Here is a 55,028-nt window from a genome sequence, read left to right as displayed (position 1 = left end):
GCGGAAGGTGCGAGTGCTGAAAGCCCATTTGTGCAGGGCCGGTCCGCCGACACCGAGCGGATTTTCAAGGCTCTGATCGGGGCCGGCGCCATAGCCGTCAAGCGACAGGCTGAAAGCGTTGACGCGAAGTTTGGACATGAGAACCTCCTCCTTGAGAACCAGTTGTCTTTTGCAAGTGGTTTCTTCTAGCAAACTGATTTTGAATTGCAAGTGGTTTTTCGAGCCGGAAAAGGTATTTCCGATTGCCGCCAAGCTACGGCCGCCGCCTCCTTGGCCGGTCGGTTGGCGCGCGACGATCTCAAGGGCCTCGCTGTGGCTGATCGTCAGTCTGCGGGCGGCAAGCGCCTCCCGCATGGCTTTCGCCATCGTCTTGGCATCGCGATAGGCAAGCATGTCCGTTTCCTCGGGTCACGGCAAAGCCTTCGTCAGTGCCGCATTGCCGACACCTTCGCCCGACGGTAAACCGGGTCAGGAAGCATCCTCAGGAAGCGTTCGCCATACCTCTTGGCCGAGGGTGCGGGCTGTCGGCCGCTTCCATCATAGCTGCAGCCGCCAGTTTTTGTCAGCGGGTTTTCGATAGAACCGCCGACCAGTCGAAAGAGTGGTGACATCTACTGAAGTGCCTTGCCCGGCAAGTCGGGCTACCCCTTCAGCATCACAGCCACTTCGGGTGCGAAATAGGTCAGGATGCCGTCGCAGCCGGCGCGCTTGAAGGCGAGCAACGATTCCAGCATCGCCTTCTCTCCATCGATCCAGCCATTGGAATCAGCCGCCTTGATCATCGAATATTCGCCCGAGACCTGGTAGGCGAAGGTCGGCATCTGGAATTCGTCCTTCAGCCGGCGGATGATGTCGAGATAGGGCAGGCCGGGCTTGACCATCAGCATGTCTGCGCCCTCGGCGAGGTCCTGTTCGGCCTCGCGCACCGCCTCGTCCGAATTGGCGTGGTCGATGTAATAGGTCTTCTTGTCGCCCTTGAGCAGACCGGCGGTGCCGACCGCCTCGCGATAGGGGCCGTAGAAGGCCGACGCGAATTTTGTGGCGTAGGACATGATCGCCACGTCCTGGAAACCGTTGGCGTCGAGCGCGTCGCGGATGGCGCCGATGCGGCCGTCCATCATGTCGGACGGCGCGATGATGTCGGCGCCGGCCGCCGCCTGGATGACGGCCGCCGCGGCGACCTGTTCGACCGTCTCGTCATTGACGATGATGCCGTCGCGCAGGATGCCGTCATGGCCATGGCTGGTGAACGGGTCGAGTGCGGCGTCGGTGATGATGCCGATCTCGGGTACCGCGTCCTTGATGGCGCGTGTGGCGCGGTTGATGATATTTTCCGGGTCGAGGATGTGGGAACCCGTCTGGTCGCGCAGGCCGAGATCGACGTTGGGGAAGGTGGCAAGGGCCGGGATGCCGAGCTTGGCCGCCCGTTCGGCCTCCTTGACGGCAAGGTCGACCGAAAGCCGGAAGACGCCGGGCATGGCGGCAATCGGCTCTCGGACATTCCTGCCCTCGACGACGAAGATCGGCCAGATCAGGTCGTCGACCGAAAGCCTGTTCTCCTGCACGAGCCGGCGCGACCAGTCGGCCTTGCGCATGCGGCGCAGGCGGCGGCTGCCGGTGACATCGTCGACGCTGCGCGCGCCGGCAGCTTTTGCTGGGGTGAATTTGTTCATGGCCAAAACTCCGGATCGGCGGCTTTTACCACGAGCTTTTGGTGCTGACCAATGCGACACGTTTGTGCCAGTGCCGAAAGCCGCCACAGCGCTGTCCCACCACGCCTATTGGTTCAGGGCTGCCCGTTGCCCGAAAGGATCTGTGCCGCGCCTCCGATTGCCACACGGAACGCGTCGTCGAAGCTGACACCGCGCACCTGCCAACGATAGGTCTTGCCGTGATCGGCCAGTCGCCAATCGGCGACCCAGCCCAGTTCCTTGTCGCTCCACACGATGCTGCCGGCGAGCGCTCGGTCGCCTCCGGCTTGCTTGGCCACTCGATCCAGCCTTGCCATGTCCGTCGCGCGCAGCGCTTCTTCGCCCAAGCCGGCAAGTTGCGCGGCCTTGGGAAACGCGACATGCATCAGCATCGGCCCGCTGGCATTGACGAAGGATTCGCGCATCGTCTCGCCACGCCCTTCCTCGGCGCTCAGCATGAAATGCCGCGCGCCTTGTTCGGTCGTGAGGAAGACGGTGAGTGTCGGCCGCTCGCCAAGCCAGGGCCTGCTGCCGAGCGACGCCAGCAGCCTGTCGATCGCATCAGGCTTGTAGAAGCAGGTGAGATCATGCGGCCGGTCATGCGTCCCTTGCTCGTCATGGATCGGAATGCCCTCCATCCGGTCATGGTAGCGGAACGAGTCGACAAAGCTGCCGGCCTTGTCGCGCAGCGCGTCCATTTCGCGTCTGGCAAGCAGCCGCTGATCGCCCGAAACACGGACGAGCACCTTGTCGAGGCAGGTCCTGAAGCCGAGCTGACGATTTTCTTCACCCTGGCCGGTGACAATGGTCTGCGAGTGGTAAAGGTCGCCAAGGTCGGCTGCCCCCGCGGGGACATTGGTTGCCCACAAAAACGACAGGCAACTCAGAACAAAGGCAAAGCGCAAAAAATGCGGCATGGCTAACTATCCTGCTCTCGGCCTGTCGTAGCGGCCACCAATGTCTAGCATCGGCGACCGCTAGCCGCCAAGATCGAGGCGGCCGGGCTGCAGCCATTGACGCACCCATGTGCCGCCTTTAGCACTTCAGTCCCGCAGGCGCGGGAACAAGGATTCTCTGGCGATGGATTTTGGTGGAGGCGACGAAATTCGCTTCGAAAGGTTGGGCAGGGCCGGGGTCGTCACGCTGACGCGGCCGCAGGCGCTCAACGCCGTCACCCATCGCATGATCAAGGCACTGGGCAAGGCCCTGCGGTCTTGGGAGCGCGACGAGGGTGTGGATGTCGTCGTGGTCAAGGCCGAGGGCAGGGCGTTTTCGGCCGGGGGCGACATCCTGCACATCTACGAAGCCGGCCGGGCTGGAAACCCACCGGTCGAATTTTTCGCCGACGAGTATCGCCTCAACGCCTACATCGCGCGTTTCAAGAAGCCCTATGTGGCGCTCATCGACGGTATCGTGATGGGCGGCGGGGTCGGCATTTCCTTCCACGGTTCGCACCGGGTGATGACCGAGAATGCCCAGTTCGCCATGCCGGAGGTCGGCATCGGTTTTTTCCCGGACGTCGGCGCCAGTCATCTGCTGCCCGACCTTGGCGGTTCCTTCGGCATGTACCTGGCGCTGACCGGGAACCGCATTCGTTATGGCGATGCGCTGTGGTCGGGGCTGGCCACCCACACCATCAAGGCTGAAGACCAGGCAAGCTTCCTCGATCGGCTGGCGCTGACGGGCGATCCGGAATCGGTGCTGCGCGGTTTCTTTGTTCCGGCCAAGCGGGAGACCGACAGGCCGATCCTGGAGGCGATCTCCCGCCATTTCGCCCAACCGTCGCTGCCGGATCTGATCGAAAGCCTGGACCGCGCGGGCAATGACGAATTCGCCACCGGGACGCTGGCAACGATCCGCACGCGCTCGCCGACCAGCCTTCGCGTCGCCTGGCGACAGATCAGCGCCGGGCAGACATTGTCGATGGACGACTGCATGAGGATGGAGTTCCGCATCCTGAACCGGATGCTGGCCGGCCACGATTTCTACGAAGGCATCCGCGCCGCCATCATCGACAAGGGCTCGAAGCCGCAATGGCGGCCGGCAGCGATCGATGCGGTTAGCGAGGCGGATGTCGAGGCCTATTTTGCCCCGCTCGGCGATCGGGAGCTCGAGTTGTGAGCGAAGTGACATCGAGACGCGTCATCCTGCAGCCCTCGACGGTCGAGGTGATCTTCGCCTGGTTCCAGCGCGTCATCGCGGGCTACTGCCTGCTGTTCGGCATCCTCTACTGGATCAAGCTGATCGGCTTCTATCCGGGCTCGCTGTGGCGGTTCGACCTTATGCCGGTGCATTGGCAGGTGGCGGCGGTGATGCTCGCCGTGTTCTTTCCCTTCGCCGCGGCGGGGTTGTGGATGCTGGCGTCCTGGGGTCCGGTGATCTGGTTCATCTGCGCGGTCACGGAGACGGTCATGTATGCCGGCTTTCCCGAGCTTTTCGGCCATCGTCTGCTGATTATCGTCTCGCATGCCTGCGTGGCGCTGCTCTATATCGTCTTTCGCGTCGTCATCTACCTGCAGAAACGACCGGCACGGCACTAATGCATGTCGCCCGGAAGTGTCCTCGGTTCCGGGACAACGACATGCATAAAATCAGAAGCCCGCGGCGGGCGAATCCTATTCGCCGCGACATGCTGCAAGCCCTTGTACGCGTTGACGACCTGGCTACCGCCTGAATCCGGTGCGGCGATCATTGCCTAAATCTTTAGGTTAATCATCCTTGCTCGGGTGACCGTTCGTTAAGCGTCTTGCGAAACCTCTTACCGGTAAGCTCTTGTTAGCCCTAGCGTTTAAGTCGAATTTTATGAGTATTCGATAGTGTCGCGATCAAGGTGAAAAACAAAAAATCACCAAGGCGACAAACGAGAGGCAAAGACAATGATCAATTCGCGTCCGGCGGCGAAGACCGCCAACGTTTCCGACGATCGCCGCGAGGCTATCCGTTCCCTGTACATGGAATCGCTGCAGCTGGTCGAGCGCCTGCACCGCCGTCTGCTTGATGTCATCAAGGACGAATTCGACCGCAACGGCCGCTCCGACATCAACGCCATCCAGGCGCTGCTGCTCTTCAACATCGGCAATTCCGAGCTGACCGCCGGCGAACTGCGCTCGCGTGGCTATTATCTCGGCTCCAACGTTTCCTACAATCTGAAGAAGCTGGTCGATCTCGGCTTCATCAATCACCAGCGCTCGCGCATCGACCGCCGTTCGGTCCGTGTCTCGCTGACGCCGAAAGGCAATGAAGTGGCAGACGTGGTTGCCGGTCTCTATGAGCGCCATGTCGGCTCGATCGAACAGGTCGGCGGCATCAACACCGACGAGTTCAAGCAGATGAACCGCGCTTTGCAGCGCCTCGACCGCTTCTGGAACGACACGATTGCCTACCGGATGTAAGAGCATCCTGGAAACGGAGCCCCGCCGCAGAAGCGTGGCCGAAACAGCGACCTCCAGTCAGGGCCGGTGCCGAAAAGCACCGGTCTTCTCTTTTCGCGCGTTCGGCCAAAGCAAATTACGGGCCAAGGCCACGTTGCCGCCATATTCCAATGGAACCGAGAGCGGCAGTGATGCTGTGGTGAAGACCATGCGTCCACCCGCAACCGTGTCGCGCCCCTTGCCTTGGTCGCCAATGTGATACGGACCATGGTTGGCTAATTGTTAAGATTGCCGATTTTAGAGTGCGGGCGAGATCGCGCGATGGTCGACGCAGCAAGTGATCGAACCGCTACAAGAATGTCTGGAACGTCCATGAGAACCAGCCGCCGCTTTTTCCTTTCCGGAGCCTCCGCGCTCGCCGCCGCCGTGATGGCTGGGCGTGCGAATGCGCAGGATGTGATCGGGGATATCCTGAAATCCTCGGCCCGCGGCAACTGGGACGATCAGTTCGATGCCCGCGCCAGCGAAGGCGGCAAGGTGGCCTCGACGCTGCCCATCTTCAGTCCCCAGACCGTCGCCTTCACCGAGCAGGCGGTCGCGCAGTATCAGAACATTGTCGGGCAGGGCGGTTGGACGGACGTTCCCGCGACCAAGAAGCTGCAACTCGGCGTCGACGATCCGGACGTGGTGCCGCTGCGCAAGCGCCTGATGGTTGCGGGCGACCTGTCGCAGAGCGCCGGCATTTCGACAGCGTTCGATTCCTATGTTGACTCGGCGGTCAAGCGTTTCCAGTTGCGCCACGGCCTGCCGGCTGACGGTTCGATGGGCAAATACACCTACGCCGCGATGAACGTTTCGGCGCAGATCCGGCTCGGCCAGTTGCAGACCAATCTGCAGCGGCTGAAGGAAAAGGCCGGCACGCTGGGCAGCCGTTATGTGCTGGTCGACATTCCGGCGGCGCAGATCGAAGCGGTCGAGAACGACCGCGTCGTGCTTCGCCACACCGCGATCGTCGGCAAGATCGATCGCCAGACGCCGATCGTCAATTCCAAGATCAACGAGATCATCGTCAATCCGTACTGGAACGCCCCGGTCTCGATTGTGCGCAAGGACATCATTCCGTTGATGCGGAAGGATCCCGATTATCTCAAGAACAGCCATATCCGCCTGTTCGCGCCCGATGGCAGCGAAGTCGATCCGATGAATGTGGACTGGTCGACGGACGATGCCGCCAAATACCGTTTCCGCCAGGATCCCGGTTCCGAAAACGCCATGGCGTCGGTCAAGATCAATTTCCCGAGCCCGGACGGCGTCTACATGCACGACACGCCGCAGCAGAGCCTGTTCGGCAAGATGATGCGCTTCGATTCCTCGGGCTGCGTGCGTGTCCAGAACGTGCGCGATCTCGTCACCTGGATCCTTCGCGACACGCCCGGCTGGGATCGCCAGCATTTCGAGGCGGCCATCAAGACCGGCCAGAACACGCCGATCCAGGTCACCAACCCGGTGCCGGTGCATTTCCTCTATCTCTCTGCCTGGTCGACAGGACCCGGCGTCGTCCAGTTCCGCGACGACGTCTATGCGCTCGACGGCAACAGCGAACTGCAGATCACGTCTTCGCTGTAACGAGCTGATATTTTTTCCAAAAAGCCGCTCTCAGGGGCGGCTTTTTTGTTGCGGACGCCGTCAGATCCACTCATTCGGCCGGCTGGACGAAGCTCAGGCGATTGGCGATGGTCGGCAAACAGCCGGGATCGTGCCATGGACGTCGCCATCTTCATTCTCGTCGTGCTCGTCTTCGTTGCGCTGTCGGGCGCGCTCGTCCGGCTGGTTCGGGTGCCGCTGCCGGTGCTGCAGATCGCCATCGGCGCGGCCCTTGCCTGGCCGGCCAAGGGCCTGCATGTCGAGATAGATCCGGAGCTTTTTCTGCTGGTGTTCATCCCGCCGCTCCTGTTCGGCGACGCCTTCGCGGCGCCCAAGCGCGAACTCGTCGCCTTGCGCGGACCCATACTCGATCTCGCCGTCGGGCTCGTCTTCTTCACCATTGTCGGCTTCGGCTATGCCTTGCATTGGCTGGTGCCGAGCATTCCGCTCGTCGTCGCATTCGCGCTGGCTGCCGTGCTGTCGCCGACCGACGCCGTGGCGGTGTCCGCGATCGTCGACAGGAATGTGGTTCCGTCCCGGCTGATGCACATATTGGAGGGCGAGTCGCTGCTCAACGACGCGTCGGGCCTGGTCATGTTCCGCTTTGCGGTGGCGGCGGCATTGACCGGCAGCTTCTCCTTCGCGGGAGCCTCGCTCAGCTTCCTCTACGCCGTCGCCGCCGGCATCCTGGCCGGTGTCGCGGCGCTGTTTATCGCCGCCAAGGCGCTGCAGCTGCTCAACCGCATCGGCGGCGTGCCAGCGGAGGCGCAGGTTCTCGTCATGATCCTGCTGCCTTTCGTCGCCTATCTCGGCGCCGAGCATGTCGGTGCTTCGGGCATCCTGGCGGCGGTCACTGCCGGCCTGTTGACCGGGGCTTCCGGCATGTACCGCTTCCTCGGTGTGTCGGCGCGCATGCAGACCCTGTCGCTTTGGGCGACGCTCACTTTCGTCTTCAATGGCGCTCTGTTCATCCTGCTCGGCCCTGCAGCTTCCCGACGTCATCCGCAAGGTCCCACCGGAACTGTCCAGCCGTCATTGGCTGATCGAGCCGGTGGCGACGGTGCTGATCCTGACGCTCTGCCTGATCGGACTGCGCTTCCTGTGGATCTGGGTCGGCGACATCGCCCAGGCGATCGCGGCGCGCATCGGCAAACGCGAGTCCGAGCCGTTCGGATTTCGCGTCCGGCTTGCCGGCTCCGTGGCCGGCGTGCGCGGCGCCATCACGTTGGCGGGCATCCTGTCATTGCCGCTCGCTTTGCAGGACGGCTCTCCCTTTCCGGCACGCGATGTGGTGATCTTCCTTGCCGCCGGCGTCATCATCTGCTCGCTTCTGATCGCCAGCCTTGCCTTGCCCAGGATAGCGCGGGGGCTGGTCGAGCCGGGCAAGGATCCGGCGGCGGCGGAAGAGCGCCGGGCGCGCGTCGGCGCCGCCAATGCGGCGATCGCCATGATCGAGAGCATCGCCAATGAGGCGGGCGAGGGCGAGGCGGTCCAGGCCCGGCTGGCCGTCGCCGACAGCATCGTGGCAGGCTACCGTAGACGCATCGCGGCTTCGGACGAAGCCGACGAGGCCCGCGCCGAGGCTCGCGAGGCCGGCAGGCTGGAACTGGAACTCAGGGCGGCCGGCATCGAAGCCGAGCGTGCAGCGCTGCGCGCCATGTTCCGCAGCCAGGAGATCAACGATCACACGATGCGCGCGCTGTTTTCTGAAATCACCTTGACCGAGGCCTTGTTGAAGCAGCGGCGGGACAGGAAATAGCGATCCGCCGCGATCCGTTGGCGCAAACCGGCCAGCAAATTTCGCGCTGCAAACGTGGCGAGCCCAAAACAACTGTGTTAATGGCCCGGCGAACGCAATGCATGTCGCCCAAGGCCGTTGAGTGGTTCGGGACGACGGCGTGCACGAATTTGCCCTTCCAACCCTAGGGGAACTCAGGCCATGGCAACAGCAGCGGCGGCGTCCAACAAATTCGAATCCTTCTTCGAAACCACTTTGGAAGATGCCGATCCGGAGATCTTCGGCGCCATCCGCAACGAGCTCGGTCGCCAGCGCCACGAGATCGAACTGATCGCCTCCGAAAACATCGTCTCGCGCGCCGTGCTCGAGGCGCAGGGGTCGATCATGACCAACAAATATGCCGAGGGCTATCCGGGCAAGCGCTACTATGGCGGCTGCCAGTTCGTCGACGTGGCCGAGGAACTGGCCATCGAGCGTGCGAAAAAACTGTTCGGTTGTAACTTCGCCAACGTCCAGCCGAATTCCGGCAGCCAGATGAACCAGGCGGTGTTCCTGGCGCTGCTGCAGCCCGGCGACACTTTCATGGGCCTCGACCTCAATTCCGGCGGACATCTCACCCATGGCTCGCCGGTCAACATGAGCGGCAAGTGGTTCAAGGTCGTCTCCTATGGCGTGCGCAAGGACGACCATCTGCTTGACATGGACGCCATCGAAAAGACCGCGCACGAGACCAAGCCGAAGCTGATCCTGGCCGGCGGCACAGCCTATTCGCGCATCTGGGACTGGAAGCGTTTTCGCGAGATCGCCGACGCCGTCGGCGCCTATCTGATGGTCGACATGGCGCACATTGCCGGCCTCGTTGCCGGCGGTGTGCATCCCTCGCCCCTGCCGCACGCCCATGTGGTGACGACCACCACGCACAAATCGCTGCGCGGCCCGCGCGGCGGCATGATCCTGTGCAATGACGAGGATATCGCCAAGAAGATGAACTCGGCGGTGTTCCCCGGCCTGCAGGGCGGACCGCTGATGCATGTCATCGCCGCCAAGGCGGTAGCCTTCGGCGAAGCGTTGAAGCCGAGCTTCAAGGTCTATGCCGAAAGCGTGGCCGCCAACGCCAAGGCGCTTGCCTCCAGCCTCAAGGAAACGGGCCTCGACATCGTCTCCGGCGGCACCGACAACCACCTGATGCTGGTTGATCTCAGGCCCAAGAACGCCACCGGCAAGCGCGCCGAGGCGGCCCTTGGCCGCGCCAACATCACCTGCAACAAGAACGGCATCCCCTTCGATCCGGAGAAGCCCTTCGTTACCTCTGGCGTGCGGCTCGGCACGCCCGCCGGCACCACGCGCGGCTTCGGCCAGGCCGAGTTCCGCGAGATTGGCAAGCTGATCGCCGAGGTGCTGGATGGGCTCAAGGTCGCCAATTCCGACGAAGGCAATGCCGCGGTCGAGGCGGCGGTCAAGTCCAAGGTCGTCGCATTGACCGATCGATTCCCCCTCTATCCCTATCTCGGTTGATCGCTTATCTCGGTTGACCGGGCGCGAAGCGTCATCTTTTATCCACCGGCATCGCGTCACCCCTGATCGGGTGACGCATCGAACCGGAGAATTGATGATGCGCAATTTCTGTCTTGCTTCTCTCGGCGCCTTCGGTTGGCTGGCCGCCTGCGGCCCCGTTTTGGCGCAGACGCAGCCCGCCGCGGACATGCCTGCCACCAGCACTTTCGGCCGGTGGACGACCATGGTCGATACGCTCGACACCGGCCAGGACGCGCACAAGACCTGCGCGGCTTCCACAGCCTTCTTCGATGCGAGTGGCAATTCGGGCACGCTGACATTGTCGATCTCGACCGGCGACGCGCTGCCGCCCGATGCTTATCCGGCAATCTTGATCACCATCGACAACAAGAGCCTGCTAACCGGCAAGAAGATCGCGGCGACTTTCGGCGACCCCGGCGTCAAGGTTTCGACGACTGTCTATTCCAATGACGCCGTCAACGGCCGTCCGAGCTGGACGATCGACAACCAGGCCAAGGCCAGTCTTGCGCTGCTGCGGGCCATGCGCCAGGTTACCTCGCTCGATGTGGCTTTCGGCAAGCAGGCTGTCGCCAGCATTCCGATGGACGGTTTTACAAAGGCCTATCGCAATCTCGGCGCGTCTTGTGGCTTTCCAACCAAGGACGTGGCGCCATAGCGGGCTGGCCGGCGCAACTGCTTGCCGTGCTGGCAATCTTCCTCGCGCCTCGCTATCTCTGAGGTACGGCAGGCCGTGGAAAAGCGGAACTGCTTCAATCCGCACCGGAAAGGTTCTAAGCCTTTCACCCCACCAGATTCGCGAACCCAAGGCTCTCCATGCGCTGTCCCTATTGCCAGTCCGAAGATACGCAGGTGAAGGATTCGCGCCCCGCCGAGGATGGCGCGGCGATCCGCCGGCGGCGTGTCTGCCCCGATTGCGGCGGCCGTTTCACGACATTCGAGCGCGTGCAGTTGCGCGACCTCGTCGTGGTCAAGAAGTCGGGACGAAAAGTGCCGTTCGACCGCGACAAGCTGTTGCGCTCGGTCGAGATCGCGGTGCGCAAGCGCAATGTCGATCCCGAGCGCATCGATCGCGCGGTGACCGGGATCGTGCGCCAACTGGAAAGCTCCGGCGAAACGGAAGTGGCCTCGGGGGAGGTCGGCCGGCTGGTCATGGATGCGTTGAAATCGCTCGACGATGTCGCCTATGTGCGCTTCGCCTCGGTCTATCGCAATTTCCGTGAGGCCAAGGATTTCCACGAGCTGCTCGGCGAGCTGAAGGGGGACGAAGAAAAGAGCGAAGAGGACGCCGGCTGAGCATGGCAGCACCGCAACGCAGCGAGGCCGAACAAGCGGCCCTTGACCGCCGTTTCATGGCCGCGGCCTTGCGGCTGTCGCGCAAGAACGCCGGACGCACCTCGACCAACCCTTCCGTCGGCACCCTGATCGTGCGCGATGATGGGACCGGACCGATGATCGTCGGTACCGGCGTCACCGCCGTCGGCGGCCGGCCGCACGCCGAGACCGAGGCGCTTGCCGAGGCCGGCGAACTCGCGCGTGGCGCAACCGCCTATGTCACGCTCGAGCCTTGCGCCCATCACGGCCGCACACCGCCTTGCGCCAACGCGCTGGTCAATGCCGGCATCGCGCGTGTCGTGGGTGCCGCCAGTGATCCCGATCCGCGGGTCTCCGGCAAGGGTTACGCCATCCTGCGCGAGGCCGGTGTCGAAGTGGTCGAAAAGGTCCTCGCCACGGAAGCTGCCGAACAGATGGCGGGCTATTTGATTCGCTCTCTGAGAAAGCGCCCGGAAGTAATTCTGAAGCTTGCGCTTTCCAGCGACGGCAAGATCGGCAGGGAAGGCGCCGGCCAGGTCGCGATAACAGGCGACATGGCGCGCCGCGAAGTCTACCTGATGCGCGCCGAGGCGGACGCCATCCTGGTCGGCATCGGCACGGCGCTGGAAGATGATCCGGCACTGACGGTGCGTTTGCCCGGACTGGAGAACCGGTCGCCGGCACGCATCGTGCTCGACCGCCAGATCAGGCTGCCGGAGGGCTCGAAGCTGGTGTCGGGCGTCGATCGCGTACCTCTTTATGTGGCGGCTTGCCTGGAGGCCGATCCGCAGCGCCGGGCCGCGCTCGAGCGCGCCGGCGTGCGCTTCATCGGTACGGAGACGCACGAGGGCGGCGTCGCATTGCCGGAGCTGCTCGAGGATCTGGCGGCGCTTGGCATGGCAAGCGTGCTGGTCGAGGGCGGCGCCAAGGTGGCGAGCGCCTTCCTGGCCGACGGGCTGGTGGACCGCATCGTGCTGTTCCAGGGACCGGAAGCGATCGGCCAAGATGGCATTGCATCGCCTGTCGACGCTGACCATGTCCCCGTGGGTTTTCGCAAGCTGCGCGAGATGCGGTTCGGCGAAGACGGTTACGCCGAATGGATCAGGGATTTTCAGGGATAGTGATCGATGTTTACCGGGATTGTCACCGATATCGGCACCGTGGCCGCCATCAAGCCGCTGCGGGAAGGGGTGGGACTGCGCATCGACACCGCCTATGATCCCGAGACCATCGCCATCGGCGCGTCGATTTCCTGCGGTGGCGTCTGCCTGACGGTCACGGCTTTGCCCGACAGCGGCTCGAACGCGCGCTGGTTCGAGGTCGAGGCCTGGGAGGAGGCGCTCAGGCTGACCACGGCGTCCGGTTGGAAGTCCGGCACCAGGATCAATCTGGAGCGGGCGCTGAAGATCGGCGACGAGCTTGGCGGCCACATCGTTTCGGGCCATGTCGACGGTACCGCCGAGATCGTTGAACGCAGGGACGAGGGCGATGCGGTGCGCTTCACACTCGAAGCGCCGCGCGATCTGGCGAAATTCATCGCGCCGAAAGGCTCCGTGGCGCTGGATGGCACCTCGCTCACTGTCAACAGCGTGGCGGGCACCCGCTTCGACGTGCTGTTGATCCATCATTCGCTGACCGTCACCACCTGGGGCGAGCGCAAGGCAGGCGACCGCGTCAATCTCGAGATCGATACCATGGCCCGCTACGCAGCCCGGCTGGCGGAGGCGGCGAAAGAGGGGCTTTGATCGCCTGCGGGACAGTCCGACCCACGGCAAGCTGATACGCGTCGGGCAATCTTCCGCTTGCGATCAAACCGGCTTCGGCCTAAGTCACCGGCGACTCCGGAGACATCTATGGCTGGCACATCCCAACACGGCAAGGCGTTCATTCGTCCCAAGAAGAAGGCTCACCTCCTCGTCATCGAGGCGCGCTTTCACGACGACCTCGCCGACGCACTGCTCGATGGCGCGACAAGCGCGCTCGACGAAGCGGGCGCGACTTACGACGTCGTCACCGTTCCCGGTTCGCTTGAAATTCCCGCGGTGATCACCTTCGCGCTCGACGGCATGGCCGAAGGCGGGACGGGCTATGACGGTTTTGTCGCCCTCGGCACGATTATTCGTGGCGATACCTATCATTTCGACATCGTCGCCAATGAATCCAGCCGTGCGCTCATGGACCTGTCCGTGCAGGACTCGGTCTGCATCGGCAACGGTATCCTGACCACCGAGAACGATGTGCAGGCGTGGACGCGGGCCAAGCGCTCCGAAGGCGACAAGGGCGGCTTTGCCGCGCGCGCGGCGCTGACCATGATCGCGTTGAAGGAACAACTGGGAGCGCAATCGTGAGCGAACCCGCTTCGCCCGGACAGCCTGCGGTGCGCCACGCCAACAAGCGCGGCGCTGCCCGTCTGGCCGCCGTGCAGGCGCTCTATCAGATGGATGTCGCCGGCAGCGGCGTGTTCGAGATCACCGCCGAGTACGAGGCGTTCCGTCTCGGCAAGGAAGTCGACGGCGCGCTCTATCGCGAGGCGGACGCGCAGTGGTTTCGCGCCATCCTGACCGGCGTCGTCGAGAACCAGAAGACCATCGATCCGATCATCCGCCAGGCGCTGACCGACGACTGGCCGCTGTCGCGCCTCGATTCGACGCTGCGTGCCATCCTTCGCGCGGGCGTCTACGAACTGATGAAGCGCGAGGACGTTCCTGTCGCGGTCATCGTCACCGAATATGTCGACATCGCCAAGGCCTTCTACGAAGAAGACGAGCCGAAGCTGGTCAATGCCGTGCTCGACCGCGTGTCACGCCGGGTGCGTGGCGAGGGACGCGGCAAGGACGCTTCGTGACCGCCATCGCCGTCGAGGCGGGCAAGGAGGCGCGGCGCACCGCGCTGATCCTCGCTGCCTCGCAGGCGATCATCGGCTCGGCGGCTCCCATCGCCATTTCCATGGGCGCGCTGGCCGGGCAATATCTGCTCGGCGCCGACAAATCCCTGGCGACCGCGCCGATCACCGGCTTCAATCTCGGTGTGGCGCTAGGCGCCTTGCCCGCGGCCGCCATTATCCGCTGGCTGGGGCAGCGTGGCGGTTTCATGACCGGAACCGTGGTCACCGCGCTCGGCGGGCTGGTCGCCACCCTGGCTCTATTCCACGGCAGCTTTTGGCTGTTCGCGTTCGCGTTGCTCGTCATCGGTGTCGGCGGCGCCTTCGTCCAGCAGTTCCGTTTTGCCGCGGCCGACAACGCGCCGCCGGCGTTCAAGGCCCGCGCCATCTCCTTCGTGCTCGCCGGTGGCATCATCACCGCCATCGTCGGGCCGCAGATCGTCATCTTCACGCGCGAATTATTCGCACCAGTCATGTTTGCCGGTTCCTTCGCCTCGATCCTGCCGCTGGCGGCTGTCGGCGCCGTCATCCTGTCGTTCCTTCGTTTGCCGTCGAGGACCGCGAGCAAGGTGGACGTTGCCGACGGCGATGCCCGACCCCTTTCCGAAATCGTCACCAAGCCGCGTTTCGTCGCGGCGCTCTTCTGCGCCGTCGGCAGCTACGCGCTGATGAGTTTCGTCATGACCGGCGCGCCGCTCGCCATGGTGGGCTGCGGCCTGTCGGAGGACGATGCGACGCTGGGCATCTCCTGGCACGTCATGGCGATGTTCGGGCCAAGCTTCTTCACCGGCTCGCTGATCCATCGTTTCGGCGCCGAGCGCATTGTCGCCCTCGGCCTGCTGTTGCTGATCGGCTGTGCCGTCGTTGCCTTGTCGGGCCTGGCGCTGTGGCAGTTCTGGACGGCGCTGATCCTGCTCGGCCTCGGCTGGAATTTCAGCTTCATCGGCGCCACCGCCATGGTGGCGGCCAGCTACCACCCTTCCGAAAAGGGCAAGGTGCAGGGCTTCCACGACTTCGTCCTGTTCGGCTCCGTCGCCTGTGCGTCGCTGATGTCGGGCATGGTCTACAACGCCTGGGGCTGGACGATGCTCAACTGGATGATCTTTCCGGTCGCCGCACTTTGCTTCGTGGCACTCGGCGCGCTGAAGATCACAAGCTTGCGGCCGGCTTGACGCGAATTCGAAAGCTATGCGTCCGGCGGCAGAACCTGAAGCACCCGCGCTATGAACATATGGAACTCAGCCATGTAATTGCGCAGGAAATCCTCAGTGGATTCAACCGTCACCTCGCCGTCATCCGTGATCAGTCCCGGCGTGAACTGGATATAGGCTTCGGGCGCGTTCATCTGCGGTGAGTTGCAGAAACTCAGCACGCTGCGCAGGCTTTGTTGGGCGACAGCGGTCGCGATCGCGCCCGGCGATGTTCCGATGACGGCCGACGGTTTGCGCGCGAATGAATTCTTGCCGTAGGGGCGGCTGGCCCAGTCGATCGCGTTCTTCAGTCCGCCGGGGATCGAGCGATTATACTCCGGGGTGACGAACAGCACGGCCTGGACGGAGGCGATCGCCTTTTTGAAAGCCTGGGCGGCCGGCGGGAAATTGGCGTCGTAGTCGTAACTGTAGAGAGGCAGATCCTTGAAGCCGATTTCCGTCATTTCGAGCTCGGGAGGGGCAAGTTGAACAAGCGCCTTCGCGAGCTTGCGGTTGATGGATGCCTGGGCAAGGCTGCCGATGAGATAACCGACCTTGTGTATGGCCATGACACGCTCTCCGTGTTTGCCGCCACCCTCGTGGCATTATTCACCCGATAGCGGCCAATCGCCAGCCCGCTGTTGCCGCCAGGCCCAAATCGGCGCGTCCGGAACAAAAATATTGCGCTGGTCCCCCTTCTTATGAAACCGTGTGCCCCGACTGGCCGTTGAAGCCATGCTCATATGCGGCCACCGCATTCCGGTTTACAGCAAGGGGTTTCACAATGTTTTCAGTCAAGGTTCTGGCCAGCGCGGCAATCGCGCTCGCCATCACGGCGGCTTCCGCGAGCGCTCAGGTCGTCGTCTCCTCGAAGATTGACACCGAGGGTGGCGTGCTCGGCAACATTATCCAGCTCGTCCTCAACGCCAACAATATCAAGACCACGGACCGCATCCAGCTCGGCGGCACGCCCGTGGTGCGCAAGGCGATCACCGCCGGTGAGATCGACATCTATCCCGAATACACCGGCAACGCCGCCTTCTTCTTCGAGAAGGCCGATGATCCCGTGTGGAAGGATGCCGCCAAGGCCTATGAGACGGCCAAGAAGCTTGACTACGACGCCAACAAGATCGTCTGGCTGTCACCGGCACCGGCCAACAACACCTGGGCGATCGCCCTGCGCAAGGAAGTGACGGACGAGAACAAGCTCGTCACGCTGTCGGACTTCGGCAAATATGTCGCCGGCGGCGGCAAGGTGGTCCTGGCGGCCTCCGCCGAGTTCGTCAATTCGGCGGCAGCCCTTCCGGCCTTCCAGACTACCTACGGCTTCACGTTGAAGCCGGACCAGCTGATCACCCTCTCTGGTGGCGATACGGCGGCAACCATCGCGGCCGCCGCCAACCAGACCAGCGGCGCCAATGCTGCCATGGTCTACGGCACCGACGGGGGCATCGCGCCATCGGGGCTCGTGGTGCTGACTGACGACAAGGGCGTGCAGCCGGTCTATCAGCCGGCGCCGATCATCCGCGAATCCGTGCTGAAGGAGCACCCGGAGATCGAAACGCTGCTGAAGCCGGTCTTCGCCAAGCTCGATCTCGTCACGCTGCAGGAACTGAACGGCCGCGTGCAGGTCGGCGGCGAGCCGGTCAAGGGCGTCGCCGAGGACTTTTTGAAGAAGAACGGGTTTTTGAAATAGCTGCGCGTCGATAGCGACGTCAGTGCGAGGCGCCTTATGACCCCGCGTTTCGATAAGCTCGGCGTGGTCATCGCTGCACTCGCTGCTTACGCCGCGTTTCTCGCGCCATTCGCCACCTTCCGCGCGAACCGCATCGTTCCCGGCCAGGCACGCTCTATCGTCGAGGCGCTGCCGCAGGCTATAGGGCCGTTGCTGCTCGCAATCATTGTCGCGGCGGCAATCATCGCGCTCCTCAAAACGCCGCTCGTCTTGCGCCTTGCAGCGAGCGTCGTGACGCTTGTCGCGCTGGCGCTGCTCATCGGCGTCGCCGGCACATTCCTCACTCCAGCCGGCAATACCTTTGCTCGGGTCTCGCCGGCATCCGGCTTCTGGATTCTCATCTTCGCCTTCACGCTGTTGCTCGCCGACGTGCTGACCCGGCTCAACCTGTCGCCCTCGGCGCGCGTCGGCGTGCTTGTCGTTGCGGCGCTGGCCATCGGCTTGCTGCTGATTTCGGGACGCTGGGACAGCCTCTCGATCCTCAAGGAATACTCCAACCGCGCCGACAGCTTTTGGGCCGAAGGCTCCAAGCATGTGACCCTTGCTCTCGGCTCGTTGCTTGCCGCCGTGATCGTCGGCCTGCCGCTCGGCATCCTGTGCCACCGTGTCGAGAGCCTGCGGGCCGGCGTCCTCAACGTCTTGAACATCATCCAGACCATTCCCTCGATCGCGCTGTTCGGACTGCTGATCGCGCCGCTTGGCTGGGTCGCGGCCCACGTTCCGGGGGCCGCCGCGCTCGGTATCAGGGGCATCGGCACGGCGCCCGCCTTCGTCGCCCTGTTCCTCTATTCGCTGCTGCCGGTGGTGGCCAACACCGTGGTCGGCCTTGCCGGCGTGCCGCGTGCCGCCAATGACGCGGCGCGGGGCATGGGCATGACGGACCGCCAGCGCCTGTTCGGTGTGGAGTTTCCGCTGGCCTTTCCGGTGATCCTCACCGGCATCCGCATTGTGCTGGTGCAGAATATAGGCCTTGCCACCATCGCCGCGCTGATCGGCGGCGGCGGTTTCGGCGTGTTCGTCTTCCAGGGTGTCGGCCAGACGGCGATGGACCTGGTGCTGCTTGGCGCAGTGCCGACCGTGGCACTCGCCTTTGCCGCCGCCATCATCCTCGACGCCGTGATCGAAATGACCGCCACCAAGCGCAGGGTTGAAACGGCATGATCGAAATCGAAGGCATCACCAAGCGCTATGACGCGACCACTGTCGTCGACGACGTCTCGATGGTCGTCGAGCCGCGTACGGTCTGCGTCATTGTTGGCACCTCGGGGTCCGGCAAGACGACGCTGCTGCGCATGATCAATCGGCTGGTCGAACCGACCGCCGGCGTCATCAAGCTCGATGGTGCCGACAACCGATCGGTGCCGGGGTACGAACTACGCCGCAGCATCGGCTACGCCATCCAGGGCCACGGCCTGTTTCCGCATCGCACGGTGGCGCAGAACATCGCTACCGTGCCGGTGCTGCTTGGCTGGGAAAAGGCACGCATCAAGTCCCGCGTCGACGAGCTGATGACGCTCTACCAACTCGACCCCCAGGAATTTGGGCCGCGCTACCCGCATGAACTGTCCGGCGGCCAGCAGCAGCGCGTCGGCGTTGCCCGCGCGCTCGCCGCCGAACCCAACGTGCTGTTGATGGACGAGCCGTTCGGCGCACTCGACCCGATCATCCGCACCAAGGCGCAAGAAGATCTGCTGGCAATCCAGAAGCGCTTCGGCACCACCATCATCCTCGTCACTCATGACATGGAGGAGGCCGTGCACATGGGGGACAAGATCGCGGTGATGGATGCCGGCAAGCTCGTGCAATATGCAAGGCCGGCGGAGATCCTGGCGAACCCAGCCAGCAGCTTTGTCGAAACCCTGGTCGGAGCCAGCGAAAAACCATTCAGGCTACTGTCGCTGGGGCGGGTACGCGATGCGGTGGAGCAGGGCGGCGCCGAAGGCGAGGCGATCCCCGGCGACGCCAGCCAGCGTGACGCGCTCGCGGAACTTCTCTGGTCCGGCAGGCCGGCGCTGCCGGTGAAGGGTGCCGACGGCAAGCCGATCGGCCGCGTCACCGTCGACGGACTGATCAAGCGCGCGGCGAGGCCGGCATGAGGGCCTGGCTGCCGCTGCTGCTCAGGCTTGCGCTGGTGGTGTTGCTTGTTGCCTTCATCACCAGTCCGGGGTGGTTCGAGCCGTTGCTGAAGCCGCTGACCGAAAACAACGCTCCCGTAATCTACAATCAGGGCAGCCTGCTGACGCTGACGCTGCTGCATCTGCGCACCGTGTTGATCGCGACCGTCGCCGCCACCATCGTCGCGGTGGCGCTCGCCATCCTCGTCACCCGGCCGGCTGGCGTCGAATTTCTGCCGTTGTCGCGCAGCCTGGTCAACATCGGCCAGACCTTTCCGCCCGTGGCGGTGCTGGCGCTCGCCGTGCCGGCAGTCGGCTTCGGCGAGAAGCCGACGCTGATCGCGCTGTTTCTCTATGGACTGCTGCCGATCTTCGAGAACGCACTGACCGGGTTGACGACGCTGCCGGCTAACGTCGTCGAGGCGGCGCGTGGCGCCGGCATGACCGGCTGGCAAAGGCTCACCAAGGTCGAGTTGCCGCTCAGTGCACCGATCATCCTTGGCGGCATAAGGCTCTCCGTGGTGATCAGCCTGGCCACGGCCACCATCGGCTCGACGGTGGCCGCCAAGACACTCGGCGAGGTGATCATCGCCGGCCTGCTATCAAACAATCTCGCCTTCATCCTGCAGGGCGGCCTGATCGTGGCGGCCCTTGCCGTGCTGATCTATGACGGACTGTCGGCGGTAGAGCGCTACACGGCGCGCCGGATGGGTCGCGAAGCGGAATGATCCTCGGGGAGACGGAGGTCTTGCCCCGGATGGTTCCCTAGCGCGATTTCAATCGATCTAAATCCAAGGCCCTTTCGGCTCTGCCGTCGCGGGTTTTGTCTTTTGGGCGAAAGCCGGGCAAAAACCGAACAATATCTTGACGTTCGCGGCCCTGTTTCGCATACACCGATGCGAAGAGGCGGATTCCGCGCGCGGAATCCGTTCTTTGTCTCAACGGCCCAGGGAGGGGTTCTTTTGGGCCAACAATCGAGGAAAATTCGGCAATGACCATTATTTCCGCCGTCATCGCCTGCGGCCTGCTTTCAATCCTATACGCCATCTGGGCGACACGTTCGGTCCTCGCGGCCGATCAGGGCAATGCACGCATGCAGGAAATCTCCGCCGCCATCCGCGAAGGCGCCCAGGCCTATCTGGCGCGCCAATACACCACCATCGCCATCGTCGGCGTGGTCGTGCTCGTGCTCGCCTGGTGGCTGCTGTCAATCACCGCCGCCATCGGCTTCCTGATCGGCGCCGTTCTGTCGGGTGCCGCCGGCTTCATCGGCATGCATGTTTCGGTGCGGGCCAATGTACGCACCGCGCAAGCGGCTTCCAACAGCCTCGCCGCCGGCCTCGACATCGCTTTCAAGTCGGGCGCCATCACCGGCATGCTGGTGGCCGGCCTCGCTCTGCTGGGCGTCTCCATCTATTATCTCGTCCTGACCCATTTCATGGGTCTTCAGCCCAACGATCGTATCGTCATCGACTCGTTGGTCTCGCTCGGCTTCGGCGCCTCGCTGATCTCGATCTTCGCCCGTCTCGGCGGCGGCATCTTCACCAAGGGCGCCGATGTCGGCGGCGACCTGGTCGGCAAGGTCGAAGCCGGTATTCCGGAGGATGATCCGCGCAACCCGGCCACCATCGCCGACAATGTTGGCGATAATGTCGGCGATTGCGCCGGCATGGCCGCCGACCTGTTCGAAACCTATGCGGTGACGGTTGTCGCCACCATGGTTCTGGCCGCCATTTTCTTCGGTGGCACCGCTGTCCTCGGTGCGGCGATGCTGTATCCGCTCGCCATCTGCGGCGCCTGCATCCTGACCTCGATCGTCGGCACCTTCTTCGTCAAGCTCGGCTCCAACGGCTCGATCATGGGCGCGCTCTACAAGGGCCTGATCGTGACCGGCCTGCTGTCGATCGTCGGCCTCGGCGTCGCCACTTCGGCCACGCTCGGCTGGGGCGAGGTCGGCACCGTCGCCGGCATGACGATCACCGGCAAGAACCTGTTCATCTGCGGCCTGATCGGCCTCGTGGTGACCGGGTTGATCGTGGTGATCACCGAGTACTACACCGGCACCAACAAGCGCCCGGTCAACTCCATCGCCCAGGCGTCGGTGACCGGCCACGGCACCAACGTCATCCAGGGCCTCGCGGTCTCGCTGGAATCGACGGCACTGCCGGCAATCGTCATCGTCGGCGGCATCATAGCCACCTACCAGCTCGGCGGCTTGTTCGGCACGGCGATCGCCGTCACCACCATGCTCGGCCTCGCCGGCATGATCGTGGCGCTCGACGCCTTCGGCCCGGTCACCGACAATGCCGGCGGCATTGCCGAAATGGCGGGCCTTCCCAAGGAAGTGCGCCACTCCACCGATGCGCTCGACGCCGTCGGCAACACCACCAAGGCGGTGACCAAGGGCTACGCCATCGGTTCGGCTGGCCTCGGCGCGCTGGTGCTGTTCGCGGCCTACTCGAACGACCTGAAGTTCTTCGCCGCCAATGGCGACAAATATCCCTACTTCCAGGGCATGGGCGAAATCTCCTTCGATCTCTCCAACCCTTACGTCGTCGCCGGCCTGATCTTCGGTGGCTTGATCCCCTATCTGTTCGGCGGCATCGCCATGACGGCGGTCGGCCGCGCGGCGGGCGCCATCGTCGAGGAGGTGCGCAAGCAGTTCCGCGAGGATCCGGGCATCATGGCCGGCACGTCCAAGCCGAACTATGCGCGTGCGGTCGACCTCCTGACCAAGGCGGCGATCCGGGAAATGATCATTCCGTCACTGCTGCCGGTGCTGGCGCCGCTCGTCGTCTATTTCGGCGTGCTGCTGATCTCGGGCTCGAAGGCGTCCGCCTTCGCCGCGCTCGGCGCCTCGCTGCTCGGCGTCATCGTCAATGGCCTGTTCGTCGCCATCTCGATGACCTCGGGCGGCGGCGCCTGGGACAACGCCAAGAAGTCATTCGAGGACGGGTTCACCGACAAGGACGGCGTCAAGCACCTCAAGGGCTCCGAGGCACACAAGGCTTCGGTGACCGGCGACACCGTCGGCGATCCCTACAAGGACACCGCCGGCCCGGCGGTCAACCCGGCGATCAAGATCACCAACATCGTGGCGCTCCTGTTGCTGGCCGTGCTCGCGCACGGCTGAGCGGGAGCGGTTGAAAAAACCCGCGGGGAGCGATCCCCGCGGGTTTTTCATGTCAGCTGACTGGTCGCTTGGTCCGGCATCTGGACGCCGCGTGCGCGACAGCCGCTATTCTCCGGTTTCTTCCCGCTTGCTGCCTCTGCGGTACTTAGCCAACAGATCATCCACGCTCGGCTCCCGTTCAGGCATGGGTGGCAGGCCGCGTACCTTTCGCAGCATGGAGACAAAAGCACCGCGTTGGTATTTGCGGCGAAACTCGACGGATCTCGGATGAACGCCGCATGCAGCCCAAACCCTGCGTTTCAGATAACTGGATTTCTTCAGGCGAGACGGCACCGCCGCCGCGGCAAGAACGTTGACACGCAGGTCGTCCGGTATGCGCATGCGGTCGATGAGTTCCTCCTGCTCCATTGCCGTGTCTTCGAGATAACTGCCGCTGCGCTGGCCGGAGAAGATACTCAGCACCGTCAGGTGCGGCATGGTCGCGATCACGGCTCCCTTTCGCCAGGCCCGGAAGAGCCAGTCCTGCGAACTTTCGCATGAGCATTCGCTGGCAGGCCGCCAGGGGCCGAGCCAGTCCAGCGACGCCCGCCTGACCACCTGTGCCGATCCGTATCCGGCCGTGACGACGGGATCGTAAAAACCGTCTTTGCCCATTCCGTAAATCGAGGTCTTGAGAGCATCGTCTCTCGTCCGCACCGGTTCGATGATGGCGCCACGAGCGATGACGACATCCGCGCCGGTCGCATCGATCCATCCCGTGGTTGCCGCCAGATGATCCGGAAACCAGAGGTCGTCGTGATTGAGCACGGCGACAAGCCGGCCGCGCGCCCTGGCAAAACCGATATTGTTGGGGCCGGATTGCTCGCCGAAATTGACGGGCAGGTCGATATAGAAGATGCGCGGATCGGCGAATTCGGCGATGATCGCTGGTGTCTCAGGGCGACAGTCGTCGCCGATCACCAGAATTTCAAAATCCTGCAGCGTTTGGCGCAAGACGCTGAACAGCGTCTGTCGCAAGGCTGCGGGACGATTGTGGGTGGCGATCACCACCGAGACGAGCGGCACGCGCTGCCCTGTTGCATCGAACAAGCGCGATCCTTCCACGCTACACCAGCTTGTAGGGGATTTGTTCGGTGTCCGGTGGCAGGCGCCAATGGTCGGGCGCGTCGTAGGCATAGGCCTTGTCGACGAGATTGAGCAGCAGGGCGATCTCCGGCCCGAGCGCCGTCACGCCGTGCCACACGCCTGGCGGGATTATGACGATCGCCGGCCGCAACGCGCCGAGTATCTTGTGCCACACCGTGCCGAAACTGGGCGAAGCCTTCCGGCCGTCATAGAGCGATATGCGGACGCTGCCGGCACAGCAGAAGAGCCGATCCAGCGTCACCCTGTGCGCATGCCAGCCGGTTACCGCGCCTGGATACATCGTGCGTTGAAACACCTGGCCGACAGGCGATGGATCAAGTCCCCACTCATCCCGAAAGACCTCGGTCAGATAGCCGTTGGATGTAGCGACCGGCCTGATTTCCTTGATTGTGACGCCATCGATCGACGGCGGATCGATGGCAAGCCAGTCTGATGTCACCGTCTGCCGGTCGGGTGTCCCGGTCGCCATCCAGCCAACCGGCATCGCATGGTCGTCACTGCTCATGTCCAAATCCCCCAGCCTGACGGTTTGATATGGGTTTGCCCCATCACTGGCAAGCCGGGCCCCGTTAACAAAAACCCGTGGGATCGCTCCCACGGGTTTTTGGTCGCCTGAGACATTTCTGTTCCCCAAAGTCAGGGAAGCAGGATTCTAGGGATCAGGGGGTGCCGCCGCCGGGAATGCCGGGCGCCAGCTTGCTGGCGCCGTTGATGATCTGGCTGAGGAAGTTCTGGTCCTTGCCGCCGGTTGGCGTGGTGCGCGAAATGAAGTCGAAGATCTTGCCGTCCTTCAAGCCGTAATTGGCGATCTGGGTGACGCGGCTGTCCGGGCCGAAATAGACCGCCAGCACTTTCTGGTCGACCAGCCTCGGCTTGTCGAACGCGACGTAGCGCTTGCGCGTCTGCGAAATATAGTAAAACGCCTCATTGTCGAAAGTCGCCGTGGTCGACGGCGTGCCGAGTGCAAGGAGCACCTGCTCGCGGCTGGAACCGACCGGCACGGAATCGATCGCCTGCTGATCGAGGACATAGCCTTGCGTGAACGTCTCGCTCGGATTGAGGTCGCCGATCATCTTGTTGGTGTGGCATGCCGACAGCGCCGCTACGATAGCCAGCAGCGAGATCGCGGCGGCAGCCCTGGAATTGAAACTCGACTTGAAATTCAGCGCGCGCAACAACAATTCTCCATTATATCGCCGCAACTTGCGCTGGGCCGCAAAACCGGTAAACCAGCTTGCTTGCCGATGCAACAAGGCCAATTCAACAAACGGTCCCCGGAGACCATCCCCATGTTCCAGCGCCTTTTTGGCCGCGAACGCCACGCCAACCGCGCCATCACCGACGCGCTTTACGCACAAATCGTGGCGGCGGCGCGGCAGACCGTTTTTTATTCCCACTGGAATGTGCCGGACACGCCGCTTGGCCGTTTCGAGATGCTTTCGTTGCACATGTTCCTCGTCCAGCACCGCTTGCGCGGCGAGGACGGTGTGGCGCAGGAGATCGCGCAGGTGCTGATCGACGAATTCTTCCTCGACGTCGATCATTCGCTGCGGGAACTGGGCATTGGTGACGTGGGTGTGCCAAAACGCATGAAGAAGCTGGCGAAGATGTTCTACGGCCGCACCGCCGCCTATGATGATGCGCTGGAACGAAACGACCATGACGGTCTGACCGCGGCACTTGCCCGCAATGTCCGTCCCGACGCCGGCGGCTGGCCGGAAGCGTCACGTTTGGCCGGGTATGTCGCCGACGCCAGCCGGCAACTGAGTGCGCAGCCCACCGAATCGATCGTTGTCGGCACTGTGGCGTTTCCTGTAGCCAACGGAGGCTGATCGATGAAACACGCGGATATGCAAAGTCCGGTATCCTTTTTCGCCAATGTCGCGCGTCTGCCGCACAAAGGGCTGCCGGTTGTGATCGAGGCCGATGCCGCGCAGCGCGCGGCACTTGCCGAGGCCCATGGGCTGCTGTCGGTCGAAACCTATCGCGCCGAACTGCTGGTTACGTCATGGAAGCGCAACGGCGTTAAGGTCAGCGGCCGTGTCGAGGCGGACATTACCCAGGCCTGCATCGTCACGCTCGACCCCATCGAAGCGCATGTTGAAGAGCCGTTCGAGGCGCTGCTCTTGCCCGAGGACTCCAAACTCGGACGGCAGGGATTCGAAGGTGGCGGCGAAATCCTGCTCGATGCCGACGGCCCCGACAGTCCCGAGACATTTTCGGGCGACACCATCGATGTCGGGGCACTTGCCGAACAGTTCTTCGGCTTGGCCATCGATCCGTATCCGCGCAAGCCCGGCGCCTCGATTGGCACCGATGACGACACCGGACCGGCCGAGAATGAATTTCAGCAAAAACTGCGATCCTTGCTGCGAAAATCCTGAAAACCTCGCTCGCGACGGAAAAGTCGGTTGTGCGACAGCCTAAAACCGCTATTTTCGCCGAACCTTTGCGATCACTAAAACGACTTGCCGCCTAACCGTGAGATGAATACCGCGTGATCAGGATTTCCATCGATGCCATGGGCGGCGATCACGGACCAGCCGTGGTCATTCCGGCGCTCATGACGGTTGCGACCCGCCGTCCCGACATCCGCTTCGTCATCTACGGACGTGAGGAAGTGGTGCGCCCGGAACTCGCCAAATTCCCCAAATTGGCCGAGGTCAGCGAGTTCTTCCACTGCGAGATCGCGGTCAGGATGGATGACAAGCCGAGCCAGGCGCTGCGCCATGGCCGCTGGAAATCGTCGATGTGGAAGGCGGTCGAGGCGGTGAAGTCGGGCGCCGCGGATGCATGCATCTCCGCCGGCAATACCGGCGCGCTGATGGCGATGTCCAAATTCTGCCTGCGCACCATGGCGACCATCGACCGCCCGGCGATCGCGGCATTATGGCCGACATTGCGCGGCGAAAGCGTGGTTCTGGACGTCGGCGCCACCATCGGCGCCGACGCGCACCAGCTCATTGATTTTGCCATTCTCGGCACCGGCATGGCGCGTTCCGTGTTCGGCATCGCCCGACCCACGGTTGGCCTGCTCAATGTCGGCGTGGAGGAGATCAAGGGCCAGGAAGAGGTCAAGGAGGCGGGACGCATGTTGCGCGAAGCCAATATGGCCTCGATGAATTACCATGGCTTTGTCGAAGGCGACGATATCGGCAAGGGTACGGTCGACGTCGTGGTGACGGAAGGCTTTGCCGGCAATATTGCTCTCAAGACGGCGGAAGGCACCGCGCGCCAGATAGCTGGCTATCTGCGCGCCGCGATGAGCCGCACCCTTATGGCCAAGATCGGCTATGTCTTCGCCAAGGGCGCCTTCGACCGCCTGCGCGAAAAGATGGATGTCGGCCGCTCCAATGGCGGCGTCTTCCTGGGGCTGAACGGCATCGTCGTCAAAAGCCATGGCGGTGCCGACTCGGACGGTTTCGCCGCGGCGATCGAACTCGGCTATGACATGGTGCGCAACAATCTGCTTGATCGCATCGAGGCCGACCTCGACCTGTTTCATGCGCGCAACCCGCATGCCCTGACATCAAGGAAATCCGACGTCGTTACCGACGCAAGGGAATAGGAAAGAATTTTGATCAGATCAGTTGTGCGCGGCACGGGCGCCGCGCTGCCCCGCCGCATCATGAAGAATGCCGATTTTGAAGGTATGGTCGAGACCTCCGACGAGTGGATCGCTCAGCGCACCGGCATCCGCCAGCGCCATATCGCGGCTGATGACGAGACGACGGCTTCGCTGGGCGAGGCCGCGGCGCGTGCCGCCCTTGCTGATGCGGGATTGACCCCGGGCGATATCGATCTGGTCGTACTGGCGACCTCGACCCCCAACAACACGTTCCCGGCTACCGCGGTCGAGATCCAGAACCGGCTCGGCATGCAGCACGGTTTTGCCTTCGACATGCAGGCGGTATGCTCGGGTTTCGTCTATGCGGTGACGACAGCCGATCTCTACATCCGCGGTGGCCTTGCAAAGCGCGTGCTGGTGATAGGCTCGGAGACCTTCTCACGCATCCTCGACTGGAGCGATCGCTCGACCTGCGTGCTGTTCGGCGATGGCGCCGGTGCGGTCGTTCTGGAAGCCGGTGAGGGGGCCGGCACGATCGCCGATCGCGGCGTCCTGGCGGCCAGCCTGCGTTCCGACGGCTCGCACAAGGAAAAGCTTTTCGTCGACGGCGGACCGTCGACGACGGGCACGGTCGGTCATCTGCGCATGGAGGGACGCGAGGTCTTCAAGCACGCGGTCGGCATGATCACCGATGTCATCGAGGCGACCTTCTCGGCCGCCGGTATTACCGCCGACGATCTCGACTGGTTCGTGCCTCACCAGGCCAATAAACGGATTATTGACGCTTCAGCCAAAAAGCTCGGGATAGCTGAGCAAAAGGTGGTGGTGACCGTCGATTTGCACGGTAACACGTCGGCTGCTTCCGTACCGCTGGCGCTGTCGGTGGCCGTCGCCGACGGCCGCATCAAGAAGGGAGATCTGGTGCTCCTGGAGGCGATGGGCGGCGGCTTCACCTGGGGCGCCGTTCTGGTTCGCTGGTAAGTGCAGAACGGTCCGGTTTCGGTCCTTGACCTTGCCGGATCAATTACTTAGGCTCTGCCGTTGTTGTGCCGATTTTATGTTTGAGCTGATGGGACGGTCGCATGGGGGGAAAGACACTTACGCGCGCCGACCTTGCCGAGGCCGTCTACCGAAAGGTCGGTCTGTCGCGCACTGAATCCGCCGAACTCGTCGAGGCGGTGCTGGACGAAATCTGCGAAGCGATCGTGCGCGGCGAGACGGTGAAGCTGTCGTCTTTCGCGACATTTCATGTCCGCTCCAAGAATGAGCGGATCGGGCGCAATCCCAAGACCGGGGAGGAAGTACCGATCCTGCCGCGCCGGGTGATGACCTTCAAATCGTCCAACGTCCTGAAGAACCGCATCCTGCGTTCCCACCAGAACAGCAAGGCCAAGGGCGGCAAATAGCCTCCATTGCACGGTTGAAAACCGGCTCCGCGACAACGGCGGACTTGAATATTGCTTCACAAACCGCTGAAATAAGGCCCGATTCGGCAGCATGGCCGGATGGGTGTTCTGGCTTATGATCGATTCCGCACCTGCGGAACTAGCTCTTCTCATTGTTGAGCGGGATCTCGTCTGAGCACCGTTCCGGGCTACACGCCAGCGTGAGGATTTCGCCCATGGACAAGAGCCCTGACGCCTTCCGCACCATCAGCGAGGTCGCTGAAGATCTCGACCTGCCACAGCATGTGCTGCGTTTCTGGGAGACGCGCTTCAACCAGATCAAGCCGATGAAGCGTGGCGGCGGCCGCCGCTACTACCGGCCGCAGGATGTCGAACTGATCAAGGGCATCCGCCATATGCTCTATGACCAGGGCTACACCATCAAGGGCGTGCAAAAGCTGCTGCGGGAAAACGGCAATCATTTCCTGGTCGCCATCGGCAATGGCGACATGGCCGCCGTCGAGGCGATCTCGCAGCGCAAGCAGGCCGATCAGGTGCCGCTGACGCCGGCAGCCCAACCGCGCGGCGGAGATGACGAACTGGTTGGCCAGCCAAGGGTCAAGCCCAGCCGCCGCTTTTTCGGCCTGGGCAAGGGCGACGAGGAAGGTCCGGTTGCGCCGGACGCGTCGAAGCTCTCGCGTGACAACCGCGCGCTGCTGCAGGAAGCGCTGTTTGACCTCCTGGAATGCAAGCGACTGCTCGACCAGGTGCGCTGACCGCCGCGAAGCGCTTTAAAGCCTCGAAACTGGAACTCGCTTTGGGGTGAGGCGTTACGTTTCCTTCTGCAAGACAAGGAAACGCATGATGGCATCATTTTCGACCCTTTCGGACATCGACCTCGAAAAGCAGGTCGCGGCTCTCTCGAGGGAACTCGCCGCGTTGCGCAAGGCAGTGTCGAAGCGGGGTGGCGCTTACTATGAAGACGGCCGTGATGCTGCTCTTGATACGTATTCGGATCTTGCGGAGCGTCTGCGCGATGCCATGCCGGCAATCCGCAAACAGGGCAGGGTGATCGAGAAATCGGCACGCGAACATCCGGCGGCGGCCGCAGCGGTCGGCCTTGTCGTACTCGGTCTGGTCGCCAGCCTGCTGTTCAGCCGGCGCTGACTGCTACCCAAGAATTTCCAGAGAGAAAATGGCGGCTCGCCCTCCGGCGCGGCCGCTATTCCCATTGACGTCAGCGGTTTGCGATACCGCTCCGGAATCTGGCCGAAGCGCGTCGGCGTAGAGGCGCACGGCACCGCTGTGCTGCCGGTGCAGAAAGGCGGATCGATCGATCCGCCACAGCCGCTCGATTCCGCGGCGATCGCCGGGTTTGTCCAGTAGTCCCGGCCTGGCATTGTGACCAGGAGAAAACCAGCCTTGGACAAGAAGCCAGGGCTGGTCTTCTCGTTGCGGTGCTTAGGCCTTGTTGCCCATCTTTTTCATGTGATGATGGTGGTGGCGATGATGGTGACGGTGATGATGGTGGTGACGATGGTGACGATGCTTTGCCATTGAGGCCGCGTCCGCGCTTGTCGCGCCGACCACCGGCACCGCGAAAGCGATTGCAGCTGCAAGCCCGAGGGCCGAGAGGAGGGATTTCTTCATTGGATCGTTTCCTTTTTCGCAAGCAGGTATCGATCGGGCCGATATCCCGACCGCCGCGAACGGAATTACGCTCCCGAATTTTTTCGTCAGTATTTCCCGATTGTAGAATCTTGTTTCTGAACTGTTTCCCAGGAACCGGCTTCCTGCCCCATGATCGCCAGGGCCGAAAGCCGGCTGCTTTGGCTTACATGGGCGGGATCACACCATTGTTTCCGACCACGACGCGGCTGGAACTCAGCGTGCCGTCCGCCTCGCGCTGAGCGGTAACGAAGACCGTCGCACTTGGTTTGAGATCGGTCGGGGCGGCCGGCGCGAAAGTCACGACAGGCGTGCCGTCGGGGATCGAGATATTCTTCGTCTGCCCATTGTCATAGGTCAGCGTCACGGCACGCCCGTTTATGTCGGTGACGTCCGCGACGGTGCCGTTGGTCATGCGGCTGTTCGGCTCCAGGTCCCAGGGGCGATCACCCTCTCCAGTGCCTTTCAAGGCCGCTGGAAAGACCACCACTTCCAGCGCGCCGCTGCCGCCGTCAGCCTTGGAGACGGAGGCGATGCCGACGAAATCGCCCTGCTTGATGTCTTTTACCGATGCGTTGGCGACGCCTGAAAGCTTCCAGCCGTCTTTCAGCTTGATCGCGGCCGTGTCGCCTTGACGGGTTTTCACGGTCAGCAGCGACGGCTCGAAACTGACCACCGTGCCGCGCACGCGCAATGTGTCCGCCGCCTGCGCGCTGGCCACACCGATGCCGGAAAGCATGGAAATCGTGCTGAGCACGAGGAGAGGTGTCTTGAGGCTCATTGGAGTATCCTTTGGGAAAGGCTGGCTGGAAGGAATGGTTCACGCCAGCGACGTCGAGATAACGAACGGGTGGGGCGAAACTGCCGGGCAAAACCCGCTCGCGCGTTCAAAACAACTTGATCGGGACAGGGCGTGGCAGCCCCATGGGCATCCGGGTCACGATGCCGTGACGGCCAGATTGGCGCTTGGCAAATCGCTGGCGAGAGGGCATCTTCCTGCTCGTCTCAGGCAACATCCCATTTTGATCAAACGCTTTCAGCCAACGGAGTTGCCAATGCCCAACAATGCAAAAAGCCACGCCCCCTCCGAACCATTAGCCAACGAGATCGGACCGGACTACAACGCCCTCAGGGCAATGCGGGAAACGCGCGGATACAGCCTCGAAGCGCTTTCGCTGACCTGCGGCCTCTCGGTCGAAGAGATCGGGGATATCGAGAGCGGCCGGGCGGCCGACCCGGCGAAGCTGCGTCGTATTGCGTCCGCGCTTCGTCTGCCGCAGGACGCTCCTATTGCTTCCGCCGTACCGACGCTGGCCGCACAAGGCCGGCCTCAGGCATAGAATCGGCGCCAGGGCATGCGCGAGAAACCCGCCAAGGTCGCTTGGCGGGTTTCTTGTGGACGCCATGGCGTTCGCCTGCAGGCCGGGCTTGCCGATTTGCAGAACTTGCCGATTTGCAGATCGCACGTGTCCATACGCGGCATCCATCCGCGCCAAACGCATCCGCCGTGCAGCGGGTCTGAACCGTGAGTTTTTCGACATGAGCCTGGATTCCGTCGGTGCCTTCTTCGCGGCTCGCGCGCCTGATATCGAGGTCGTCGTCACGCAATCAAGTTCGGCGACGGTGGCGCTGGCGGCGGAGGCGCATGGTGTGTTGCCGGCGCAGATCGCCAAGACGATCTGTCTTCGCGTCGGCGAGCGCACCATGCTGGTCGTGACCAGCGGCATCGCCAGGCTCGACAACCGCAAGTTCAAGGACCAGTTCGGCGGCAAGCCGCGCATGCTGGACGCGCAAGAGGTTGTCGCTGCCACGAGCCATCCGGTCGGCGGTGTCTGCCCGTTCGGCCTGCCGTCGCCGCTGCCGGTTTATTGCGACGTCTCGCTGCGCCAATTCGACGAAGTCGTCCCCGCCGCCGGCGCCACCAATGCCGCTGTCCGGATTGTACCACAGCGCATGGCCGATCTTACCGGTGCCGAGTGGGTCGATGTGTGCCAAGCGTAGCGCCGGATCCAATCCAGAGCCGGCGGGCAAAGGAACACGCGATTCAAAATTTGGGTGATGCGGCAGGGCGGACTTTTGGGGGCAAGTCCTGCTTCGAAATGGTCGGAGTGGCCGGATTCGAACCGACGACCCCTTGACCCCCAGTCAAGTGCGCTACCGGGCTGCGCTACACTCCGGACCGGTCGCGATGTATCGTGATAACCCGGCTCGGGTCAACCGAAATTCGGCGTTAATCGTGCCGGTGCGGATGTGATGGCTGGTGGACCCGGCAATACCGGCCGCAATAGCCGCTGATGGCGATATTCGAGTGCTATGGCGCCCCAGATCAAGCCGAGCAGCAGATACATATGGCGCCAGTGGTCGATGTCGATGAAGGTGCCGAGCCCGACATTGCCGATGAAGGCGACGTAGGCGCATAGGAGGTAAGGCTGCCACGGCCGGTCGCGCAGCAGGATGCGAAATCCGGCTGAGATCGTCCAGACGACCAGCGTCAGGAACGAGACGAAGCCGAGCCAGCCATAGTCCATCAGCATCTTCAGCCAGATGTCGTGTGTGTCCTCGCCGAAGATCGTGCCGAAGACCAGCGGCCCGATGCCGAATGGGTGCTCCATCGCCATCTGAAAACCGAGCGTGTAGCGGGCGAAGCGGCCCAGGCGTGCGGTGTCGTAGCTCTGTTCCAGATGCGCGCGGTTGGAGAACATCTCCGACACACCGGGCAGCTGCAAGATGACGATGATGGCGATGGCCAGCAGCGACAGCGCGGCGATCGTCATGATCACCACGCGGAGCCGGAACATGCCGCTGGCGCTCTGCAGGAACAGGCAGCCGGTGAGCAGGATGGCCGAGACCGCGAACATGCCCCAGGCACCACGCGAGAAGGAGAAGAAGATGCCGGCGCTGATGATCAGCAGCGGCACAGCCAGCAGCGGCATGCGCGTGACTGGGCCCGTCAGCAGCAAATAGAGCAGATAGATGCCGGGCAGCACCAGGAACGGCCCGAACACATTCGGGTCCTGGAAGGCGCCGGCGGCGCGATCGTATTTGGTGAAAATTTCGGCACCGGGGAAGGCGTGGAAATAGCCCGCTATGCCAAGCAGCGACGTCGCCACCGCCGAAACGACATAGGCATTGAAGATCAGTCGGTAGAGGTTCGGCTGCGTGGCCGTAACCGATGCGAAAAACACCGCGCTGAAAGCGAGAAACAGCGACACGGCAAGATAAAGCGGGGTGTTGGCGAGATCCGCCATCTGCGTCATGGAAATCATGCCGCCGATGTTCATCGTCACCAGCAGCACTAGAAGCGGCATGGCCGCGCGCGATATCCTCAGGCCGAACAGCGCCCAGATGGCGATCAGCGCGGCCATGTAGATTTCGTAAGGCGCCGGCTCGCTGATGACGAAGCCCGACAGAAGAATGCCGAGCACGACCGCGCTCGAGGAGATCAGCGTGATCAGCTTGGCGTTGACCGCCGCACGCGGCAGATCATGGCTGATCGCGCTCAATAGGCGTTTTCCGTGTTCAAGAGCCGGATCGGCGTCAGGAACAGGATCCGCAGGTCGAAAAGCAGCGACCAGTTCTCGATGTAGTAGAGGTCGTATTCCGTCCGCATGCGGATCTTTTCATTGGTGTCCATCTCGCCGCGCCAGCCATTGATCTGCGCCCAGCCGGTGACCCCGGGCTTGACCTTGTGGCGCGCGAAATAGCCGTCAACCACCTCGTTGTAGAGCAGGTTGTGCGACTGCGCGGCAATGGCGTGCGGGCGCGGACCGATGAGCGACAGTGAGCCCAGCAGCGAGTTGAAGAACTGCGGCAGTTCGTCGATAGAGGTCTTGCGGATGAAGCGGCCGACACGGGTGACGCGCGGATCGTTCTTGGTCACCGTCTGCTTGGCGGTCGGATCCGACCGGTCGGTGTACATGGAGCGGAACTTGTAGACCTCGATGATCTCGTTGTTGAAGCCATGCCGCTTCTGCTTGAACAGCACCGGTCCCTTGCTGTCGAGCTTGATGGCGATCGCGGCGGCCAGCATCACAGGCGAGAACACGACGATGCCGATGAGGCTGAAGATGATGTCGAAGGCGCGCTTGGCGACCGAATCCCAATCGTTGATCGGCTTGTCGAAGATGTCGAGCATCGGTACTGAACCGATGTAGGAGTAGGCGCGCGGACGGAATTGCAGCGCGTTGGAATGCGCCGACAGCCGGATGTCGACCGGCAGCACCCACAGTTTCTTCAGCAATTGCAGCACGCGCGATTCGGCGGTTAGCGGCAACGACACGATCAGCATGTCGATGCGGGCAATGCGGGCGAATTCGATCAGTTCCGAAATCGTGCCGAGCTTGGGATAACCGGCGACGAGGGATGGCGAACGCTTGTCGTTGCGATCGTCGAAGATGCCGCAGATGCGGATGTCGTTGTAAGGCTGCTTTTCCACCGAGCGGATGAGCACTTCCGCCGCCTTGCCGCCGCCGACGATGACGGCGCGCCGTTCCATGCTGCCATCGCGCGCCCAGCGCCGGATCAGCCTCGACATCACCAGCCTGAGACCGTAGAGGCAGATGAAGGCGACGACGAACCAGGTGCCGAACAGCAGGCGCGAATAGTCTTGCGACATCTTCATGGCGAATGCCGTCAGCGCCATCAGCGCGAAGGTGCCGGCCCAGACCAGCAGGATGCGCCCAAAATTGGCGAGCGGCCGCATCAGGGACACCACCTGGTAGCAATCGGTGACATCGAGCAGCACCACGGCGAGGAACGATGCGGCGGCGATCGTCAGCGGATATTGCCAGGCGAGATAATTGAAGAATCCGACATAGTAGAAATAGACGCCGAGCCCCGAGACGAACAGCACCGCGAATTCGACCATGCGCAGCACGCCGCTGACCATGATCGGCGACATCGTATCGCGCCGGTATTGCGACGCGACCTGCCGGGCAACGTCGTTCATGCCGCCGGGCTTGTCGCCATCGGCAGGCCCGTCGAAGTGACGCACCGCTTCTGATGAAAAGCGGTGCGCGGGGTCGATCTCGTTCATGGAACAGTCCGCAAGCTTCCCAGGGTGATTAGCAAAAGAGAGCTAAGAAACCCTTGAAACAACCTGTGGCTTTGGAAGGGCCTGAGCTAGCTTGCGAGCGCGGCGAAGTAGGCCTTCTCGATTTCGGCGGCCATGACGTCGGCGCCGAAGCGCGCCCTGAGCGTGGATTCGTCAGGCATCAATCGGCGATAGGTGGCAAGGTCGCCCAGCGCCTGGCTCATTTTGTCGGCGAGCTCGGCCGGATCCGGGCGAATCAGGGCGGGGGAGCTTGAACCGAAAATCTCCGGTATGCCGCCGACCGAGGTCGCGATGACAGGTCTTGCCGCGGCAAGTGCCTCCAGCACGGTATAGGGCATGGCTTCCGCGCGCGAAGGAACGACGACGAGCGCCCCCAGCACAAAGGCCTCCCGGGCCGGCATTGGCGGCAGGAAACGGACATTGTCTTCAAGCCCGAGGCGTTTCACCTGCGCGTGGTAGCGGGGCAGGTCGTCGCCGTCGCCGACCATCACCGCACTCGGTGCGCGGCCGAGCCGGGGAGCGGCGGCGGCCAGGGCATCGATGAAGATATCCGGGCCCTTGAGGTCCCGCATCATGCCAATATAGAGCAAATCAGCCGCATCGGCCCTGGCCGCTACAGGCTCGAATTCGGTGGTGCGAAGTCCATTGTAGACCAGCGTGTTCGGGATCGGCGGTTCGCCCACCTTCCTGCGGTAGGTCCGCCGCTCGTAGTCGGAGACGAACAGCAGGCAATCGGTGAAGCGCGCCATGAGATACTCGAGCGCGAAGAACAGCTTTCCGGTGGCTGTGTTCTCGTCATAGTGGAGAGAGCCGCCATGCGGCGAATAGAGGCGGGCTACGCGAGACCTTGATACCCGCAACAATGAGCCGAACAGACGGGCATAGGCGCCACCCTTGGCGCCATGTCCGTGCAGCACGTCCGGCCGCAATTCCTTGATGATCCTGTAGGTGCGCCGGGCCGAGGCGAGGTCGCCCGGGCCGACGTGACGCTGCATTGGCGTACGATGGATGCCGAGCGCCAGCATGTCCTTCATCTGCCCGAAAAGATGCTCCTCGAATTCACCGCCGGTGGTCGAGTCGCAGACGATGCCGACCATGTGGCCGGCGGCGACCTGCGCTTCCGCCAGGTCGCGCACGTGCCGGAAAATTCCTCCCACGGGTGAGCGAAAGCAGTGGACGATCCTGAGCTTGTCCGCCACGAGGTGTCTGTCAGAACAGACGTTCGCGGACGTAGACGGTATCTCCCGGCAGCAGGGGATCGGAGGTGACCACACGGCCAGTTATCACCTTGCCGTTGATATCGCGGGTGATGTCGACGCTCTCCTGGTTGGCGCGTGGCGTGAAGCCCCCGGCAATGGCGATGGCCTTCTGCACCGTCAGGCCGGGCACGTAGGAATACTGGCCGGCGGCGCCCACTTCGCCCATGACGAAGATCGGCCGGTAACGATCGATCTCGACCGAGACGTCGGGGTCGCGCAGATAGCCCTGCCGCAATTTGTCGGCGATCTCCTTTTCCATCTGCTGCGCGGTATGGCCACGTGCCGGTATGGCGCCGACGAGCGGGAAGGAGATATAACCGGATTGGTCGACGCTGTAGCTGTTGGTCAGGCCCTCCTGTTCGAACACAGTGACGCGGACCCGGTCGCCTGCGCCGAGGCGATAGGGCTGTTCGAGGACCTCGTGGAAGGCGGCCGGCGTCGGCCGGTAGCTGGAACAGCCGGCGAGCATCGAAACGGCAAGCAGTGCGCGAAACAGGGAAGCAGTGCTTTTCATGACCGGACAGGTACCTTCGACTGGCCGCTGCGATGTCGCAGCAAACATCTGGGATCGGGTCCGTTATCATCCTGTTAGGGTTAATGGCCGGTAAAGGAGCGCGCCAATAGCGTTTTAGCAGGCAAGGTTTTGCTATTTTATCGATTTTTTGTCGGCCCCGGCAAAATCCTAACGGAAGCTTACCGTGATCTTAACGGCTGGGTTACCATAGTTGTTTACGGTGCATGCTGATCCAGTTTCGGAGTGGGATGCATGTCCGTTCAATCCGCGGCCGCAGACGTCGACGTTGATCTTAGGCAGCTCTTCGCCAGCCTGGGACGCAACTGGCTGCGGATTCTGGTCTTCGTTCTGGTGGTGACGGGGCTTGCCTTCGTGGCTGCGTCGTTCGCGACCCGCCATTACAAGGCCCAGACGCAGGTGGAGATCGCCCCGCGAGAATCGGTCTACACGCGGCCCGCCAGCAGCAATCCGGACAGCGACAAGCCGATCCTCGACGAGCAGGGCGTTGCCACCCAGGTCCAGATAATTTCGTCCAACGAGATCCTCAAGCAGGTCGCGCAGAAGCTCGGCCTGTCGCGACTGGCCGAGTTCGACGAGACGATCAACATGTCGTCGCTGAGCCGCGTGCTGATCCTGCTTGGCCTGAAGAACGACCCGATGGATGTTCCGGCCGACGAACGTGTCCTGAAGAAGATGCGCGAGAAGCTCAACGTCTACGGCGTTGAAAAGACTCGCATCATTGCCATCGAGTTCTCCTCGGAAGATCCGAAGCTCGCGGCCGCCATCCCCGATGCCATTGCCGCCGCGTACATTGCGGGGCAGGGCGCGGCCAAGAGCGAATCGAACACCGCCGCCGCCGACTTCCTGGCGCCCGAGATCGCCGACCTGTCCAAGCAGGTCAGGAATGCCGAAGCCAAGGTCGCGGCTTATCGCTCGCAGTCCGACCTCCTGATGGGCGGCAACAATTCCACCCTGGCCACCCAGCAATTGGCCGAGCTGTCGACCGAGTTGTCGCGGGTGCGGGCCAACCGGGCCGCGGCCGAAGGCACGGCCGAGAGCGTGCGCAAGGCGCTGCAGAACGGCGGATCGCTGGATTCGCTGCCGGAAGTGCTGTCTTCCGATCTGATCCAGCGCTTGCGGGAGCGCCAGGTCGAGCTGCGCGCCAACATCGCCGATCTGTCGACGACGCTGCTCGACAATCATCCGCGTGTTCGCGCGGCCAAATCGCAACTGGCCGATCTCGACGCGCAGATCCGCAGCGAAGCCCAGAAGATCATGAAGGGCCTGGCGATGCAGGCCGATGCCGCCAAGGCGCGCGAAAGCCAGCTCGTCGCCGACGTCAACACACTCAAGGCTGCTTCGGCGCAGGCCGGTGAGCAGCAGGTCGGTCTCGACGCGCTGCAGCGCGATGCCGCCGCCAAGCGCCAGCAGCTCGAACTCTATCTGACCAATTATCGCGAGGCGGCGTCGCGTCAGGATCGCAACTATATCCCGGTCGACGCCCGCATCGCCTCACCGGCTTCGGTCCCCGCAGAGCCATACTTCCCCAAGGTCGGGCCGATCGTCGGTGCTGCCGCCGCGGCTTCCCTTCTGCTGGCGGCCGTGTTCACGCTGCTGCGGGAGCTTTTCTCGGGCCGTGCCATGCGCCCGGCCAGGGGCGCGCGATTTGAGCCGATCGACGAGGTGACGATGCCGCCGGCCGCCTATCAGGAGCCGTCCACCCGCCTCGAACCGGCTGTCGCCACTGAGCGCGCCACTCGCACCGCCGACGTATCATGGCCCGAAACGGTCACGGAAACTCCGGCGCAGCCGCAGTCTGCCGCCGAGTTCGGGCCCGTCGCCAAAGCGGAGCCTATCGCCGAGCCTGAACCGTTGGCCAAATCCGAATCCTTGACCAAATCTGGACCCGTGGCAGAGCCTGAGCCCATGGCTGAGCCGGAACCCGTGGAGGTTCGGCGGCCGCGCTCCGTGCTCGGCGAGATCGACGTCGAGAAGGCAGCCGAGAAGCTGATCGCCAGCGGGGCCGCGCGCGCCATATTCGTTTCCCCCGAGGGCGATGAAGCGGCGGCGTCGGCGATCCTGGTGGCGCGAGAGATTTCCGACGCCGGACTGCGCGTCCTGCTGCTCGACCTCACTGCCTCAGGGGCTGCCTCGCGCCCGATGCTGGACAGCGGGCTTTTCCCGGGCATCACCAATCTGCTGGCGTCGCAGGCGCAGTTCAGCGACGTGATCCATGGCGACCTCTATTCCGACTGCCATGTCATCCCCGTCGGCACGGCCGATCCCGTCCGTGCCATGCGTGCCGCCGATCGGCTGCCGATCATCATGCAGTCGCTGACAACAGCCTACGATCTGGTGGTGGTCGAGTGCGGGCCGGCCGACGCACAAGGCATCAGCCGTCTGGGCGGCGAGGCCACCGAGGTGTTCTTGTCCATGCTGGAGGCCGACGACGAGGTGACGCAGGCCGCAGTCAAGCTGATCGAGAGCGGCTATCCCGACCTGACGCTGGTGACGCCGCTCGGCCACGAGCCGCCAGGCAATCCGGTGCCGGGGCGGCGTTCGGCTGCTTGAGATAACAGCTGTTCAGAGGCCCATCAGGTCTATTCGAGTTCCAGCGTCGTCACATCGAATATCCTGTTGGCGTATTGGGGCTAGTTTTCGTCTTCCGTGGGCACGGGCGCTGTCTGTCCAACGGCCTTGCGGCGCAGCAGCTTGGTGAGCTTCCAGATTGTCGGGCTGTTCTTGACAAAGGCCTTCAGCCGCGCGCCCTGCCGAAGCGCCTGTCCCAGCGCACGGCCCTTGAGCGTCAGCGGGACGAGGACCTCGAAATGCCGGGTTTCGATATCGCACCATAGCCGCTTGTAAGGTTCGTCTCCGACGGAGAAATCATAAACCGCGAACCCGCTCCGGCAGGCATCCTGGATGTTGTCGAAGAACAGGAAGTCCCCCGGGCTGGTGTGGGCAAGATCATCCTCGGCGATCGCTCCGAACTCGCAGATCAGCCGGCTGCCCGAGCGGCTCGCTCCGGTGACGGCGCGCAGCTTGCCGGCTACTTCCAGCCCGTGCAGCACGAAGCAAGGCTTGTCCTCGGCAAGTGCTTGCTTGAACAGTCCTCGGAAGAAGGCGCGGGTCCGGTCGTCACCGAAGACGTTGGCGATGCCCATCTTGCGGAAGCGCTGTTCCTTCATCTCGAGGAACGCGACGAGCAGCCTCTCCACGTCGTCGGCACTGCTCGCCTCGATGCGCCGGTAGCTACCGACAGCCTCGAACTTGCGTGTCTGCGAACGATGCTTCTTGCGTTTGCGCTTGCCGCTGGCGCGCAGCAGCAGCGCATCGAATCCGCCGCTGAGGTCGACGGCCAGCGAAAGATTGGGGCTGGCGAAGTGATCGAGCGATGCCAGCGGATTGGCGATGCCGTCGAGATCGGGCAGCAATCTTTCCAGCGCGATGAGATCGATATCGGGGCGGAATTTGGCGATCGCCGCGAGCATCGACTGGATGGCCGTGAGGTCGCCGCTGGCCAGCCATTGCGGTTCGGCGGCGCAGAAATTGCCATTGGCGTGGCGGCCGCCCATGAACTGGGCGACCCGCAACGGGCCGCGCTTGACCACCTCCAACGCCAGTGCGAAGGCCGGCTTGCCCTCCAGTTCGAGCGTGGCAATGAGCAGATCGGGCCTGACCTCGGCGGCCCAGTTCAACACCCATGCCGCACTTTGCGCTGGAGCACAGAGCGCCGAACGACAGAACGTCGCATATGCCGCGAGCCCTTCGGCGGCGGCAATGGAAACCAACGGCCCCGCGGCATTTCTGGGTAGTGTGCGTGGCGAGGCCTGGCTCGCCGCGAGCCGCTTGCCATCAAATGACGCGGTTGCGTCAACCATACCTCAATCCTTAAGGCGTATTGATCCCGATTTGGGGGGCGCTCGGGCGTATTCCGTGCTTGGTTAGCCTAGGCGCAAAAGGTGAATGAATGATCGACGGTGGGGAGGCAATCCGGAAACTGGCGCTCAACGTCGCCCGTTATACCGGCCTCGCACCGCTGGCCAGGCCGTTTGTCGGCGGCATCGGCGCCATCCTGATGCTGCATCGCGTGACGGCGACGCCCGAAAAGCCCGACAGCGTCAACCGGCACCTCAACATCGCGCCCAGTTTCCTCGATGCCGTGATCGCCGACATGAAGGCGGGCGGCTATGCCTTTGTTTCGATGGATGAAGCGGTGGAGCGCATCAAGGCAGGCGGCAAGGGCGGCCGGTTCGCCACCATCACCGCCGACGATGCCTATCGCGACAACATGACCGAAGCCCTGCCGGTGCTGGAAAAGCATGGCGCGCCGCTCACCATCTATGTGGCGCCCGGGCTGATCGATGGCTCCGCCCACCTTTGGTGGGATGTGGTGGAGGATATCGTCAATGCATGCGACCGCCTGACCCTGGCCACATCGAACGGCCCTGCGGCGATCGATTGCGGGACCCCCGCCAGGAAACATCAGGCCATCGCCCGCCTGCATGCCTATTTCACCACCGAGGTCCGCGAGGAAGACCTGCGGACCGTGCTGCGCGGTCTCGCCTGGTCGAATGGCGTCGACGCCGACGCCCCGCGCCTGCGCACGCTGATGAACTGGGATGAGATCCGCGCCGTCGCCGCGCACCCTCTGGTGACGATAGGCGCCCACACGATCAACCACAGCAATCTGAAGCGGCTTTCCGAGGCCGATGCGCGGCGCGAGATCGGCGCCGTCAAGGACATGCTGCGGACCGGACTTGGCGAGGAGCCGCGCCATTTCGCCTATCCCTATGGGTATGCCAGCGCCGTCGGCTGCCGCGAAGTGGGCTTTGCGCGCGACGCCGGCTATGCCTCAGCCGTGACCACCCGCCACGGCGTGCTGCGCGCCGAACATGCCGGCTTCCTGCATGCCTTGCCGCGCATTTCGGTCAATGGCCGCTACCAGAGCCTCGCCCACATCCGCACCATGCTGTCGGGCGTGACGACCCCGCTCGCCAATGCCGGCAAGATGGTCGTTACCGTCTGACGTACGGCGTGACCGGGCAGGGCTCAGCGCTTAGTCCGCGGCTCCAGCATCAGCCATTTGATGATGCCCATTGCCGGCAGCACCCAGAGCAGGCCACTGACGAGGAAGAACAGGAATTGTACCAGCGCGCCCGATTCCGACAGGCGGGCGACGGCGAAGACCGAGGCGACCAGCGCGTAGATGATGACCAGCGCCAACAGCAGGAACATTCCGATCAGTTTTTTCAGGCGAATGGGCATGTCTTGGCCTCGTTGATGGCTACCGCTTAGGCCGAACGCAAGGCACGCGCAACCCACGACACCGGGCGCGACGGCGTGCCGCGCTGCGCGGCCTTGCCAGCAGGAGTGCGATGGTTCACCAATCCGCGACATTCAACCTGCCGGGACATATCCATGGCCGCCATCACCGCCGCCGCGCCCTATCAGGCCCGCGACCGCGACCTGCACAACCGGGCACTCGTGCGCGGCTGGCTCTACGTCGTGCTCCTGGTGCTGTTCGCGCTGGTGCTGGTTGGCGGCGCCACGCGGTTGACCGAATCCGGCCTTTCGATCACCGAATGGCAGCCGATCCATGGCGTCGTCCCGCCGCTCAACGACACCGAGTGGCAGGAGGAATTCCAGCGCTATCAACAGATCCCGCAATACGCCGAACTCAACAAGGGCATGAGCGTCGAGGCGTTCAAGTCGATCTTCTGGTGGGAATGGGCGCATCGCCTGCTGGCGCGCAGCGTCGGCCTGGTCTTTGCCTTGCCGCTGCTGGTCTTCTGGGCGACGCGTCGCATCGAGCGCGGCCTTGGGCCGAAACTGGTCGGCATCCTGCTTCTCGGCGGCCTGCAGGGGGCCATCGGCTGGTGGATGGTGGCGTCCGGCCTGGTCGACCGCGTGTCGGTGAGCCAGTACAGGCTGGCGACGCATCTCACGCTGGCGGCACTGATCTTCACCGCGACCATGGTCGTCGCGCGTGGCCTGGCGCCGCATTCCGAACCCGCTGCCGATCGCTCGACGCAGCGTCTGGCTGGTTTCGTTGTCCTTCTGGCGCTGGTCCAGATCTATCTCGGCGGCCTGGTTGCCGGTCTCGACGCCGGCATGAGCTACAACACCTGGCCGCTGATGGACGGCCGGCTTATCCCCGGCGATCTGCTCGTCCTCGAGCCGGCGTGGCGCAATTTCTTCGAAAGCCCGAAAACGGTGCAGTTCATCCACCGGCTTGGCGCCTATACGGTCTTCGCCGTCGCGCTCTGGCACATGATCGCCACGCGTCTGCGTCTGCCCGGCTCAACGCATGCGCGACGCGCGACACTGTTGTTCGGTCTGGTGCTGGTGCAGGCTTCGATCGGTATTGGTACGCTGCTGATGCAGGTGCCCCTGCACATGGCGCTGACCCATCAGGCTTTCGCGCTCGTCGTGCTGGGCTTTGCCGCCGCGCATTGGCGCGGCACCAAGGGCGCCTATCCCTTACCCAACGAGATTGCCGTCGGACGTTGAGTGCAGCCGATCACATCCAGAATTCGTTCGACTGGGTCGTCTTCTCGCCGTCGAATTCAGCCTGACGCAGTGCGGCGGCGGATGGTGCCGATTTGTCCTGGTCAGCCTGGCCGCCTGGTCCTGATTTGCCTTGGCAACCCTGTCAGCGGCCTTGAGCGCATCGAGCCTGGCCTGGGCGACGGCGATATGCACCTGGCGGCCTGGTGAGCCGTCCTCGAGCCGCACCTTCCAGATGCCGCTCGAAAAGGTCTCGGCCATGAGTTCCGGTTCGCTGACCTTCCAGCGCCCTGGAAAGGCTGGTGCATCCATCAGAGACCGAGCATCAGGTCCATGTTCTGGACGGCCGCACCCGAAGCGCCCTTGCCGAGATTGTCGTAGACCGCCAGCAGCAGCGCCTGGGCTCTGCTGTCGTTGGCAAAGACATAGACCTTCATACGGTTGGTGCCGTTGTAGATCTCCGGATCGATGTCAGGCACGCGTTCTAGATGTGCATAGGGCGCCACCTCGACCACGCCGCCTTGGATCGCGGCGAAATGGTCCGCAATGGCGGCGTGAAGTTCGGCACCCCTCGGCACGCGGTCGAGGCCACCGAGCTGCAACGGCACCACCGTAATCATGCCTTGCGCGAAATTGCCCACCGCCGGCTGCATGATCGGATCATGCGACAGCTTCGCATAGGCCTTCAATTCCGGCACGTGCTTGTGCTGCAGGGTCAGGCCATAGGGCAGGAATTCCGAAGCGTCCTCGCCCTTGGCGACATAATCCTCGATCATCGGGCGCCCACCGCCCGAATAGCCCGTAATGCCGTTGACCGCGATCGGGAAACTGGCCGGCAGCAGGCCTGCGGTGACCAGTGGCCTGAGCGTTGCGATCGGCCCCTGCGGCCAGCAGCCGGGATTGGCGACGCGCTTGGCCGTGGCGATCTTTTTCGCCTGCTCCTTGTCCAGTTCGGCGAAGCCATATTCCCAGCCTTCGGCCACGCGATGCGCGGTCGACGCATCGATGACCTTGGTGGTTTCGTTGGCGATCAGCGAGACGCTTTCCTTGGCCGCATCGTCGGGCAGGCATAGGATCGCGATATCGGCGGCGTTGAGGAATTCGGCGCGGGCGGCCGTTTCCTTACGGCGCTCGACCGGGATGGAAATGATCTCCAGATCGCCGCGCTCGGCAAGCAGCGCCCGGATCTGGAGGCCGGTGGTGCCGTGCTCGCCATCGATGAAGATTTTCGGTTTCATTGCCTGATCAAATTCCCTGATATCTCGAAACTATATGCCGTTGCCATGATTGACCGTGGCGCCATTGTGGTTGCCGTTGTTCAGCTCCTCGAGCCGGGCCTTTCGCTCGGCCAGCAGACCGAGATATTGCATGGCCACCATCGAGCCGGCGATCGCCGTTATATCGGCGTGATCGTAGGCCGGCGCAACCTCCACGACATCGGCCCCGACAATATCGACCTGGTTCAGCTGGCGCAGCGTCGACAGGATCTTCGCCGACGACGGGCCGCCCGAAACCGGCGTGCCGGTTCCCGGAGCATAGGCCGGATCCAGGCAGTCGATGTCGAAGGTCAGATAGGTCTTCTTGCCACCGGTGCGATCGACGATCGCGTAGGCGATGTCGGAGGCGCGCATTTCCTCGATTTCATGGCCATGGAGAATCTTGATGCCGAATGTGTCGGGCGCATGGGTGCGAATGCCGATCTGGATCGAGCGATCAGGATCGATGATGCCTTCCTTGACCGCGCGGCCGACGAAGGAACCATGGTCGATGCGCTTGCCGTCATCGGGCCATGTGTCCTGATGGGCGTCGAACTGCACCAAGGCAAGCGGTCCGTGGATGGCGGCGTGCGCCTTGAGCAGCGGCCAGGTGACGAAATGGTCGCCGCCGAGCGTCAGCAGGAAGGCGCCCGATTTCAGGATCTTGGCCGCCTCGCGCTCGATCGTGCCGGGCGTCTTCTGATGGTTGCCCGAATCGAGCAGGCAATCGCCATAATCGACCACGGCAAGGTGTTCGAACAGATCGCGCGAGAACGGGTATTGCGGGTCGTTGTCGAGGATCGCGGAGGCGCGGCGGATCGCCTGCGGCCCAAACCGGGCGCCCGGTCGGTTGGTGACGGCGGCGTCGAAGGGAATGCCCCACACCACCGCATCCGCGCCCTTCACGTCCTTGGTGTATTTGCGCCGCATGAAAGACAGCGCGCCGGAGTAGGTCGGCTCGAGGGCGCCACCCGTTTTGGAGCGGGCGGTGAAGGCATGGTCGATGGTGTTGGTCGCCATTACGGGTCCTCGTTTTCATCGGGGTGCAACAACTACAGAACCGGCATGGAAGATGCCAGTCACGGCTTGGGGAGACGAAACCGCGCCGCCCGGGTGCCACGGCAAGACAGGACTTGTATCATCATGACGCAGACCGCGTTTCTTAATCCGTCGGATGCCGTGGTGTCGACCCACACCGGTACGATCGCCGGCGATCGGTTCCGGGTTCTCGATTCGTGGCGCGGCATCTGCGCGTTGCTGGTGGCGCTGTTTCATTTCCCGACCGCCTCGACGGTCTCGCAGAGCAGCTTTATCGGTTCGTCCTATCTCTTCGTCGACTTCTTCTTCGTCCTTTCCGGCTTCGTCATCGCCTCCAGCTATGCCGATCGGCTCGGCCGCACTCAGGAGGTCTGCCGCTTCGCGCTGGTCCGTTTCGGCCGCATCTATCCGCTGCATCTGGTCATGATTGCCGCCTTTGCCGCCTTCGAGCTGCTGCGGCTCGTGCTACCGCAGCTGCATGGCACGGGCGCTGCTCCTTTCACCGGTGGCTTCGACCTCAAGAGCTTGGCTGCCAATCTCCTTTTGCTGCAAGGTGTCGGCTTCGAGGATCGGTTGACCTGGAACGCCCCGAGCTGGAGCATCTCGGCCGAGTTCTTTGCCTATCTCCTGTTTGCCGGGGCGGTCTTCGTCGCCGGCGCGCGCGCCTGGATATGGTTGGTCGCCGCCGCCGTCACCGCGCCGCTGTTCCTGCTTGGCTTCTCCACGCATCATATGGATGTGTCCTATGATTTCGGCTTCATCCGCTGCCTCTACGGCTTCTCGCTGGGCGCTCTGCTGGCCTGGTTTCAGCATGATTCCATTGCAGGAGCGCGACAGGTTCTGGCCGCAAACGGCCCGAGGATGAGCTGGACTGTTGCCGAAATCGTCATGGTGGCCGTCATCGCTCTCTTTGTCTCGCTGGCGGGCGACAATAACGCCGGCATTGCCGCGCCCCTGGTGTTCGCCTTGGCACTGTTTCTCTTCGCCCATGAAGGCGGCTGGATCAGCGCGTTGCTGAGGACGCCGTTCATGCTGACGCTCGGCGCGCTGTCCTATTCGATCTACATGGTCCACATCTTCGTTCAGGCGCGCCTGATCAATGTCGCCGGGCTGGTCGAGCGCAAACTCGGCCTCGGCCTGGTTGGCGACATCGTACTGCGTGGCGAGCCCGCGACCGGCTTTGGCGCCGGCTGGACGGGGACCGTGGCGATCGTCGTCATGCTCGCCGCCACCATCGCCGTGTCGTGGGTGACATGGCGCCTGGTCGAAATGCCTGCGATGGCCTGGTTCCGCCGGCTGTCGAAGCGCGTCTGACCCGCATCGCCATCCAACCGCTAATGCATGTCGCCCAAAGTGAGCTCGGTTTGGGCAAGACGACATGCATAAAATCAGGAGCTTACAGCGGTCGGGCGAATCCGATTCGCCGCGAAGTGCTGTAAAGCGCGGCGCCTGAATCCGTTTCGATGCGACGCGCTTTAGCCGGCTTCGTTCACCGGGATGTCACCGATGTCGCCTATCCCCGGCTCGATCCGGCAAGGAGCGATTCTCGATGCGGACGATCTGGCTGAGCCTTCTGCTTTCCACGGCACTCTCTGCCGCTTCGGGTCAAGCCTTGGCCGGCGAAACCCGCGCCAGGCAGGTCCTCGACCGCTTCGAACATGCCAACCAGTGGCGCGATCATGTCATGGTGGCCGCCCATCGCGCCGGCAGCATGCAGGCCGGCAAGACGCTCTATGCGGAAAACTCGCTTGCCGCCGTGGAAGGCTCGATCGCGATCGGCGCTGAAATCGTCGAGGTCGACATCCGGCGCTCGAAGGACGGCGCGTTCATCGTCATGCATGACAGCTGGCTCGACCGCACGACCACCTGCAAGGGCGAGGTCATCAACTACACGCTGGCCGAGCTGAAGAGATGCCGGCTGGTGATCGAGGGCACCCATGCCGTCACCAACGAGACCGTCTCGACATTGCGCGAGATGCTGATGGCGACACGGGACAGAATCCTCATCAATCTCGACAACAAGCTCGAGGTCGCCGACCTCCCGGGCATGATCGCGGTGGCGCGCGACCTCGGCATGGCCGAGCAAGTCATCGTCAAGGAAAACCTTTGGAACCAGAACAGGATCAGCACGGTGAAGGCGGCCATGACTGCCGCAGGCGGTGGCTTCCAGTTCATGCCGATCATCGCCGATGACGCGGTCCATGATGCGGGCTTCGCCTCGACGGTCGACCACGTCTTCGCGCCGCGCGCGATCGAACTGATCAACTGGCGGGCGGGCGCCGAGACGCTGACCGAAACCGGCGGGCCGCTGTTCAGCACGCGCATGCGCGGCGAGGCGGTAAGGGGCGACTGGCACATCTGGGCCGACACCTATGCCATCGTCAACAAACCAGGCGGCTTCCTCGCCGGCGGCCGTGGTGACGAACTGGCGGTCCAGGCCAGCCTGCCGCGCGAAGCCTGGGGCTTCTGGGCCGATCGTGGCGCCACCATCATCCAGACCGACGAGCCGAAAGCGGCGATCGGCTGGCTGGCGGCGAATGGTTATCGGGTGCCCTATGCCGGCACGAGCGAACGCATCGAGCCAGCCGCGACCGCCAGCATCAATTGATCCGCCGCGTCCAAGCAAAAAGGCCGCTCGGAGGCGGCCTTTTCGATTGTCCGAAAATTCGAAACGGTTAGCGCTTCGAGAACTGGAAGGAACGGCGAGCCTTTGCCTTGCCGTACTTCTTGCGCTCGACGACGCGGCTGTCGCGGGTCAGGAAGCCGCCCTTTTTGAGCACGGCGCGCAACGCCGGCTCGTAATAGGTCAGCGCCTTCGAGATGCCGTGACGCACCGCGCCGGCCTGGCCGGAAAGCCCGCCGCCGACGACGGTGGCGATGATGTCGTACTGGCCCGAGCGGTTGGACGCGATGATCGGCTGGTTGAGGATCATCTGCAGGACCGGACGCGCGAAATAGGTCGCGAATTCCTTGTCGTTGACGACGATCTTGCCGGAACCCGGCTTCACCCAGACGCGCGCGATGGCGTTCTTGCGCTTGCCGGTGGCGTAGGCGCGGCCCGACTTGTCGAGCTTCTGGACGTGGACGGGGGCGGCGGCCTGCGTGTTGGTGTTGCCGGTGGCGGCGCCCAGTTCTGCGAGCGAGGAAAGCTCAGCCATCTTATGCGACCTTCTTGTTCTTGGAATTCAGCTTGGCCACGTCGAGGACTTCTGGCTGCTGGGCGACATGCGGATGCTCGGCACCTGCATAGACGCGCAGGTTCTTCATCTGGCGGCGGCCGAGCGGGCCACGCGGAACCATGCGCTCAACGGCCTTCTCGACGACACGCTCGGGGAAACGGCCCTCGAGCAGCTGACGCGCGGTGCGCTCCTTGATGCCGCCGGGGTGGCCGGTGTGCCAGTAATAGACCTTGTCGGTGAACTTCTTGCCGGTGAATACCACCTTGTCGGCATTGATGACGATGACATTGTCGCCGTCGTCGACATGCGGGGTGAAGGTCGGCTTGTGCTTGCCGCGAAGATGATTGGCGATGACAGTGGCGAGACGGCCGACGACGAGACCCTCGGCGTCGATCAGGATCCACTTCTTCACCACATCCGCAGGCTTCTGCGAAAAGGTTGTCATGTTTTCTGCTCTCGGTTCTGACCTTCGGGAGTGAAGGCGTTTCTTGTTGCTTGGATTGGCGAAAGACGCTTGTCATCAGCCAATAACAAAACGGCGGCCTTTGCGGGCCGCTGCTTCGTGAAGGCTTATAGGCGAGCGGAGTAACTGCGTCAAGGTAGCGGAAAAGTCCTGTAGCGCAGAAAAGGCTGTAGAAACAGCATGTTGGACTAAAGGTATTATTTTACCACATTGGCGGCGCGCTGCGGCGGGATCGAGTAGGTGCCCGTGGCATGCGCGATCGTGTGTCCTTCCGGGCCGGCGACGATGTCAATGTCGAACACCATCAGGCTCTTGCCGAGCTTCAGGATGCGGCAATGGCCATCGATCGGCCCGGCTTCGGCCTTGCGCACGAAGTTGATGTTGAGGTTGGTGGTGACCGAGAGCGCATCCGGCCCGGCATGGCTGAGCACGCAGACATAGCCGCCAATGTCGGCCAGCGTGAACAGGGCAGGGCCGGACACCGTGCCGCCGGGACGCAAATGCCGTTCACCGGCATTGAGCCGTACGATGCAGCCGCCTGGAAACACGTCGATCGCCTCGTAGGCGGCGGCACTCTCGTTGAGTTGGGGAAAGACGGTTTCCATTAACAAATTGATCTGCGTTGCGGTCAGCACCGGCTTGAGGTTGGTCTGGGCGGGCATATCGGTCTCTCGTTCTGCGCCAAGCCTGTATGGGCGCAGCCGGGTGTTTCTGGCAACATATACATCATGCTGGCGCAAGCGATGGGTGTTGGACGAAACCCGATCCGATATTAGATACTCTGCCGGCACCACCGGAATCGCGGAGACCTTAGCCATGGCCGAAATCCTTGCCATCAAGCCTGCTGCCGCCGACGAGGGCCCGGTCACGACAAGACGGGAGAAGGGCGTGCTGCGCCTGACGCTCGCCAATCCACCCGCCAATGCCCTGTCGCTTTCGGTGATGGCGGCGCTCGTGGCGGAGTTGGAACGCGCCAAGGCGGACAAGGCCGTTCGCGTTATTGTGCTGTCGGCGGCCGGCAAGGTGTTCTGCGCCGGTCACGACCTCAAGGAAATGACCGCGCGGCGTGCCGATGCCGATCGCGGCAAGGCCTTCTTCGAAGAGACCTTTGCCGCTTGCGCCATGCTGATGCAGACGATCGTGCGCCATCCCTTGCCTGTCATCGCCGAGGTGGACGGCCTGGCGACAGCCGCCGGCCTGCAATTGGTCGCCAGCTGCGACCTGGCGATCGCCTCGCATGAGGCGACCTTCTGCACGCCTGGCGTCAACATCGGCCTGTTCTGCTCGACGCCGATGGTTGCGCTGTCGCGCAACGTCTCGCGCAAGCAGGCGATGGAGATGCTCTTGACCGGCGAGACGATCGACGCCGCGACCGCCAAGGAATTCGGCCTCGTGAACCGCGTCGTGCCGCGCGAGTACCTGAATCAGATTGTCACCAAATACGCGCAAACCATTTCTTCCAAATCCTCTTTGGTGATCAAGACCGGCAAGGAAGCTTTTTACGCGCAGGCCGAGATGGGCTTGGCCGATGCCTATGCCTATACCGGCCGCGTCATGGTCGAGAACATGCTGGCGCGGGACGCGGAAGAGGGCATCGGCGCCTTCATCGGCAAGCGCAAGCCGGAATGGACGGACGAATAGGATCATGGAACCGCGCATTTCCATCATCACCATCGCCACCGAAGATCTGGATCGCGCCGTGCGCTTCTACGAGGCGATGGGTCTGAAGCGCCACGCGGGGATCACCGACGGTGTCGCCTTCTTCCAGATGGGCGGCGCGATCCTCGGCCTGTTCCCGCGCCCCAGCGCCGAGGAGGACTCCGGTATCACCTTCGCCCAGGCGCCCTCGGCCGTCTATCTCGCCTACAACACCCGCTCCGATGCCGAGGTCGACGAAGTGCTGGCGCAGGCGGAAGAGGCTGGCGGGCGCATCATCAAGCCGGCCGGCCGCGCCTTCTGGGGCGGCTGGTATGGGTACTTCGCCGATGCCGACGGGCATGTTTGGGAGGTGGCGCACAACCCGGCCTTTCCGATCGCGGACGACGGCACGATTTCGCTGCCGGATTGATGGCCTACCGCAAGCAACTGACACGGCTCAAGGCACCGTACCTCAAACGGATTTTGCTCGACCGGGAGCGGGTTACGGACTGGGAAAAGTATCCGTGGAACCTGCCGCTGTTTCGCGGCCACGCGTTCGAGCTCGAATTCACCACGCCCATCACCATCATCGTCGGCGAGAACGGCACCGGTAAATCCACGCTGCTCGAGGCGATCGGCGCGCTGGCCGGCTATGACGAAGCGGGCGGCGGCAAGGGCTACCGGCCGGTCGACCATTCCGGCGCCATCGACGAGAGTGGCGCCGCACTGGCCAACACATTCCGTGGCCACTGGTTGCCAAAAGTCACCGCCGGCTGGTTCTTTCGCGCCGAATCCTTCTACTCGGTGGCCCGCTACCTCGACCAGGCAGCGCTGGAAGATCCGTTCAAGCCACCGCCGCCGGATTTCCTGTCCTGGTCGCATGGCGAAGGCTTCATCCGCTTCTTCGAGGAGCGCTGCCGCAGGCAAGGCATCTATATCCTCGACGAGCCCGAGAGCGCGCTTTCGCCGACGCGCCAGATCGAATTGCTGAAGATGCTGCGGCGCATGGACCAATCGGGCACCGCGCAGGTGATCATGGCGACCCATTCGCCGCTGTTGATGGCCTGTCCCGGCGCGCAGCTGTTCCGCATCAGCCGCTTTGGGCTCGAGCTTGCCGACTTTCGCGATACGGACCACTTCCGCATGCTGCGCGATTTCAGCAATGACCCGGATGGTTTTCTCGCCGAGGCGTTGTATGAGGACGAGGCATGAATCACGATAGCTACGACAACGCCTATATCGGGGGCATCATCAATTCGGTGAAGTCGATCGCCATGGTCGGGGCGTCGGCCAATGATGTCAGGCCGAGCTATTTCGTCCTGAAATACCTGCTGGCCAAGGGGTTTTCGGTGTTCCCGATCAATCCTGGCCAGGCCGGCAAGGAAATCCTCGGCCGAATGACCTATGCCAGGCTGGCCGACATACCGGAGCCGATCGACATGGTCGATATTTTCCGCAATGCCGCGGCGGTCCCCGGCATCGTCGACGAGGTGTTGCAACTCGATCCCTTGCCGAAAGTCATCTGGATGCAGCTTGCCGTGCGCCATGACGAGGCAGCCGCCCGTGCCGAAGCGGCCGGCATCAAGGTGGTGATGAACCGCTGCCCCAAGATCGAGTATGGCAAGCTCTCCGGCGAGATCGGCTGGACCGGCGTCAATTCCGGCGTGCTGTCGTCCAAGAAGCCGCTGATGCGCCAGGGTTTTCAGAGTTTCGGCGTGCGCCAGAAATAGGCGCGGCGCAGAGGCGCAAAATTATTCCGCGGAACGCCGCATTATCCTGCGGTGTGATCGAAGGATCGGCGCCGAAAGGTATTTTCTTCTTTGCATTCGCACGTCGCCTTCGCCAAGAATGCGCGGCCAATTTAGGAAGTTCAAAGGGAGGTTTCAGTGACCCGTTCGCCAGGTTTCAACACGCTCGCCGTCCATGCCGGCGCCAAGCCCGATCCGGCCACCGGCGCGCGCGCCACGCCGATCTACCAGACGACCTCCTTTGTTTTCGATGACGCCGACCACGCCGCTTCGCTGTTCGGGCTAAAAGCTTTCGGCAACATCTACACCCGCATCATGAACCCGACCCAGGCAGTGCTCGAAGAACGCGTCGCGGCCCTCGAGGGCGGCACGGCCGCCCTTGCGGTCGCTTCCGGCCATGCCGCGCAGGTCATCGTGTTCCACAATCTGATGCAGCCCGGTGACAATTTCGTCGCCGCCAACAAGCTTTACGGTGGTTCGATCAACCAGTTCGGCCATGCCTTCAAGAATTATGGCTGGGAGGTGCGCTGGGCCGAAACCAACGACATCTCGACCTTCGAGAGCCAGATCGACGACAGGACGAAGGCGATCTTCATCGAGAGCCTGGCCAATCCGGGCGGCACCTTCGTCGATATCGAGAAGATCGGCGACATCGCCCGCAAGCACGGCCTGCCGCTGATCGTCGACAACACGCTGGCCTCGCCCTATCTGATCCGGCCGATCGAGCATGGCGCCGACATCGTCGTCCACTCGATGACCAAGTTCATGGGCGGCCACGGCAATTCGATCGGCGGCGTCATTGTCGACGGCGGCACCTTCGACTGGTCGAAGTCGGGCAAATACCCGATGCTGTCGGAACCGCGCCCCGAATATGGCGGCCTCGTGCTGCACGAGACCTTCGGCAATTTCGCTTTTGCCATCGCCGCGCGCGTGCTCGGTCTGCGCGATCTCGGCCCGGCGATCTCGCCGTTCAATGCCTTCCTTATCCTGACCGGCCTCGAGACCTTGCCGCTGCGCATGCAGCGTCATTGCGACAATGCGATCACGGTCGCCGGCTGGCTGTCCAACCACCCCAAGGTCGCCTGGGTGAATTATCCCGGCCTGCCCAGCGACAAGAACAACGCGCTGCAGAAGAAATATTCGCCGCTGGGCTCCGGCGCCGTGTTCACCTTCGGCCTCAAGGGCGGCTACGAGGCGGGCATCAAATTCGTCGAGGCACTCGAACTGTTCTCGCACCTGGCCAATGTCGGCGACACCAAGTCTCTGGTTATCCATCCGGCATCGACCACGCACCGCCAGCTTTCCGACGAACAGAAGGTCAAGGCTGGTGCCGGACCCGACACGGTGCGGCTGTCCATCGGCATCGAGGATGTCACCGACATCGTCGCCGACCTCGAACAGGCGCTCGCCAAGGTCTGACCTGATATGACCGCGTTTCTTTCCGTCGACACCAACGGCGTCGAACCCGAATCCGGCGCGCCGGCGCCGGATCGCCTGATCTCGGGCGATCCGAAATTCCGCACCTGGAATGTCGAGGAGCGCGACGGCGGCCTCTATGCCGGCATCTGGGAATCGACCCCCGGCAAGTGGCGCATCGTCTATGAAGAATGGGAGTTCTGCCACATTCTCTCAGGTGTTTCGGTAATCGCCGAAGAGGGCGGCCAAGCGCGCACCGTCAAAGCCGGTGACAGCTTCGTGCTGCGGCCGGGCTTCAAGGGAAGCTGGGAAGTGCTTGAAACGACTCGCAAGGAGTATGTGATCAAGGTTTGAAGCTTGATCACATATCGAGAATCCGATCGGATTTCCGGGCAACTCGCTAGCTAAAAATCGACGGCAAGTCGTTCCAGCCCATGGAAATGGTAAGTGTCGCGGAAGCGTGGCTGTTCGGCGAGATGCAGTTGCGGGTGCCGCTCGAACAAGGTCCTCAGCGAAACCTGCAGTTCGAGGCGGGCCAGCGGCGCACCGATGCAGAAATGGATGCCGGCGCCGAATGATACATTCTTCTGGTCGGTGCGCTCCGGCCGGAAGGTCTGCGGTTCGGCGAAGGCATGCGGATCATGATTGGCCATGCCAAGCAGAAGTCCGATCGTCTGGCCCGGCCCCACGACGATGCCGGGCGCGATTTGGATTTCCTCATAGGCATAGCGCATGAACATGTGCAGCGGCGCGTCGAAACGCAGGCATTCCTCGACCGTCGCCGCCGTCGCCTCTGGCGAGGTAAAGAAGCGGCGCGGGTCGCCGCCTTGTGCCAGGATGGAG

At 63.1% G+C, this 55,028-nt stretch carries 58 protein-coding genes, 1 tRNA gene and 3 pseudogenes (2 of these 62 cut by a window edge); 39 read left to right on the top strand and 23 right to left on the bottom strand.

Annotated elements, in window-relative coordinates:
• The 4 genes and pseudogenes from FJ527_RS17365 to FJ527_RS17355 all read right to left on the bottom strand — a co-directional run.
• Positions 1 to 138, bottom strand: partial view of a dihydrofolate reductase family protein gene (locus FJ527_RS17365; RefSeq protein WP_140661936.1) — the beginning only. Its footprint begins 507 nt before the window's first position; the window shows 138 of its 645 coding nt (coding positions 1-138); it begins with the start codon at positions 136 to 138; its stop codon lies off the left edge, out of view.
• 156 nt (positions 139 to 294) lie between these two features.
• Positions 295 to 393: pseudogene (locus tag FJ527_RS29840) on the bottom strand (glyoxalase superfamily protein); the annotation flags it as partial.
• 248 nt (positions 394 to 641) lie between these two features.
• Positions 642 to 1,673 carry a porphobilinogen synthase gene (gene hemB / locus FJ527_RS17360; RefSeq protein ID WP_140787649.1) on the bottom strand — a complete coding sequence of 344 codons (1,032 nt, stop codon included), beginning with the start codon at positions 1,671 to 1,673 and terminating at the stop codon, positions 642 to 644.
• A 113-nt stretch (positions 1,674 to 1,786) separates the two neighbouring features.
• Complete coding sequence (locus FJ527_RS17355) at positions 1,787 to 2,608, bottom strand: DUF2066 domain-containing protein (protein ID WP_140823670.1); 822 nt, start codon at positions 2,606 to 2,608, stop codon at positions 1,787 to 1,789.
• 163 nt (positions 2,609 to 2,771) lie between these two features.
• On the opposite strand from FJ527_RS17355, the gene FJ527_RS17350 reads away from it, so the two are divergent.
• The 13 genes and pseudogenes from FJ527_RS17350 to FJ527_RS17290 all read left to right on the top strand — a co-directional run bounded on the left by FJ527_RS17350 (position 2,772) and on the right by FJ527_RS17290 (position 15,344).
• Positions 2,772 to 3,812, top strand: coding sequence for an enoyl-CoA hydratase/isomerase family protein (locus FJ527_RS17350; RefSeq protein ID WP_140823669.1), 1,041 nt, complete (start codon positions 2,772 to 2,774; stop codon positions 3,810 to 3,812).
• Positions 3,809 to 4,231 (top strand): DUF6163 family protein, encoded by a 423-nt coding sequence (locus FJ527_RS17345; RefSeq protein ID WP_015318253.1) that lies wholly within the window; start codon positions 3,809 to 3,811, stop codon positions 4,229 to 4,231. The genes FJ527_RS17350 and FJ527_RS17345 overlap by 4 nt, the downstream gene beginning before the upstream one ends.
• Before the next feature lie 336 nt (positions 4,232 to 4,567).
• Complete coding sequence (locus FJ527_RS17340; RefSeq protein WP_013896002.1) at positions 4,568 to 5,083, top strand: winged helix DNA-binding protein; 516 nt, start codon at positions 4,568 to 4,570, stop codon at positions 5,081 to 5,083.
• A 351-nt stretch (positions 5,084 to 5,434) separates the two neighbouring features.
• Positions 5,435 to 6,688: a murein L,D-transpeptidase gene (locus FJ527_RS17335; RefSeq protein ID WP_015318251.1), complete on the top strand. Its 1,254-nt coding sequence runs from the start codon at positions 5,435 to 5,437 to the stop codon at positions 6,686 to 6,688.
• A gap of 135 nt (positions 6,689 to 6,823) precedes the next feature.
• A pseudogene (locus FJ527_RS29905) lies at positions 6,824 to 8,465 on the top strand (Na+/H+ antiporter).
• 180 nt (positions 8,466 to 8,645) lie between these two features.
• Positions 8,646 to 9,959 (top strand): serine hydroxymethyltransferase, encoded by a 1,314-nt coding sequence (gene glyA / locus FJ527_RS17325; RefSeq protein ID WP_140823668.1) that lies wholly within the window; start codon positions 8,646 to 8,648, stop codon positions 9,957 to 9,959.
• A 94-nt stretch (positions 9,960 to 10,053) separates the two neighbouring features.
• Positions 10,054 to 10,635 (top strand): hypothetical protein, encoded by a 582-nt coding sequence (locus FJ527_RS17320; protein ID WP_246677731.1) that lies wholly within the window; start codon positions 10,054 to 10,056, stop codon positions 10,633 to 10,635.
• A gap of 158 nt (positions 10,636 to 10,793) precedes the next feature.
• A complete protein-coding gene (nrdR, locus tag FJ527_RS17315) occupies positions 10,794 to 11,273 on the top strand; it encodes a transcriptional regulator NrdR (RefSeq protein WP_015318247.1) in 480 nt (159 codons plus the stop codon).
• A 2-nt stretch (positions 11,274 to 11,275) separates the two neighbouring features.
• Positions 11,276 to 12,412 (top strand): bifunctional diaminohydroxyphosphoribosylaminopyrimidine deaminase/5-amino-6-(5-phosphoribosylamino)uracil reductase RibD, encoded by a 1,137-nt coding sequence (ribD, locus tag FJ527_RS17310; protein WP_140823667.1) that lies wholly within the window; start codon positions 11,276 to 11,278, stop codon positions 12,410 to 12,412.
• 6 nt (positions 12,413 to 12,418) lie between these two features.
• Positions 12,419 to 13,036, top strand: coding sequence for a riboflavin synthase (locus FJ527_RS17305; RefSeq protein WP_140823666.1), 618 nt, complete (start codon positions 12,419 to 12,421; stop codon positions 13,034 to 13,036).
• A 108-nt stretch (positions 13,037 to 13,144) separates the two neighbouring features.
• Positions 13,145 to 13,639 (top strand): 6,7-dimethyl-8-ribityllumazine synthase, encoded by a 495-nt coding sequence (gene ribH, locus FJ527_RS17300; protein WP_140617055.1) that lies wholly within the window; start codon positions 13,145 to 13,147, stop codon positions 13,637 to 13,639.
• On the top strand, positions 13,636 to 14,136 hold the full coding sequence (gene nusB / locus FJ527_RS17295; RefSeq protein ID WP_015318243.1) for a transcription antitermination factor NusB: 501 nt from the start codon (positions 13,636 to 13,638) through the stop codon (positions 14,134 to 14,136). The genes ribH and nusB overlap by 4 nt, the downstream gene beginning before the upstream one ends.
• Positions 14,133 to 15,344 carry an MFS transporter gene (locus FJ527_RS17290; RefSeq protein ID WP_140617054.1) on the top strand — a complete coding sequence of 404 codons (1,212 nt, stop codon included), beginning with the start codon at positions 14,133 to 14,135 and terminating at the stop codon, positions 15,342 to 15,344. The genes nusB and FJ527_RS17290 overlap by 4 nt, the downstream gene beginning before the upstream one ends.
• 14 nt (positions 15,345 to 15,358) lie before the next feature.
• Here FJ527_RS17290 and FJ527_RS17285 read toward each other — a convergent pair whose 3' ends face one another.
• Complete coding sequence (locus tag FJ527_RS17285) at positions 15,359 to 15,931, bottom strand: NADPH-dependent FMN reductase (protein ID WP_023773263.1); 573 nt, start codon at positions 15,929 to 15,931, stop codon at positions 15,359 to 15,361.
• Positions 15,932 to 16,146: 215 nt separating this feature from the next.
• Here FJ527_RS17285 and FJ527_RS17280 point away from each other — a divergent pair, with 215 nt between their 5' ends.
• The 5 genes from FJ527_RS17280 (at position 16,147) to FJ527_RS17260 (ending at position 22,344) form a co-directional block, all read left to right on the top strand.
• On the top strand, positions 16,147 to 17,058 hold the full coding sequence (locus tag FJ527_RS17280) for an ABC transporter substrate-binding protein (protein WP_140718225.1): 912 nt from the start codon (positions 16,147 to 16,149) through the stop codon (positions 17,056 to 17,058).
• A gap of 36 nt (positions 17,059 to 17,094) precedes the next feature.
• Positions 17,095 to 18,258, top strand: coding sequence for an ABC transporter permease (locus FJ527_RS17275; RefSeq protein ID WP_140617052.1), 1,164 nt, complete (start codon positions 17,095 to 17,097; stop codon positions 18,256 to 18,258).
• Complete coding sequence (locus tag FJ527_RS17270) at positions 18,255 to 19,193, top strand: ABC transporter ATP-binding protein (protein ID WP_140718223.1); 939 nt, start codon at positions 18,255 to 18,257, stop codon at positions 19,191 to 19,193. The genes FJ527_RS17275 and FJ527_RS17270 overlap by 4 nt, the downstream gene beginning before the upstream one ends.
• A complete protein-coding gene (locus tag FJ527_RS17265; RefSeq protein ID WP_140718221.1) occupies positions 19,190 to 19,939 on the top strand; it encodes an ABC transporter permease in 750 nt (249 codons plus the stop codon). Before FJ527_RS17270 ends, FJ527_RS17265 begins: the two co-directional genes overlap by 4 nt.
• 263 nt (positions 19,940 to 20,202) lie before the next feature.
• A complete protein-coding gene (locus FJ527_RS17260) occupies positions 20,203 to 22,344 on the top strand; it encodes a sodium-translocating pyrophosphatase (protein WP_015318236.1) in 2,142 nt (713 codons plus the stop codon).
• Between the two features lie 105 nt (positions 22,345 to 22,449).
• On the opposite strand, the gene FJ527_RS17255 is transcribed toward FJ527_RS17260, so the two are convergent.
• From FJ527_RS17255 to FJ527_RS17245, 3 genes are all read right to left on the bottom strand, one after another.
• On the bottom strand, positions 22,450 to 23,433 hold the full coding sequence (locus FJ527_RS17255) for a glycosyltransferase family 2 protein (RefSeq protein WP_140823665.1): 984 nt from the start codon (positions 23,431 to 23,433) through the stop codon (positions 22,450 to 22,452).
• A 16-nt stretch (positions 23,434 to 23,449) separates the two neighbouring features.
• Positions 23,450 to 23,995: a dTDP-4-dehydrorhamnose 3,5-epimerase family protein gene (locus tag FJ527_RS17250; protein ID WP_015318234.1), complete on the bottom strand. Its 546-nt coding sequence runs from the start codon at positions 23,993 to 23,995 to the stop codon at positions 23,450 to 23,452.
• 154 nt (positions 23,996 to 24,149) lie between these two features.
• Positions 24,150 to 24,665, bottom strand: coding sequence for an outer membrane protein assembly factor BamE (locus tag FJ527_RS17245; RefSeq protein WP_140823664.1), 516 nt, complete (start codon positions 24,663 to 24,665; stop codon positions 24,150 to 24,152).
• A gap of 114 nt (positions 24,666 to 24,779) precedes the next feature.
• Between FJ527_RS17245 and FJ527_RS17240 the strand changes: the two genes are divergently transcribed.
• The 8 genes from FJ527_RS17240 to FJ527_RS29310 all read left to right on the top strand — a co-directional run bounded on the left by FJ527_RS17240 (position 24,780) and on the right by FJ527_RS29310 (position 30,003).
• Positions 24,780 to 25,322: a ubiquinol-cytochrome C chaperone family protein gene (locus FJ527_RS17240; RefSeq protein WP_140823701.1), complete on the top strand. Its 543-nt coding sequence runs from the start codon at positions 24,780 to 24,782 to the stop codon at positions 25,320 to 25,322.
• Positions 25,323 to 25,325: 3 nt separating this feature from the next.
• The gene (locus FJ527_RS17235) at positions 25,326 to 25,874 is read left to right on the top strand and encodes a DUF177 domain-containing protein (RefSeq protein WP_140823663.1); all 549 of its coding nucleotides are present in this window, start codon (positions 25,326 to 25,328) and stop codon (positions 25,872 to 25,874) included.
• A 113-nt stretch (positions 25,875 to 25,987) separates the two neighbouring features.
• A complete protein-coding gene (gene plsX / locus FJ527_RS17230; protein ID WP_140823662.1) occupies positions 25,988 to 27,058 on the top strand; it encodes a phosphate acyltransferase PlsX in 1,071 nt (356 codons plus the stop codon).
• Between the two features lie 9 nt (positions 27,059 to 27,067).
• Positions 27,068 to 28,039, top strand: a complete 972-nt coding sequence (locus FJ527_RS17225; protein WP_015318229.1) for a beta-ketoacyl-ACP synthase III — start codon at positions 27,068 to 27,070, stop codon at positions 28,037 to 28,039.
• 101 nt (positions 28,040 to 28,140) lie between these two features.
• Positions 28,141 to 28,464 carry an integration host factor subunit alpha gene (locus FJ527_RS17220; RefSeq protein WP_010915609.1) on the top strand — a complete coding sequence of 108 codons (324 nt, stop codon included), beginning with the start codon at positions 28,141 to 28,143 and terminating at the stop codon, positions 28,462 to 28,464.
• A gap of 215 nt (positions 28,465 to 28,679) precedes the next feature.
• Positions 28,680 to 29,219 carry a MerR family transcriptional regulator gene (locus FJ527_RS17215; protein WP_015318228.1) on the top strand — a complete coding sequence of 180 codons (540 nt, stop codon included), beginning with the start codon at positions 28,680 to 28,682 and terminating at the stop codon, positions 29,217 to 29,219.
• 88 nt (positions 29,220 to 29,307) lie between these two features.
• The gene (locus FJ527_RS17210) at positions 29,308 to 29,610 is read left to right on the top strand and encodes a hypothetical protein (RefSeq protein ID WP_015318227.1); all 303 of its coding nucleotides are present in this window, start codon (positions 29,308 to 29,310) and stop codon (positions 29,608 to 29,610) included.
• Positions 29,611 to 29,865: 255 nt separating this feature from the next.
• Positions 29,866 to 30,003 (top strand): hypothetical protein, encoded by a 138-nt coding sequence (locus FJ527_RS29310; RefSeq protein ID WP_181166379.1) that lies wholly within the window; start codon positions 29,866 to 29,868, stop codon positions 30,001 to 30,003.
• A 274-nt stretch (positions 30,004 to 30,277) separates the two neighbouring features.
• Here FJ527_RS29310 and FJ527_RS17205 read toward each other — a convergent pair whose 3' ends face one another.
• A complete protein-coding gene (locus tag FJ527_RS17205) occupies positions 30,278 to 30,892 on the bottom strand; it encodes a hypothetical protein (protein WP_140823661.1) in 615 nt (204 codons plus the stop codon).
• Positions 30,893 to 31,166: 274 nt separating this feature from the next.
• Here FJ527_RS17205 and FJ527_RS17200 point away from each other — a divergent pair, with 274 nt between their 5' ends.
• Both FJ527_RS17200 and FJ527_RS17195 read left to right on the top strand, forming a co-directional pair.
• Positions 31,167 to 31,451, top strand: a complete 285-nt coding sequence (locus FJ527_RS17200; RefSeq protein ID WP_140823700.1) for a helix-turn-helix transcriptional regulator — start codon at positions 31,167 to 31,169, stop codon at positions 31,449 to 31,451.
• Between the two features lie 199 nt (positions 31,452 to 31,650).
• Complete coding sequence (locus FJ527_RS17195) at positions 31,651 to 32,112, top strand: YbaK/EbsC family protein (protein WP_140617044.1); 462 nt, start codon at positions 31,651 to 31,653, stop codon at positions 32,110 to 32,112.
• 99 nt (positions 32,113 to 32,211) lie between these two features.
• On the opposite strand, the gene FJ527_RS17190 is transcribed toward FJ527_RS17195, so the two are convergent.
• From FJ527_RS17190 to FJ527_RS17170, 5 genes are all read right to left on the bottom strand, one after another.
• Positions 32,212 to 32,288: transfer RNA gene (locus FJ527_RS17190), tRNA-Pro, on the bottom strand.
• A 36-nt stretch (positions 32,289 to 32,324) separates the two neighbouring features.
• Positions 32,325 to 33,614, bottom strand: coding sequence for an O-antigen ligase family protein (locus FJ527_RS17185; protein WP_140823660.1), 1,290 nt, complete (start codon positions 33,612 to 33,614; stop codon positions 32,325 to 32,327).
• Complete coding sequence (locus tag FJ527_RS17180) at positions 33,611 to 35,146, bottom strand: undecaprenyl-phosphate glucose phosphotransferase (RefSeq protein WP_140823659.1); 1,536 nt, start codon at positions 35,144 to 35,146, stop codon at positions 33,611 to 33,613. The genes FJ527_RS17185 and FJ527_RS17180 overlap by 4 nt, the downstream gene beginning before the upstream one ends.
• Positions 35,147 to 35,232: 86 nt before the next feature.
• On the bottom strand, positions 35,233 to 36,363 hold the full coding sequence (locus FJ527_RS17175; protein WP_140823658.1) for a glycosyltransferase: 1,131 nt from the start codon (positions 36,361 to 36,363) through the stop codon (positions 35,233 to 35,235).
• 10 nt (positions 36,364 to 36,373) lie between these two features.
• Complete coding sequence (locus FJ527_RS17170; protein ID WP_041163468.1) at positions 36,374 to 36,937, bottom strand: polysaccharide biosynthesis/export family protein; 564 nt, start codon at positions 36,935 to 36,937, stop codon at positions 36,374 to 36,376.
• Between the two features lie 252 nt (positions 36,938 to 37,189).
• On the opposite strand from FJ527_RS17170, the gene FJ527_RS17165 reads away from it, so the two are divergent.
• Entirely contained in the window at positions 37,190 to 39,508 is a 2,319-nt protein-coding gene (locus FJ527_RS17165) for an exopolysaccharide transport family protein (protein WP_140823657.1), read from the top strand.
• Between the two features lie 80 nt (positions 39,509 to 39,588).
• Here FJ527_RS17165 and FJ527_RS17160 read toward each other — a convergent pair whose 3' ends face one another.
• Positions 39,589 to 40,818, bottom strand: coding sequence for a GNAT family N-acetyltransferase (locus tag FJ527_RS17160; protein WP_140823656.1), 1,230 nt, complete (start codon positions 40,816 to 40,818; stop codon positions 39,589 to 39,591).
• Between the two features lie 89 nt (positions 40,819 to 40,907).
• Here FJ527_RS17160 and FJ527_RS17155 point away from each other — a divergent pair, with 89 nt between their 5' ends.
• The gene (locus tag FJ527_RS17155) at positions 40,908 to 41,966 is read left to right on the top strand and encodes a polysaccharide deacetylase family protein (protein WP_140823655.1); all 1,059 of its coding nucleotides are present in this window, start codon (positions 40,908 to 40,910) and stop codon (positions 41,964 to 41,966) included.
• 23 nt (positions 41,967 to 41,989) lie between these two features.
• Here FJ527_RS17155 and FJ527_RS17150 read toward each other — a convergent pair whose 3' ends face one another.
• Positions 41,990 to 42,205 carry a DUF2842 domain-containing protein gene (locus tag FJ527_RS17150; protein WP_140720753.1) on the bottom strand — a complete coding sequence of 72 codons (216 nt, stop codon included), beginning with the start codon at positions 42,203 to 42,205 and terminating at the stop codon, positions 41,990 to 41,992.
• Between the two features lie 153 nt (positions 42,206 to 42,358).
• Here FJ527_RS17150 and FJ527_RS17145 point away from each other — a divergent pair, with 153 nt between their 5' ends.
• Positions 42,359 to 43,450: a COX15/CtaA family protein gene (locus tag FJ527_RS17145; RefSeq protein WP_140823654.1), complete on the top strand. Its 1,092-nt coding sequence runs from the start codon at positions 42,359 to 42,361 to the stop codon at positions 43,448 to 43,450.
• 201 nt (positions 43,451 to 43,651) lie between these two features.
• On the opposite strand, the pseudogene FJ527_RS29610 reads toward FJ527_RS17145, so the two are convergent.
• From FJ527_RS29610 to speB, 3 genes and pseudogenes are all read right to left on the bottom strand, one after another.
• Positions 43,652 to 43,759: pseudogene (locus FJ527_RS29610) on the bottom strand (3'-kinase); the annotation flags it as partial.
• Complete coding sequence (gene argC, locus FJ527_RS17135) at positions 43,759 to 44,685, bottom strand: N-acetyl-gamma-glutamyl-phosphate reductase (protein ID WP_140823653.1); 927 nt, start codon at positions 44,683 to 44,685, stop codon at positions 43,759 to 43,761. The pseudogene FJ527_RS29610 and the gene argC, both read right to left, overlap by 1 nt.
• A gap of 30 nt (positions 44,686 to 44,715) precedes the next feature.
• Positions 44,716 to 45,723: an agmatinase gene (speB, locus tag FJ527_RS17130; RefSeq protein WP_015318212.1), complete on the bottom strand. Its 1,008-nt coding sequence runs from the start codon at positions 45,721 to 45,723 to the stop codon at positions 44,716 to 44,718.
• 123 nt (positions 45,724 to 45,846) lie between these two features.
• Between speB and FJ527_RS17125 the strand changes: the two genes are divergently transcribed.
• On the top strand, positions 45,847 to 47,055 hold the full coding sequence (locus tag FJ527_RS17125) for an acyltransferase (protein ID WP_140823652.1): 1,209 nt from the start codon (positions 45,847 to 45,849) through the stop codon (positions 47,053 to 47,055).
• 235 nt (positions 47,056 to 47,290) lie between these two features.
• The gene (locus FJ527_RS17120) at positions 47,291 to 48,349 is read left to right on the top strand and encodes a glycerophosphodiester phosphodiesterase family protein (protein WP_140823651.1); all 1,059 of its coding nucleotides are present in this window, start codon (positions 47,291 to 47,293) and stop codon (positions 48,347 to 48,349) included.
• A 67-nt stretch (positions 48,350 to 48,416) separates the two neighbouring features.
• On the opposite strand, the gene rpsI is transcribed toward FJ527_RS17120, so the two are convergent.
• The 3 genes from rpsI to FJ527_RS17105 form a co-directional block, all read right to left on the bottom strand.
• The gene (gene rpsI / locus FJ527_RS17115) at positions 48,417 to 48,899 is read right to left on the bottom strand and encodes a 30S ribosomal protein S9 (protein ID WP_015318209.1); all 483 of its coding nucleotides are present in this window, start codon (positions 48,897 to 48,899) and stop codon (positions 48,417 to 48,419) included.
• Between the two features lies 1 nt (position 48,900).
• The gene (rplM, locus tag FJ527_RS17110) at positions 48,901 to 49,365 is read right to left on the bottom strand and encodes a 50S ribosomal protein L13 (protein ID WP_010915638.1); all 465 of its coding nucleotides are present in this window, start codon (positions 49,363 to 49,365) and stop codon (positions 48,901 to 48,903) included.
• 215 nt (positions 49,366 to 49,580) lie between these two features.
• Entirely contained in the window at positions 49,581 to 50,045 is a 465-nt protein-coding gene (locus tag FJ527_RS17105; protein WP_140661962.1) for a PaaI family thioesterase, read from the bottom strand.
• Between the two features lie 154 nt (positions 50,046 to 50,199).
• Between FJ527_RS17105 and FJ527_RS17100 the strand changes: the two genes are divergently transcribed.
• The 6 genes from FJ527_RS17100 (at position 50,200) to FJ527_RS17075 (ending at position 54,539) form a co-directional block, all read left to right on the top strand.
• Complete coding sequence (locus FJ527_RS17100) at positions 50,200 to 51,024, top strand: enoyl-CoA hydratase (protein ID WP_140823650.1); 825 nt, start codon at positions 50,200 to 50,202, stop codon at positions 51,022 to 51,024.
• Positions 51,025 to 51,028: 4 nt separating this feature from the next.
• On the top strand, positions 51,029 to 51,451 hold the full coding sequence (locus tag FJ527_RS17095) for a VOC family protein (protein ID WP_140823649.1): 423 nt from the start codon (positions 51,029 to 51,031) through the stop codon (positions 51,449 to 51,451).
• On the top strand, positions 51,451 to 52,233 hold the full coding sequence (locus tag FJ527_RS17090; protein ID WP_140823648.1) for an AAA family ATPase: 783 nt from the start codon (positions 51,451 to 51,453) through the stop codon (positions 52,231 to 52,233). Before FJ527_RS17095 ends, FJ527_RS17090 begins: the two co-directional genes overlap by 1 nt.
• Entirely contained in the window at positions 52,230 to 52,751 is a 522-nt protein-coding gene (locus FJ527_RS17085) for a CoA-binding protein (protein ID WP_140823647.1), read from the top strand. The genes FJ527_RS17090 and FJ527_RS17085 overlap by 4 nt, the downstream gene beginning before the upstream one ends.
• 156 nt (positions 52,752 to 52,907) lie before the next feature.
• Positions 52,908 to 54,188 carry an O-acetylhomoserine aminocarboxypropyltransferase gene (locus FJ527_RS17080; protein ID WP_140823646.1) on the top strand — a complete coding sequence of 427 codons (1,281 nt, stop codon included), beginning with the start codon at positions 52,908 to 52,910 and terminating at the stop codon, positions 54,186 to 54,188.
• A 6-nt stretch (positions 54,189 to 54,194) separates the two neighbouring features.
• Positions 54,195 to 54,539: a cupin domain-containing protein gene (locus FJ527_RS17075; protein ID WP_140823645.1), complete on the top strand. Its 345-nt coding sequence runs from the start codon at positions 54,195 to 54,197 to the stop codon at positions 54,537 to 54,539.
• Positions 54,540 to 54,589: 50 nt separating this feature from the next.
• On the opposite strand, the gene FJ527_RS17070 is transcribed toward FJ527_RS17075, so the two are convergent.
• Positions 54,590 to 55,028 carry the 3' portion of a cytochrome P450 gene (locus FJ527_RS17070; RefSeq protein WP_140823644.1) on the bottom strand. 812 nt of this gene lie beyond the right edge of the window, so the window shows 439 of its 1,251 coding nt (coding positions 813-1,251); the start codon falls outside the window, past its right edge; the stop codon is at positions 54,590 to 54,592.

Origin of the sequence: Mesorhizobium sp. B2-4-18, from assembly GCF_006441385.1 — a bacterium.
GTDB lineage: Bacteria > Pseudomonadota > Alphaproteobacteria > Rhizobiales > Rhizobiaceae > Mesorhizobium > Mesorhizobium australicum.
The sequence above is the reverse complement of the archived record's forward strand: the minus strand, read 5'-3'. Positions and strand labels throughout refer to the sequence as shown.

Excerpts from the sequence above, each read along its gene's own strand:
- FJ527_RS17260 (WP_015318236.1), top strand. The coding sequence starts at position 20,203 with ATGACCATTATTTCCGCCGTCATCGCCTGCGGCCTGCTTTCAATCCTA.
- ribH (WP_140617055.1), top strand. The coding sequence starts at position 13,145 with ATGGCTGGCACATCCCAACACGGCAAGGCGTTCATTCGTCCCAAGAAG.
- FJ527_RS17335 (WP_015318251.1), top strand. The coding sequence starts at position 5,435 with ATGAGAACCAGCCGCCGCTTTTTCCTTTCCGGAGCCTCCGCGCTCGCC.
- nrdR (WP_015318247.1), top strand. The coding sequence starts at position 10,794 with ATGCGCTGTCCCTATTGCCAGTCCGAAGATACGCAGGTGAAGGATTCG.
- FJ527_RS17340 (WP_013896002.1), top strand. The coding sequence starts at position 4,568 with ATGATCAATTCGCGTCCGGCGGCGAAGACCGCCAACGTTTCCGACGAT.
- FJ527_RS17270 (WP_140718223.1), top strand. The coding sequence starts at position 18,255 with ATGATCGAAATCGAAGGCATCACCAAGCGCTATGACGCGACCACTGTC.
- FJ527_RS17285 (WP_023773263.1), bottom strand. The coding sequence starts at position 15,931 with ATGGCCATACACAAGGTCGGTTATCTCATCGGCAGCCTTGCCCAGGCA.
- FJ527_RS17205 (WP_140823661.1), bottom strand. The coding sequence starts at position 30,892 with ATGAGCCTCAAGACACCTCTCCTCGTGCTCAGCACGATTTCCATGCTT.
- FJ527_RS17100 (WP_140823650.1), top strand. The coding sequence starts at position 50,200 with ATGGCCGAAATCCTTGCCATCAAGCCTGCTGCCGCCGACGAGGGCCCG.
- FJ527_RS17305 (WP_140823666.1), top strand. The coding sequence starts at position 12,419 with ATGTTTACCGGGATTGTCACCGATATCGGCACCGTGGCCGCCATCAAG.
- FJ527_RS17220 (WP_010915609.1), top strand. The coding sequence starts at position 28,141 with ATGGGGGGAAAGACACTTACGCGCGCCGACCTTGCCGAGGCCGTCTAC.
- FJ527_RS17180 (WP_140823659.1), bottom strand. The coding sequence starts at position 35,146 with ATGAACGAGATCGACCCCGCGCACCGCTTTTCATCAGAAGCGGTGCGT.
- FJ527_RS17120 (WP_140823651.1), top strand. The coding sequence starts at position 47,291 with ATGCGGACGATCTGGCTGAGCCTTCTGCTTTCCACGGCACTCTCTGCC.
- FJ527_RS17250 (WP_015318234.1), bottom strand. The coding sequence starts at position 23,995 with ATGAGCAGTGACGACCATGCGATGCCGGTTGGCTGGATGGCGACCGGG.
- FJ527_RS17320 (WP_246677731.1), top strand. The coding sequence starts at position 10,054 with ATGATGCGCAATTTCTGTCTTGCTTCTCTCGGCGCCTTCGGTTGGCTG.
- glyA (WP_140823668.1), top strand. The coding sequence starts at position 8,646 with ATGGCAACAGCAGCGGCGGCGTCCAACAAATTCGAATCCTTCTTCGAA.
- FJ527_RS17145 (WP_140823654.1), top strand. The coding sequence starts at position 42,359 with ATGGCCGCCATCACCGCCGCCGCGCCCTATCAGGCCCGCGACCGCGAC.
- FJ527_RS17235 (WP_140823663.1), top strand. The coding sequence starts at position 25,326 with ATGAAACACGCGGATATGCAAAGTCCGGTATCCTTTTTCGCCAATGTC.
- FJ527_RS17155 (WP_140823655.1), top strand. The coding sequence starts at position 40,908 with ATGATCGACGGTGGGGAGGCAATCCGGAAACTGGCGCTCAACGTCGCC.
- FJ527_RS17075 (WP_140823645.1), top strand. The coding sequence starts at position 54,195 with ATGACCGCGTTTCTTTCCGTCGACACCAACGGCGTCGAACCCGAATCC.
- FJ527_RS17275 (WP_140617052.1), top strand. The coding sequence starts at position 17,095 with ATGACCCCGCGTTTCGATAAGCTCGGCGTGGTCATCGCTGCACTCGCT.
- FJ527_RS17350 (WP_140823669.1), top strand. The coding sequence starts at position 2,772 with ATGGATTTTGGTGGAGGCGACGAAATTCGCTTCGAAAGGTTGGGCAGG.
- FJ527_RS17195 (WP_140617044.1), top strand. The coding sequence starts at position 31,651 with ATGAGCCTGGATTCCGTCGGTGCCTTCTTCGCGGCTCGCGCGCCTGAT.
- FJ527_RS17090 (WP_140823648.1), top strand. The coding sequence starts at position 51,451 with ATGGCCTACCGCAAGCAACTGACACGGCTCAAGGCACCGTACCTCAAA.
- FJ527_RS17150 (WP_140720753.1), bottom strand. The coding sequence starts at position 42,205 with ATGCCCATTCGCCTGAAAAAACTGATCGGAATGTTCCTGCTGTTGGCG.
- argC (WP_140823653.1), bottom strand. The coding sequence starts at position 44,685 with ATGAAACCGAAAATCTTCATCGATGGCGAGCACGGCACCACCGGCCTC.
- FJ527_RS17200 (WP_140823700.1), top strand. The coding sequence starts at position 31,167 with ATGCCCAACAATGCAAAAAGCCACGCCCCCTCCGAACCATTAGCCAAC.
- rpsI (WP_015318209.1), bottom strand. The coding sequence starts at position 48,899 with ATGGCTGAGCTTTCCTCGCTCGCAGAACTGGGCGCCGCCACCGGCAAC.
- FJ527_RS17165 (WP_140823657.1), top strand. The coding sequence starts at position 37,190 with ATGTCCGTTCAATCCGCGGCCGCAGACGTCGACGTTGATCTTAGGCAG.
- FJ527_RS17265 (WP_140718221.1), top strand. The coding sequence starts at position 19,190 with ATGAGGGCCTGGCTGCCGCTGCTGCTCAGGCTTGCGCTGGTGGTGTTG.
- FJ527_RS17085 (WP_140823647.1), top strand. The coding sequence starts at position 52,230 with ATGAATCACGATAGCTACGACAACGCCTATATCGGGGGCATCATCAAT.
- FJ527_RS17125 (WP_140823652.1), top strand. The coding sequence starts at position 45,847 with ATGACGCAGACCGCGTTTCTTAATCCGTCGGATGCCGTGGTGTCGACC.
- speB (WP_015318212.1), bottom strand. The coding sequence starts at position 45,723 with ATGGCGACCAACACCATCGACCATGCCTTCACCGCCCGCTCCAAAACG.
- FJ527_RS17160 (WP_140823656.1), bottom strand. The coding sequence starts at position 40,818 with ATGGTTGACGCAACCGCGTCATTTGATGGCAAGCGGCTCGCGGCGAGC.
- FJ527_RS17105 (WP_140661962.1), bottom strand. The coding sequence starts at position 50,045 with ATGCCCGCCCAGACCAACCTCAAGCCGGTGCTGACCGCAACGCAGATC.
- rplM (WP_010915638.1), bottom strand. The coding sequence starts at position 49,365 with ATGACAACCTTTTCGCAGAAGCCTGCGGATGTGGTGAAGAAGTGGATC.
- FJ527_RS17210 (WP_015318227.1), top strand. The coding sequence starts at position 29,308 with ATGGCATCATTTTCGACCCTTTCGGACATCGACCTCGAAAAGCAGGTC.
- FJ527_RS17170 (WP_041163468.1), bottom strand. The coding sequence starts at position 36,937 with ATGAAAAGCACTGCTTCCCTGTTTCGCGCACTGCTTGCCGTTTCGATG.
- ribD (WP_140823667.1), top strand. The coding sequence starts at position 11,276 with ATGGCAGCACCGCAACGCAGCGAGGCCGAACAAGCGGCCCTTGACCGC.
- FJ527_RS17355 (WP_140823670.1), bottom strand. The coding sequence starts at position 2,608 with ATGCCGCATTTTTTGCGCTTTGCCTTTGTTCTGAGTTGCCTGTCGTTT.
- FJ527_RS17095 (WP_140823649.1), top strand. The coding sequence starts at position 51,029 with ATGGAACCGCGCATTTCCATCATCACCATCGCCACCGAAGATCTGGAT.
- FJ527_RS17280 (WP_140718225.1), top strand. The coding sequence starts at position 16,147 with ATGTTTTCAGTCAAGGTTCTGGCCAGCGCGGCAATCGCGCTCGCCATC.
- FJ527_RS17215 (WP_015318228.1), top strand. The coding sequence starts at position 28,680 with ATGGACAAGAGCCCTGACGCCTTCCGCACCATCAGCGAGGTCGCTGAA.
- FJ527_RS17240 (WP_140823701.1), top strand. The coding sequence starts at position 24,780 with ATGTTCCAGCGCCTTTTTGGCCGCGAACGCCACGCCAACCGCGCCATC.
- hemB (WP_140787649.1), bottom strand. The coding sequence starts at position 1,673 with ATGAACAAATTCACCCCAGCAAAAGCTGCCGGCGCGCGCAGCGTCGAC.